The organism is Pseudomonas farris (assembly GCF_019145235.1).
GTDB classification, from domain to species: Bacteria; Pseudomonadota; Gammaproteobacteria; order Pseudomonadales; family Pseudomonadaceae; genus Aquipseudomonas; species Aquipseudomonas farris.
In genome coordinates this window covers 173015-229369 of the sequence record NZ_JAHSTV010000009.1, presented here as the reverse complement: position 1 = coordinate 229369, position 56355 = coordinate 173015, and the positions used below count along the sequence as shown (strand labels likewise).

Below are 56355 nucleotides of genomic sequence, written 5' to 3'. Positions count from 1 at the left end.
ATTTCCTGCATCCGCTGTTGGGCAACGCCCCGGACGGCCTGACCGCTCGCAACATCGCCATTGGCTTGGCGATTGCCGCGCTGGGTACGCTGAACTTCCACGTCCTCGGGCGCTTGAAGTTCAAGGTGCAGACCACCGTGGTCTGGATCGAATTGCTGATCCTGTTCCTGGCATTCTTCGACACCTTCGACCTTTCCTACAGCTTCATTCTCGACAAGATCGGTTTCCTGATCATCCAGGGCGCTGCCACCACGCTGTACATCTCCGCCATCGCGATTGTGATTGCCTTCGTGCTGGCGTTGATCGGTGCCGTGGCCAAGCTGTCGAACAACGGCCTGGCCAATGCCATCGCCTCGTTCTACACCTCGTTCTTCCGCGGTGTTCCGCTGCTGATCCAGATCTACCTGATTTACCTTGGGCTGCCGCAGCTGGGCTATGTGGTCGATGCGGTACCGGCCGGCATCCTGGCGTTGTCGCTGTGCTACGGCGCCTACATGACGGAGATTTTCCGTGCGGGCATCCAGAGTATTCCGGTGGGTCAGTGGGAAGCTTCACGGGCGCTGGGCATCAACCCGTTCAAAACCCTGAGCCGGGTGATCATGCCGCAAGCCTTGCGGGTGATTATCCCGCCCACCGGCAACCAGTTCATCGCCATGCTCAAGGACAGTTCGCTGGTGTCGGTGATCGGCGTCTGGGAACTGATGTACCTGGCCAAGACTCAGGGGCGCGCGGATTTCCGCCACCTGGAAATGCTGATCACCGCCGCGATGATCTACTGGGCCCTGTCGTTCATCCTCGAACGGGTGCAGGCGCGAATCGAAAAACGGGTCAACCGATCCATTGCAAGGGGTTGATGCGTGATGACTCGAACCAATACCGCTGAGCAACTCGACCGGGCACCTGCTGTGAAGACCAGCCCCTCAATGATTTCCATCACCGGCCTGAACAAGTGGTATGGCAATTTTCACGCGTTGCGCGATGTCGACCTGAACGTCGCCACGGGTGAAATTCTGGTGGTATGCGGGCCGTCGGGCTCGGGCAAGTCGACGATGATTCGCTGCATCAACCATCTGGAGAATTTTCAGAAAGGCCACATTCAAGTCAACGGCATCACCCTCACCAGTGAGGCAGACAGTGTCAGCGCCGTACGCCGGGAGATCGGCATGGTGTTCCAGAGCTTCAACCTGTTCCCGCATTTGAGCGTGATGGACAACCTGACCCTGGCCCCGCAACTGGTGCAAGGTGTGTCGTCCGCCGAGGCGAAAAAGCGCGCTCAGGTTTATCTGGAGCGAGTGCGAATTGCCGAGCATGCACACAAGTACCCGTCGCAACTGTCCGGCGGTCAGCAGCAGCGAGTGGCGATTGCACGAGCGCTGTGCATGAACCCCAAAGTCATGCTGTTCGACGAGCCGACCTCGGCCCTGGACCCGGAAATGGTCCACGAAGTGCTGGACGTGATGGGCGAGTTGGCCACCGACGGCATGACCATGATTTGCGTGACCCATGAAATGGGTTTTGCCAGCAAGGTCGCCGATCGCGTGCTGTTCATGGACCAGGGCCAGGTCATCGAACAAGCCACCCCTGCCGAATTTTTCAACAACCCGCAGACCGAACGCGCGCAGCAATTCCTGTCGCAAATCATCGGTCACTGAGAACTGCTTACCCCGCATAACAATAACGAGAAGTGGAGATGAACATGCTCAGTAAAAAACACGTACTAACCCTCGCCGCCACCCTGTCTCTGTTGTTTGTCGGCGCCGCCAACGCCGGAGCCGTACTGGACAAAATCCAAAGCAGCAAAACCATGACCGTCGCCACTTCTGCGACCTGGCCACCCCAGGGTTTTATCAACGACAAGAATGAAATCGACGGGTTCGACATCGACGTTTCCAAGGAGATCGCCAAGCGTCTCGGCGTCGCGGTCAAGTTCATCACCCCCGACTGGGACGTGATCACCGCCGGCAAGTGGAACGGGCGCTGGGACATGTCCGTGGGCTCGATGACCGCCACCAAAAGTCGCGCACGGATCCTCGACTTTCCGGCGACCTATTACTACGTGCCCTACGTGTTTGCGGTTCACAACAAATCCACACTCACCGACCACAAAGCTCTCAATGGCAAGACGATCGGGGTCGAAGGCGGCACCACTTCCGAGGATTACCTGAACCAGGCGCTGGCCATCGAAGCGACGGACATGCCGCCCGTCGCGTACGACGTACAGACCAAGAAAATGAAGACCTATGCCGGTTCCCTCGGACCGCTGGATGACCTGCGCCTGGGCGATGGCGTTCGTCTCGACGGCATCCTCACTCAGCGCAGCACGCTAGAAGCTGCCATCAAGAAAAATTACCCGCTACGGGCCATCGATAACGGCGTGGTGTTCTACGAACCACTGGCCGTCGCCACCGACAAGGGAGACCCGGAGTTGAAAGCCAAACTCAGTGAAATCATCGGTGCGATGCACAAGGACGGCACGCTGACCAAACTGTCGACCAAGTGGTACGGCGTGGACTACTCGACGGTTAAGTAACCACCGCCGTCCTGTGGGAGCGGGCTTGCTCGCGAAAGCGTAGTGACAGTCGACCCTTAATGTTGAATGTTAAGCCGCTTTCGCGAGCAAGCCCGCTCCCACAATGTCCAGGCGTTCGCTTCATTGACCGGTAACTAGTCAAGGATTCAGCATGGCCTTCCCCACCACCTGGTACTCCCAAACCTCGTTGCCCCGCGCGGCCAGGTCCGAACTGAATACCCACGACACCTGCGACGTCTGCATCATCGGCGCCGGGATCGCGGGCCTTACCGCCGCCCTGGAACTGACCCGGCGCGGGAAACACGTGGTCATCCTCGAAGCCCATCAAGTCGCTTGGGGCGCGTCTGGCCGCAATGGCGGCGTGGTCTCGCCAGGTTGGGCTGAAGGGTCGGGAGCGATCCGCAAAAAACTCGGACTGGAACAGGCCAAGGCGCTGTTTCAAATGTCCGTCGAAGGCGTGGAAATAGTGCGCCACAACATCGCCGAACTGGCTCTGACCGGCTGCGATCCGTCCGCCGGCACGATTCGGGTCAAGCGTTACGACGACAGCGCTGGCGTGAAAAACCACATCGACACCATGCGTCGTGACTTCGGCTATGAACTCAACTACCTCGACACCACCCAGGTTCGCGAACGGGCCCACACCCTGCGCTATTTCCAGGGCATCGAGGACCCGAACGCCTTGCACTTTCATCCGCTGAATTATTGCCTGGGCCTGGCCCTCGCCATCGAAGCGGCTGGAGGGCAGATTTTCGAACACTCAAAAATGCTGGCCTGGCATCGCGAGGGCACCGATAAAATTGTCCAGACTGCTCACGGCTCCGTGCGTTGCCAGGACCTGGTGTTCTGCGCCGGCGGTTACGGCGGCCCGGAATTGCAGAAACTCAGCCGCGCCTACCTGCCCATCGCCACCTACGTGGTACTGACCGAACACCTGGGCGACTCGATCAAAAACGTCCTCGACTCCGGCGCCGCCTTCTCCGACGACCGCCGCGCCTCGGACTATTACCGCGTGGTCGAAGGCGACCGCCTGCTCTGGGGCGGACGCATCACCACCCGCAACGAACAGAACGAAAAAGCCTTGGCGGACATGCTCAAGGCGGACATGGTCTCGGTGTATCCACAACTGGCGCCGGTAAAAATCGAATTGGCCTGGTCGGGCCTGATGGGCTATTCCACCAACAAAATGCCTAACCTGGGGCTGTTGGAACCGGGCGTCTGGGCCTGTACCTCGTTTGGCGGCCATGGCCTGAATACCGGCTCGATTGGCGGCAGGGTCATCGCCGAAGCCGTGTGCGGGGAAAGTGCGCGGTATCAGTTGTTCAAGCCGTACCTGCTGGATTGGAATGGTGGACCGTTCGGGCGGGTTGCGGCCAATGCGATTTATCAGTCGTTGAAGGTCATGGACTTTGTTCAGGAACGGTTTCGCAGTTGATCGCAATCGACTTCGGCCAACGCATAACCTGTGGGAGCGAGCCTGCTCGCGATAGCGATTTATTCAACATTGATATCGACTGACCCACTGCTATCGTGAGCAGGCTCGCTCCCACACTGTTGATCGAGCGTTTGCGCCCCCATAAAAAAACCGGCCGAAGCCGGTTTTTTGCTTTCTACAGAATCAGAATCAAGCGTTCTGCAGATCGTCGAGGTAGCGCTCGGCATCCAGTGCCGCCATGCAACCGGCGCCGGCCGAGGTAATGGCCTGACGGTAAACGTGGTCAGCCACGTCACCGGCGGCGAAGATGCCTTCGAGGTTGGTCGCAGTGGCGTTGCCGTCACGGCCGCCCTGCACAACCAGGTAGCCGTCTTTCAACGTCAACTGGCCTTCGAACAACGAAGTATTCGGGGTGTGGCCGATGGCGATGAACACGCCGTCGACTTTCAGCTCGTCGAAGCTGCCGTCGTTGTTCTTCAGGCGAGCACCGGTCACGCCCATGTTGTCGCCCAGGACTTCGTCCAAAGTCGAGTTCAGCTTCAGGACGATCTTGCCTTCGGCAACCCGGGCATTCAGCTTGTCGATCAGGATCTTCTCGGCGCGGAACGTTTCGCGACGGTGGATCAAGGTGACGGTGCTGGCGATGTTGGCCAGGTACAGGGCTTCTTCCACAGCCGTATTACCGCCACCCACCACAGCCACTGGCTTGTTGCGATAGAAGAAACCGTCGCAGGTCGCGCAGGCCGAAACGCCTTTGCCCATGAACGCTTCTTCCGACGGCAGACCCAGGTAGCGGGCGCTGGCGCCGGTGGCGATGATCAGTGCGTCGCAGGTGTAAGTCGCGCTGTCGCCAATCAGGGTGTACGGCTTGGCGGCGAAGTCCACGGCATTGATGTGATCGAACACGATCTCGGTTTCAAAGCGCTCGGCGTGCTCTTTCATCCGTTCCATCAGCGCCGGGCCGGTCAGGCCGTGGACGTCACCCGGCCAGTTGTCGACTTCGGTGGTGGTGGTCAGCTGGCCGCCAGCCTGCATGCCAGTGATCAGCAGTGGCTTGAGGTTGGCACGGGCGGCATAGACCGCGGCGCTGTAACCGGCAGGGCCGGAACCGAGAATAATCACTCGCGAATGACGAACTTCAGACATGACCTGCTCCTGTTGACCGGGCCCGAAACACTGGGCGCGGAACGCCGGATTGCCGGCGGGAATAAAAAAGGACCGTTGAAAACACTTGGGGAAGGCTTGGGCTCGACAGTCCTGTAAAAGAATGGGTGCAGCGTATCGAGGGGGCGAAGATTAAGGAAATACGGTTTAACAATCCAGCTCATAGGCGGTCTCTATCCCATTGCAGTGAATTTATAGACGCCTTTGTTACAGTTAATGTCGATGCCGCTACCGCACTTTCGCCTGTCAGGCAAAGCCGGTAAGGTCGGCGCGTTTACCCTTTGCTCGGAGCACGTTATGCCCGCCCCCGTTCTGTCTGGCCCGCAATACCTGCGCGAGGGCCTCAAGCTGGTCCTGAGCCCAAGCCTGCGCTTGTTCGTGTTGTTGCCGCTGGCGATCAACCTGGTGCTGTTCGTCGGATTGATCTATCTGGCCGGCCATCAGTTCAGTATGTGGGTCGATACGCTGATGCCGTCCCTGCCCGATTGGCTGAGCTTTCTCAGCTATATTCTCTGGCCGATATTCGTCGTGTTGGTGGTGTTGATGGTGTTCTTCACCTTCACCATGCTGGCCAACGTCATCGCTGCGCCATTCAATGGCTTCCTGGCGGAGAAGGTCGAAGTGGTGGTGCGCGGCACCGACGACTTCCCGGCCTTCAGCTGGGGCGAACTGATCGCCATAATCCCGCGCACCCTGTCCCGGGAAATGCGCAAACTCGGCTACTTCCTGCCCAGAGCCATCGGGCTGTTCATCCTGTCGTTCATCCCGGTGGTCAACATCATCGCCGCGCCGCTGTGGCTGCTGTTCGGGGTGTGGATGATGGCGATCCAGTACATCGACTACCCGGCGGATAACCACAAACTCGGCTGGAACGAAATGCTCGCCTGGCTGCGGCAAAAGCGCTGGCAGAGCCTCGGCTTCGGCGGCAGCGTATATCTGGTGTTGCTGATTCCGGTGGTCAACATTCTGATGATGCCGGCGGCAGTGGCCGGGGCGACGCTGTTCTGGGTACGTGAGCGTGGCGCGGAGAATCTGGTGGCAGAACGCCGTTAATCGCGTCACAAATCCATCACCCAACCGTCACAATGACGACATGGCCTCAGCCGACACTGAGGTCATGACGACAACTCTGCATATCACCCTGATCACCGAAACCTTCCCTCCGGAAATCAACGGCGTGGCCAATACCCTTGGTCGCTTGTTCGACGGTTTGCGCGCGCGCGGGCATCAGGTCGAATTGGTGCGGCCACGTCAGGGTGGCGACCCGCTTATGGGCAACAATGATGAGTTGCTGTTGTGTCGAGGCTGGCCGCTGCCGGGTTATCCCGGCCTGCAATGGGGTCAGTCGTCGATGCACAAGCTGCTGCGGCGCTGGAAACGTCATCGTCCGGATGTGTTGTACATCGCCACCGAAGGACCGCTGGGGTTGTCGGCGTTGCGCGCGGCACGGCGCTTGGGGATTTCGGTGGTCAGCGGCTTTCATACCAATTTTCAACAGTACTCAAGCCAGTACGGCCTCGGGCTGCTGACGCGTTTGCTGACTCACTACCTGCGCTGGTTTCACAATCGCTCGACCCTGACCCTGGTGCCCAGCGCCAGCCAGCGACTGGAACTGGAACGCCGCAGTTTCGAGCGCCTGGCGCTGCTCTCTCGAGGCGTCGACAGCCAGTTGTTTCATCCGGCCAAACGACTGAAGCCGCTGCGCGAGCAATGGGGACTGGCCGAGGATGATATTGCCTTCATCCACGTAGGACGCCTGGCCCAGGAGAAGAATCTTGGCTTGCTCAAGCGCAGTTTCGACACGCTGAAAATGACTTATCCACAGCGAAAAATGAAATTGATTGTGGTCGGAGACGGTCCGCAACGATCGATGCTGGAGAAAGAATTGCCCGAGGCGATTTTCTGCGGATCACAACGCGGCGAAGCCTTGGCCAGTCACTATGCGTCGGGGGATGTGTTTCTGTTTCCAAGCCTGACCGAAACCTTCGGCAATGTGGTGCTTGAGGCATTGGCCTCGGGGCTGGGGGTGGTGGCGTATGACCAGGCTGCGGCGGCGCAGCATATTCGCCATGGCTACAACGGCGTACTGGCCATGCCCGGGGATGAAGAGGCGTTCTGCGATGCGGCACGCTGGCTGCTGGAGGAGCGCGAAACCTTGCGCTGCGTGCGTCTTAATGCGCGCCAGCATGCGAGTCGTCAGGGGTGGGCGGCGATTATCGAGCAGTTCGAAGGGCAGTTGCGCGGGGCTTGTCACGATCCTCGTGGCGAGGGGGCTTGCCCCCGTTCGGCTGCGAAGCAGTTGTAAAACCAGCGCACACCGTGTGCCTGATGAAACATATTTTGAGATTTCAGGGCCGCTTCGCGGCCCAACGGGGGCAAGCCCCCTCGCCACATTAAACCAGCGTCATCAAAGCCTCACGGCTAAACGGCAGGATGTCTTCCTCACGACCGTCCCGCACTTTCTGCGCCCAGTCCGGGTCCACCAGCAATGCACGACCCACGGCCACCAGATCGAACTCATCGTTGTTCAAGCGCTCCAGCAGTTTTTCCAGGCTGGCCGGTTGGGCGATCTTGTCGGTGTTGACCATGAATTGCAGGAACTCGCCGTCCAGGCCGACGCTGCCGACGGTGATGGTTGGCTTGCCGGTGAGCTTGCGGGTCCAGCCCGCCAGGTTGAGTTCGGAACCGTCAAACTCCGGCTCCCAGAAACGTCGCGTCGAGCAGTGGAAAATGTCCACGCCAGCGTCGGACAATGGCTTGAGGAATTCACCCAAGGCTTCCGGGGTTTGCACCAACCGCGCGGTGTAGTCCTGCTGCTTCCACTGGGAGAAACGGAAGATGATCGGGAAACCCTCACCGACCGCGGCACGCACCGCCTGAATCAGTTCGATGGCGAAGCGCGAACGATTGGCCAGGCTGCCACCATATTCGTCAGTGCGCTGGTTGCTACCTTCCCAGAAGAACTGGTCCACCAGATAACCGTGGGCACCGTGGATTTCCACGCCGTCCATGCCGATGCTCTGAGCGTCTTTGGCGGCTTGGGCGAATGCGGCAATCACGTCCTGGATATCTTCCTTGGTCATGCCGTGAACCACGACCTGACCGTCCTTCAATTTTTCTGACGGACCGTAACCCGGCACGCTGGCGTCCGGCTCGGTGCCGATGCGGCGCACGCTGCCCACATGCCACAGTTGCGGAACGATCTTGCCGCCCTCGGCATGCACCGCGTCGACGACTTTCTTCCAGCCGGCCAATGCCGCTTCACCATAGAAGTGCGGCACGTTCGGGTAGCCATTGGAGGCCTTGTGACCGACGGTGGTGCCTTCGGTGATGATCAGCCCAACCCCGGCGGCGGCGCGACGACGGTAGTACTCGATCACTTTGGAGTTGGGCACGCCGCCCGGCGAAAACGAGCGGGTCATCGGCGCCATGACGACGCGGGTCGGCAACTCGAGAGCGCCTAGGTGAAAAGGCTTGAACAGGGCTTTGACAGGCATGGGACGCTCCACGGGATATAGACTTTATGACGGCGATAATATGGAGAGTCGCAAGGCTTGAACAGCACTATTGATTGCGGTGATTAAGGTCTAAAAGCTAGGAAATATTGTAGGAGCGAGGCTTGCCCTAATGCCAGTCAGTTAAGGTGCGAAACCTGTGGGAGCGGGCTTGCTCGCGAAAGCGGTGGGTCAGGCAACATCAATGTTTACTGTGCCGCCGTCTTCGCGAGCAAGCCCGCTCCCACATGGATTGCGCTTAACTGACTGGCATTGAGGCTTGCCCGCTCCTACAGGGGGATGTCAGCTCAGCGCTTTTTCGATCGCCTGGATGACAGCATGATCATCCGGCGCCGTTCGAGGCGAGAACCGCGCCAATACGCGACCGTCCTTGCCCAGCAGGAATTTCTCGAAGTTCCAGGTGATGTCGCCCGGAAATTCCGCGCCTTCGCCCGCCAGCAGGCGATACAACTGATGACGCTCATGACCGTTGACTTCCAGCTTGCTGGACAACGGAAAGGTCACGCCATAGTTGAGGCTGCAGAATGCCTGGATCTCCTGCTCGGTGCCCGGTTCCTGCCCTGCAAACTGGTTGCACGGCAAGCCCAGCACACTGAAACCCTTGTCCTTGTATTGCTGGTAGAGGTTTTCCAGCGCCGCGTACTGTGGGGTCAAACCACATTTGGAGGCGACGTTGACCACCAGCACGACACGCCCCTTGAAGGGCGCCAGAGGTAGCTCCTGACCATCCAGGGCTGTCAGTTTAAGGTCGTGAAAAGCACTCATGACGAACTCCAAATTCTCGTGTTCTTCTCGAAACAGCCACTTGGCGGTGCCATCAAGGACAGCCGCGGACTAAAAAGGCGCCCTCAGGCGCCTCTCCAGCTCTCTGAGCTTAGCGCAGAAAATCAGTGGTGATGGCCACCTTCGCCATGGACGTGACCATGAGCGATTTCTTCTTGGCTGGCGTCACGGATGTCGATGATCTTGACCTGGAAATTCAGGCGCTGACCAGCCAACGGGTGGTTGCCGTCGACAGTGACATCGTCGCCGTCCAGATCGCGAATGGTGACGATCTGCATCTGGCCGTCCGGAGCGGAAGCGTGGAACTGCATGCCCACTTCCAGCTCGTCAACGCCTTCGAACATGCTGCGGCTCAAAGTGCTGACCAGTTCGGCAGCGTATTCGCCGTAGGCATCTTCAGGTTCTACGGCGACAGTCAGTTCGTCACCGACTGCTTTGCCTTCCAGTGCCTTTTCCAGGCCCGGGATGATGTTACCTGCGCCTTGCAGGTAGACCAGCGGCGCGCCGCCGGCGGAGCTGTCGATGACCTCACCAGCGTCGTTGGTCAGGGTATAGTCGATGGAGACAGCCTTATTGGCGGCGATCAGCATGGGGCGAGACCTTTTGCATAAGAATATAGAAAGACCAAGTTTAGCGAAGCAATCGCCCGAAAGCGAACACAACCCGGACAGACGGGGCGCGACGCAAGCTTCGACCATCACAGGCTTTCATCAGGATGAGGATGGCCACTGGGTAGCCGAGCTTTCCTGCGGCCATACCCAACACCTGCGGCACCAGCCCCCGTGGCAATCCCGGGCCTGGGTGCTGGACCCTTCGCTGCGTAATGAAAAAATAGGCCAGCCCTTTGATTGCGGATGGTGCGCACAAGGCTCGGTTAGCGATAACCTTGACGACTGAATTTCGGTAGATCGTCAGATATAGATGATCACCTGGCGGCCACGGCTGCCCACATGCACTTCCAGAGAATCCGCATGCAAACTTTTTTTATCGCGCCCACCGATTTTGGTGTGGGTCTGACCTCCATCAGCCTCGGGCTGGTGCGTACACTTGAGCGGGCCGGTCTCAAAGTCGGCTTTTTCAAACCCATTGCCCAGCCGCACCCGGGCGACACAGGCCCTGAACGCTCCACCGAGCTGGTGGCCCGCACCCACGGTTTGAAACCGCCTCAGCCACTGGGCCTGGCCCACGTCGAGCGGATGCTCGGCGACGGTCAGCTGGACGAACTGCTCGAAGAAATCATCACCCTTTATCAGCAAGCCGCTGTCGGCAAGGACGTGCTGATCGTCGAAGGCATGGTCCCGACCCGCAGCGCCAGTTACGCGGCGCGGGTCAACCTGCATTTGGCCAAGAGCCTCGACGCCGACGTGATTCTGGTATCGGCACCGGAACACGAAGTGCTGACCGAACTGTCCGGCCGGGTGGAGTTGCAGGCGCAATTGTTCGGCGGGCCGAAAGACCCGAAAGTCCTGGGCGTGATCCTCAACAAGGTCAAGACCGACGAAAGCATGGAGGCCTTCGCCTCGCGCCTGAAGGAACACTCGCCGTTACTGCGCAGTGGCGATTTTCGCCTGCTCGGCTGCATCCCGTTCCAGCCCGAACTGAATGCGCCGCGCACCCGCGACGTGGCCGATCTGATGGGCGCTCAGGTGCTCAACGCCGGCGATTACGAAACCCGGCGCATGACCAACATCATCATTTGCGCCCGCACCGTGCGCAACACTGTGGAGCTGCTCAAACCCGGTGTGCTGGTGGTAACCCCCGGCGATCGCGACGACATCATCCTCGCCGTCAGCCTCGCGGCGATGAACGGCGTGCCTCTGGCCGGCCTGTTGCTGACCAGCGACACCCTGCCCGACCCGCGCATCATGGATTTGTGCCGTGGCGCCTTGCAGGCCGGCCTGCCGGTGTTGTCGGTCAGCACCGGTTCCTACGACACCGCCAACCAGTTGAACGGCTTGAACAAGGAAATCCCGATCGACGACCGCGAACGTGCGGAGATCATCACCGATTTCGTCGCCAGCCACCTCGACGCCAACTGGCTGCACCAGCGCTGCGGCACGCCACGGGAAATGCGTCTGTCGCCAGCGGTGTTCCGTTATCAACTGATCCAGCGCGCCCAAGCCGCCAACAAGCGCATCGTGTTGCCCGAAGGCAGCGAGCCGTTGACCGTGCAGGCCGCGGCGATCTGTCAGGCGCGCGGCATTGCCCGTTGCGTGTTGCTGGCCAAACCGGCAGACGTCGAAGCCGTCGCCCGCGCCCAAGGCATCGAGTTGCCGCCGGGGCTGGAAATCCTCGACCCGGACCTGATCCGCGAGCGTTACGTCGAGCCGATGGTTGCGCTGCGCAAGACTAAAAGCCTCAACGCGCCGATGGCCGAGCAACAACTGGAAGACACCGTGGTGATCGGCACCATGATGTTGGCGCTGGATGAAGTCGACGGGCTGGTGTCCGGGGTCATTCACTCCACCGCCAACACCATCCGTCCGGCCCTGCAGCTTATTAAAACGGCTCCGGGCTGCACGTTGGTGTCTTCGGTGTTCTTCATGCTGTTTCCGGAAGAAGTGCTGGTTTACGGTGACTGCGTGATGAACCCGCACCCGAGCGCCAGCGAACTGGCCGAGATCGCCTTGCAAAGCGCCGATTCGGCGGCGGCGTTCGGCATCACTCCGCGGGTAGCGATGATCAGCTACTCCAGTGGCGAGTCGGCCAGCGGCGAAGAAGTCGAGAAAGTTCGCGAGGCCACGTTGCTCGCCCACGAACAGCAAAACTCGCTGTTGATCGACGGCCCGTTGCAGTACGACGCCGCCGCCAACGAAACCGTGGCCCGACAACTGGCGCCGAACAGTCAGGTGGCCGGGCGTGCCACGGTGTTCGTGTTCCCCGACTTGAACACCGGCAACACCACCCACAAAGCCGTGCAGCGCAGCGCCGACTGCGTCAGCCTCGGGCCGATGTTGCAAGGCCTGCGCAAGCCGGTGAATGACCTGCCGCGCGGCGCGCAGGTTGACGACATCGTCTACACCATCGCGTTGACCGCGATCCAGGCTGCCAACCGACCTATGGATGTTTAAATGCTGGATTTTCTACCTGCACCCCTGCGCGGCGTGATCGCCTCGCTGTTGTTGGCGCTGAACACGATTGTCTGCTGCACGCCGCTGTTCGTGGTGGCGATCTTCAAACTGCTGCTGCCCTTCCCCGCCGCCCAGCGTTTCACCGACTGGCTGATGGGCCACATCCACGAAACCTGGATCAGCAATAACAAGGCCTGGATGGATCTGCTCGGGCACACGCGTTGGCAGCTCAGCGGGCTGGAAGGCCTGGACTATCAGCACTCGTACCTGATCACCAGCAACCACCAGAGCTGGGTCGACATCATGGTGTTGCAGTACGTGCTCAACCGTCGCATCCGCCCGCTGAAGTTCTTCCTCAAACAGCAACTGATCTGGGTGCCGGTGATTGGTCTGGCGTGGTGGGCGCTCGGTTTTCCGTTCATGAAGCGTTACTCCAAGGCCTATCTGGAGAAGCATCCAGAGAAGAAAGGCAAAGACCTGGAAACCACCCGCAAGACCTGCGACAAGTTCCGCAATAACCCGGTGGGGATTTTCAACTTCGTCGAAGGCACGCGCTTCACCGAGGGCAAGCACGTACAGCAGAGCTCACCGTTTCGCTACCTGCTCAAGCCGAAAGCGGGCGGTATTGCCTTCGTGCTGGATGCCATGGGCGACCAGCTGGAAGCCATCATCAACGTAACTATCCACTACCCGGCCGGTCGTCCGGGCTATTGGGATTTGCTCTGTGGAAACGTGAAGGATGTGGTGGTGCACTTTCAGGAGCTGAAGATTCCACCGCAGTTCGTCGGCAAGAACTACGACCAGGACGGTGCATATCGGCTCGAGTTTCAGGGTTGGATCAATCAGCTGTGGAATGACAAGGATGCGCTGCTGGGGCAGATGCATCGCGAATTTCCAGACAAACACTGATCCAGTGTGGGAGCGGGCTTGCTCGCGAAGGCTGGCTGACATTCAACATTTATATTGACTGACACACCGCTTTCGCGAGCAAGCCCGCTCCCACATTGAATATCGCAGGACACAAAAAACCCGCAGACGATCACTCATCTGCGGGTTTTTTATTTGCAGCTAACGCTTAGATCGCGCCACGCTGACGCAGCAGATCCAGCACTTGCTTGACGCTTTCTTCCAGCGACAGCGACTGGGTGTCGATCACCAGATCGGCATTCAGTGGCACGTCGTACGGGAAGGATTCGCCCGGGATGTTGTCGCCACCTGCCGCGTACAGACCTTGCGGATCACGCTCGGCACAGACCGTCGGAGAGGCCTGGACGTACACCGTCAGCAGACGCTCCTTGCCGATCAGTTCCCTGGCCTGCTCACGACCTTCAGCACTCGGCGCAACGAAGGCTGCCAATGTCAGCAAACCGGCTTCGTTGAACTGACGCGCAACGTGCGCCGCACGACGCCAGTTCTCGGTACGCCCGGCACGATCCTGTGGCAGACCTTTATTCAGGTCGTGACGCAGGTTCTGGCCATCGAGTACAAACACCGCACGACCCAGGTCGAACAGCTTGCGTTCAACGGCGTAAGCCAGGGTGCTTTTGCCAGCGCCCGACAAGCCGCTGAACAACACGGTGGCCGGTTGCTGACCAAAGCGCTGGGCACGTTCTTCGGTAGCCACGTGAGCCAGTTTGCCGTGATGGGTGCTGGTGCCATGGCTCAACGGCTGGGCGATGATCATGCCGGCCGCGACCGTACCGTTGGTCAGTCGATCGATGACGATGAACGAACCGGTGGTGCGGTTGCTGTCGTAACCGTCCAGCGCGATGGCGGCGTCGAGGCTGATCTTGACCCGACCGATCTCGTTCAGTTGCAGCGAGCTCGCCGGCCCTTCGGCCAAGGTGTTCACGTCCACGCGATTGACGATGCTGGTGATCGAACCCGGCACGTAAGTCGTGGCGCGCTTGATGTCGTATTTCTTGCCCGGCAGCATCGGCTCTTCGGCCATCCACACCAGCATGGCGTCGAAGGCGTCAGTCACCTGCGGCTGGTTGTCGGCATGTACCAGCAAGTCACCGCGGGAAATGTCGATTTCGTCTTCCATGGTCAGCGTCACCGCTTGACCAGGACCTGCATGCTCCAGCTCACCTTCGAAGGTGACAATGGATTTCACACGGCTGCTCTTGCCCGACGGCAACACAACGACTTCGTCGCCCTTGTGCACGATGCCGCTGGCCAGGGTGCCGGCAAAACCACGGAAGTTCAGGTTCGGACGGTTGACGTACTGCACCGGGAAACGCAAATCGGTGTAGTTACGGTCATTGGCGATTTCGACGGTTTCGAGGATTTCCATCAGCGACTGGCCGGTGTACCACGGCGAGCGCTCGGACTTGTTCACGACGTTGTCGCCCTTGAGCGCGGACATCGGCACGAACGCCATGGTGGTCGGCTTGAACGCGATGCCTTCGGCGAACTTCAGGTAATCGGCCTTGATCGACTCGAACACGCTTTCGTCGAAGCCGTTGAGGTCCATCTTGTTGATGGCGACAACGATGTGCTTGATGCCCAGCAACGAGGCGATAAAGCTGTGGCGACGGGTCTGGGTCTGCACGCCGTAACGGGCGTCGACCAGAATGATCGCCAGGTCACAGGTGGATGCACCGGTGGCCATGTTGCGTGTGTACTGCTCATGGCCGGGGGTGTCGGCGATGATGAATTTGCGCTTGGCGGTGGAGAAATAGCGGTAGGCGACATCAATGGTGATGCCCTGCTCACGCTCGGCCTGCAAGCCGTCGACCAGCAACGCCAGGTCGATATCTTCACCGGTGGTGCCGACTTTTTTCGAGTCGCGGGTGATGGCTTCCAGATGATCTTCGTAGATCATTTTGGAGTCGTGCAGCAGGCGCCCGATCAGGGTGCTCTTGCCGTCGTCGACGTTGCCACAGGTAAGAAAGCGCAGCATTTCCTTGCGTTCGTGCTGGCCCAGATAGGCGAGGATGTCCTCGCTGATCAAATCAGATGCGTGCGACATGACAACCCCTTAGAAATAACCCTGACGTTTCTTTTCTTCCATCGAACCTGCGCCATCGTGATCGATGACTCGGCCCTGGCGTTCGGAAGTTCGCGTCAGGAGCATTTCCTGAATGATGTCGGTCAGGCTGGTGGCCTCGGACTCGACCGCACCGGTCAACGGGTAGTCGCCCAGCGTACGGAAACGGACCTTTTTCTTGACGATGCGCGCCTTGTCTTCGTCGCTCAAGTGATTGAGCAGGCGTTCGTCGTCGATCATGATCCAAGTGCCATTCATCTCGATAACGTCGCGCTCGGCTGCGAAATACAGCGGCACGATCGGGATACCTTCGAGGTAGATGTACTGCCAGATGTCCAGCTCAGTCCAGTTCGACAACGGGAATACGCGGATCGATTCGCCCTTGTTGACCTTGCCGTTGTAGACATTCCACAACTCGGGACGCTGGTTTTTCGGATCCCAGCGGTGCTTGGTATCACGGAAGGAATACACGCGCTCTTTGGCCCGGGATTTCTCTTCGTCGCGACGGGCACCACCGAATGCCGCATCGAAGCCGTACTTGTCGAGGGCCTGTTTAAGGCCTTCGGTCTTCATGATGTCGGTGTGCTTGGCACTGCCGTGGGTGAGCGGGTTGATACCCTGCGCAACACCCTCGGGATTCACGTGCACCAGCAGGTCCAGGCCGAGCTCTTCGACCATGCGGTCGCGGAACGCGTACATTTCCTTGAACTTCCACTGGGTGTCGACGTGCATCACCGGAAACGGAAGTTTGCCCGGGAAGAATGCCTTGCGCGCGAGGTGCAACATCACGGCGGAGTCTTTACCGACGGAGTACAGCATCACCGGGTTATCGAACTCGGCGGCGACCTCGCGGATGATGTGGATGCTTTCGGCCTCCAGCTGTTTCAGATGCGTCAGTTTGTCGACCATGGCTACTCACGAAAACGATCTTATGGACGGCCTGCGGGCCGTGTTCGAGCGGGGAATCCTAGCACAGCGCCCCCTTCTAATCAGGACGCTGGCTAGATCGAAAGGGTATATGAATATACCTGCCCGTTCGGGTGTTCGAGGATCTGCGTGGGAGCGGGCTTGCTCGCGAATGCGGATTCACATTCAACGCAGATGTTGACTGAGATACTGCTTTCGTGAGCAAGCCCGCTCCCACATTTGATCCGGGGGTGTTCATCAAAAATCCGCCCGTCAGATAGGGTTCGGGCAATCGATGAAGATGTGCTCGAGGGCGAAACGTCGCGCCAGGTAATCGCCCAAAGCCTGCACACCGTAACGCTCGGTGGCGTGGTGACCGGCGGCGATGAAGCTGATGTCGTTTTCCCGGGCGCTGTGGAACGTCTGCTCGGAGGCTTCGCCGCTGAGGTACAGATCGACGCCGGCCAACACCGCCTGATCAATGTAACCCTGGCCGCCACCGGTGCACCAGCCGACCCGACGAATCATCTCGCTGCCTTCGATCAGCAACGGCTCGCGCCCCATGACTTCCTGCACGCGACGGGCGAAATCGCGAGGGGTCATCGGTTCGCTCAACGAGCCGACCAGGCCAACGACTTTCAGATTGTCCGGATCCAGCGGGCCTTCGACGGTGATGTCCAGTTGCCGGGCAAGCTGCACGTTGTTCCCGACTTCCGGGTGCAAATCCAGCGGCAAGTGATAGGACAGCAGGCTGATATCGTGCTTGAGCAAGGTTTTCAACCGGCGCTGCTTCATGCCGGTAATACACGGGTTCTCGCCTTTCCAGAAATAGCCGTGATGCACCAGCACCAGATCGGCCTGGGCCTCTACCGCGGCGTCCAGCAACGCCTGGCTTGCAGTAACCCCGCTGACGATGCGCATCACTTGCGGCCGGCCTTCGACCTGCAAACCGTTGGGGCAGTAATCGGCGATCTTCGCACTTGCCAGGTAGCGGTCGGCTTCTTCGACCAGGGTGCTCAGGGCGACGGCCATAAAAGACTCCTAAATATCCCGTTCAGAGGCGCGCTCGGCCTCGTATAATGCGCGACATTATGGGCGGTCTCACACCGCCTGCAACCTCTGTAGGACGTGCTTAATGCTCAAGGCGCTGCGTTTTTCCGGCTGGCCGCTGTTGGCCGGCGTGCTTATCGCTCTATTGATTATGCAGCGTTACCCGCAATGGGTCGGGCTACCGAGCCTGGACGTGAATCTGCAGCAAGCCCCGCAAACCCTCGGTCTGCAGCAGGGGCCAGTGTCCTATGCCGACGCGGTAACCACGGCCGCGCCGTCGGTGGTCAACCTGTACACCACTAAAGTGGTCAACAAGCCCAGCCATCCGCTGTTCGAAGATCCGCAGTTCCGCCGCTTCTTCGGCGACAACTCGCCCAAGCAGAAGCGTATGGAGTCGAGCCTGGGTTCGGGCGTGATCATGAGCCCGGAAGGTTACCTGCTGACCAACAACCATGTGACCAGCGGTGCCGACCAGATCGTGGTGGCGCTCAAGGATGGTCGTGAAACCCTGGCCCGAGTCATCGGCAGCGACCCGGAAACCGACCTCGCGGTGTTGAAGATCGACCTGAAAAACCTGCCGTCGATCACCGTCGGCCGTTCCGACAATATCCGTATCGGCGACGTGGCCCTGGCCATCGGCAACCCGTTCGGCGTCGGCCAGACAGTGACCATGGGCATCATTAGCGCCACCGGGCGCAACCAGCTCGGGTTGAACAACTACGAAGACTTCATCCAGACCGACGCCGCGATCAACCCCGGCAACTCCGGCGGTGCGCTGGTGGACGCCAACGGCAACCTGACCGGCATCAACACGGCGATCTTCTCCAAGTCCGGCGGTTCTCAGGGCATCGGCTTCGCGATCCCGGTCAAACTGGCGATGGAAGTGATGAAATCGATCATCGAACACGGCCAAGTGATTCGCGGCTGGCTCGGCATCGAAGTGCAACCGTTGAGTCAGGAACTGGCGGAATCGTTTGGTCTGTCGGGACGTCCAGGGATTGTGGTCGCGGGGATTTTCCGTGACGGCCCGGCACAGAAGGCCGGCCTGCAACTGGGCGACGTGATCCTCAGCATCGACGGTGAACCGGCCGGCGACGGTCGCCGCTCGATGAACCAGGTGGCGCGAATCAAGCCGACCGACAAGGTCACCATTCAGGTGATGCGCAACGGTAAAGAGCTCAAGCTCACGGCAGAAATCGGTCTGCGTCCACCGCCCGCGCCGATCAAGGAAAAAGAAGGAGAGTAAGCCGGTAGGAGCTGCGCCCTCAGCAGCTACATAACTCCGAAGCCGTAACAGCAGACATTCTCATTAGGCATGTTATATTGTTTCAATATCACTATTAGAACAACATAACATGTCGTCTCGAACAATGGCTTCCCTCGCAGGCCTGGCCCTCGGTTTGCTGGGGGATCCGGTCTTCGCCGAAGAATCGCAAACCGTTGAACTGGACGCCATCAGCGTCACCTCCGACTACGAATCCCCCACCGGCCCGGTCAAGGGTTACCGCGCCACGCGCTCTGCCAGCGCAACCAAGACCGACACGGCCATTCGCGATATCCCGCAATCGATCAGTGTGATTCCCGTCAGTGTGCTCAAGGATCTGGGCAGCACCAGCGTCGAGCGCGCGCTGGATTTTGCCGGTGGCGTATCGAAACAGAACAACTTCGGCGGCCTGACGCTCTACGAATACAGCGTGCGCGGCTTCACCACGTCGGAGTTCTACAAGGACGGTTTCAGCGCCAACCGCGGTTATCCAAGCACGCCGGACGTGGCCAACATCGAGCGCATCGAAGTGCTCAAAGGCCCGGCTGCCAGCCTCTATGGTCGTGGCGATCCGGGCGGTACGGTGAACATCGTCACCAAAAAACCCCAGCCCGAAGCCTTCACCACACTGCAAACCAGCGCCGGCAGCTGGGATCGCTATCGCACCGCCGTGGACGTCAACACACCGCTGGATGATGACGGCAATGTGCTGTCCCGGGTGAACCTGGCGGTCGAGGACAACCACAGCTTCCGCGATCACGTCGACAGTCAGCGTGTGTTCGTTGCGCCTTCCTTCAGCTGGCAACTGAACCCGGACACCAGCCTGCTGGTGGAGAGCGAGTTCGTTCGTCACAGCTCGACATTTGATCGCGGTATCGTCGCGCCGAACAATAAATGGAGCGGTGTCTCCCGTTCGACCTTCCTTGGCGAACCCAACGACGGCAACATCGACAACCACAACAATCTGCTGCAAGCCGCCCTCGAACATCAGCTCAACGATAGCTGGAAACTGCGCCTGGCCAGTCATTACAAGGAAGGCAAACTCTGGGGCTTCGCCTCCGAAAATCGTCCCCTGAACGCCGACGGCCACACCGTCAACCGTCGCTACCGCGAGCGCGATACCAACTGGCACGACAGCATCACCCAACTCGAACTGCGCGGTTTGTTCGACATCGGCAGTTGGCAACACGAACTGCTGATCGGCAGCGAATACGAGAATTTCCGCAAGAACGAACGGATTACGACCATTGCCGGCGGCTCGTACGCCATCGATATCTATCGACCGATCTACGGCCAGCCGAAACCCGATGGCGCACGCTCCGGGACCGACTTCTTCGAGCATGTCGAAAGCCAGGCGCTGAACCTTCAGGACCAGATCATTTTCACCGACAAACTGCGCGGCATGCTCGGTGCGCGCTTTGAGCATTTCGAACAAAGCATCGACGATCACAGCCGCAACGCGACCAGCCGTCAGCGCCACGACGCACTGACCCAGCGAGCCGGCCTGCTTTACCAACTGACGCCCGAAGTGGGGTTATTCGCCAACGCTTCCACCTCGTTCAAACCGAACAACGGGCTGGACGCCGCCGGCAAATCCTTCGACCCGGAAGAAGGCGTCGGCTATGAAGTCGGGATCAAGAGCGAGCTGTTCGACGACCGCTTGAGCACCACCCTCGCCGCCTTCCATATCGAAAAGGAAAACGTCCTGGCGCTCGACCCGAGCACCGATTCCAGCCGCGCCATGGGCAAGGCCCGCAGCCAGGGTGTCGACCTGCAAGTCACCGGGCAAGTGACCGACGCCGTGCGAGTGATCGGTGCTTTCGCTTACATCGACGCCGAAGTCACCCAAGGCGACAAGGTCATTCCCACCGGCAGCCGAATTCTCGGCGTAGCCAAACGCAGCGGAAGTCTGTTGGGTGTTTATGAATTTCAGGACAGCCATTTGCGCGGTTCGGACCTTGGTGCAGCGTTCACCTATGTCGGTGATCGCTCGGGTGAAGCCGGCAGCGATTTCGAACTGCCGGCCTACCACACCGTCGACCTGCTGGCCCATTACAAGGCCAGCGAAAACGTCACTGTGGGCCTGAACCTGAACAACCTTTTCGACGAGAAATACTTCGAGCGCTCCTACAGCAACTACTGGGTCAACCCCGGCGAGCCGCGCAATTTCACCGTCAGCCTGACACTCAACCTATAAAAGGACGTCCACCATGCAACACGGCAAAACCCTTCTGCTCATCGCGGCCCTCTTCGCCACTCAAGCTTCGGCCCATGGCCTCTGGACCGAACAACGTCGCGGCAACATCGAAGTCATCTACGGCCATGGCGCCGAAGACAACGCTTTCAAGGCGCAGAAAATCAGCGGCGCGTGGGCCTATGACGTAGCCGGAAAAATGATCCCGGTTAATGTGCAACGCCTGGCCGACCACGCCCGCCTGCAGCCGTTGAAACCACCGGCAGTGATGGCCGTGGCGCTGAACAATGGCATGTGGTCGCAAACGGCGGATAAAAAATGGATCAACGAAGGACGCAGCAAAGTACCGGGGGCCATTGAGTCGACTCAGACCTTCAAGTACAGCCTGGCGATATACCAGCCGGGGGCGAAGTTGCCGAAGCTCGATCAGATGAAATTGCTGATTCTGCCGGAGGTTGATCCGCTCACCGTGGGACCGGGCAAATCGTTGCCGGTTCGAGTGCTATTGGACGGTAAGCCGGCGGCGGGTGTGAAGCTGGTGGGCGACTATCGCAGCGCGCCGAATACGTTAAGCACCGAGACCGACGCAGAGGGTCGGGCGCAAGTATTGGTGCGTAATGAAGGGTTGAATGTGATTGCGGCGCAGATGGAGATTCCGCTGAAGGACAACCCGGATGTGGCGACGCGCGGGCTGTTCACGTCGCTGACCTTCCTGGGCGAACTGCATCACGAGTAACCCACAAAACCTTGTGGGAGCGAGCCTGCTCGCGATAGCGGTTTTGCATTCAACATCAATGCTGAATGTTATGGCCTCATCGCGAGCAGGCTCGCTCCCACAGGATCGGGGAAGCCTTACAGGTCGCCGAGGCCGTCGATCAGTGCCTGATTCTGCTCCGGCGCGCCGATGGAAATACGCAGGAACTGGGCAATCCGCTCTTGCTTGAAGTGCCGAACGATCACGCCCTGTTCGCGCAACTTCGCCGCCAGCCCTGCCGCATCGTGCTTCGGGTGACGGGCGAAAATGAAGTTTGCTGCCGACGGCAACACCTCAAACCCCTTCGCTTCCAGCTGCGCGACTACCTTCTCGCGACTCTCGATGACCAACCGGCAGGTCTTGTCGAAATATTCGCGATCCTCGAACGCCGCCGCAGCCCCCACAATCGCCAGACGATCCAGCGGGTAGGAGTTGAAGCTGTTCTTGATCCTCTCCAGCGCCTCGATCAGGTCCGGATGCCCCACCGCCAGACCCACCCGCAGGCCCGCCAGCGAACGGGACTTGGACAGGGTCTGGGTCACCAACAGGTTCGGATAACGATCCACCAGCGTGATCGCCGTTTCACCGCCGAAATCAATGTAAGCCTCATCCACCACGACCACCGAGTCCGGGCTGGCCTTGAGGATTTGCTCAACCGCGTCCAGCGCCAACAGGCAACCGGTCGGCGCGTTCGGGTTGGGGAAAATGATCCCGCCGTTCGGCTTGGCGTAGTCCGCCGGGTTGATCTGGAACTGTTCATCCAGCGGCACCGCGTCGAATGCAATGCCGTACAACCCGCAGTAAACCGGGTAGAAGCTGTAGCTGATGTCCGGGAACAACACCGGCTGATCGTGTTGCAGCAAACCGTGGAAAATGTGCGCCAGCACTTCATCGGAACCGTTGCCGAGGAACACCTGATTGCCCTGCACGCCGTAGTACTTGGCAACCGCCTGCTTGAGCAGGTCGCTGTTCGGGTCCGGGTACAGACGCAGGTTGTCGTTCAGTTCGGTCTGCATCGCGGCCAACGCTTTGGGCGATGGACCGTACGGGTTTTCGTTGGTGTTGAGTTTCACCAATTTAGCCAGCTTCGGCTGTTCGCCCGGCACGTAAGGCACCAGGCTCTTGACGAAGGGACTCCAGAATTTACTCATGCTCAGTTGCCCTTCTTATCGTCAACGATGCGGTATTCAGCGCTACGGGCGTGAGCGGTCAGCGACTCGCCACGGGCCAGCACGGAAGCGGTTTTGCCCAGTTCGGAGGCTCCCTGCTCGGAGCAGAAGATGATCGACGAACGTTTCTGGAAGTCGTAAACCCCCAGCGGCGAAGAGAAGCGCGCGGTACCGGACGTCGGCAACACGTGGTTTGGACCTGCGCAATAGTCGCCCAGGGCTTCGGACGTGTGGCGGCCCATAAAAATCGCGCCGGCGTGGCGGATCTGCGGCAACCAGGCCTGGGGATCGGCGACCGACAACTCCAGGTGTTCCGGCGCAATGCGGTTGGCCACTTCAATGGCTTGTTCCATGTCGCGAACCTTGATCAGCGCACCGCGACCATTGATCGAAGTTTCGATGATTTCGGCGCGCTCCATCGTCGGCAGCAGTTTGGCGATGCTCGCAGCAACCTTGTCGAGGAACTCGGCGTCCGGGCTGACCAGAATCGCTTGGGCGTCTTCATCGTGCTCGGCCTGGGAGAACAGGTCCATGGCAATCCAGTCCGGATCGGTCTGACCGTCACACACCACGAGGATCTCCGACGGCCCGGCGATCATGTCGATGCCGACCTGACCGAACACGTGGCGCTTGGCGGTGGCGACATAGATATTGCCCGGGCCAACAACCTTATCGACCTTCGGCACGCTTTCGGTGCCGTAGGCCAACGCGGCAACTGCCTGAGCGCCGCCGATGGTGAACACCCGGTCAACGCCGGCAATGCAGGCCGCCGCTAGCACCAGTTCGTTGATTTCGCCGCGAGGGGTTGGCACGACCATGACCACTTCGGTCACGCCGGCAACCTTGGCTGGAATTGCGTTCATCAGCACCGAGGACGGGTACGACGCCTTGCCACCCGGCACATACAGACCGGCGCGATCCAGCGGCGTGACCTTCTGGCCCAGCACGGTGCCGTCGGCTTCGGTGTAGCTCCAGGAATCCTGTTTCTGTTTTTCGTGATAGCTGCGCACGCGGGCCGCGGCTTTTTCCAGCGCTTCGCGCTGAGGCACGGTGATGCGGGTCAATGCCAGTTCCAGGCGTTCGCGCGGCAGGATCAGGTCTGCCATCGAGGCGACTTGCAGGCCGTCGAATTTCTGGGTGAATTCCACCAGCGCCGCGTCGCCACGCTCGCGCACAGCCTTGATGATGTCCAGCACCCGCTGATTGACCGAGTCGTCAGACACACTTTCCCAGCTCAGCAGATGATCCAGATGATGTGCGAAATCCGGGTCAGCAGCGTTGAGTCGGCGAATTGCAGTCGGTGCGGTCATAGCGAGAGCCTCATAGGATTGGCAAAAACTCAGGCGCCCGAAGCTAACATTCGATCCGCTTGGGCACCTGAGAATTCTGGCTATGAGGCGGATAGACGGCGCGACTCAAGGTCGCGCAGGTAAATCAGCCGCGGTGTCGAGACTCCACTGCCTTGCGCAGGGTGTCGATCAACGCCTGGATACGGGCGTGTTGCATTTTCATCGAAGCTTTGTTGACGATCAGCCGCGAGCTGATGTCGGCAATGAAATCCTGGGGTTCCAGGCCATTGGCACGCAGGGTGTTACCGGTGTCGACCACGTCGATGATCTTGTCCGCCAGACCAATCAGCGGCGCCAGCTCCATCGAGCCGTAGAGCTTGATGATGTCGACCTGACGGCCCTGCTCGGCGTAGTAACGCTTGGCGACGTTGACGAATTTGGTCGCCACCCGCAGACGGCCCTTGGGCTCGACATCGCCGACACGGCCGGCGGTCATCAGCTTGCAGAGGGCAATTCGCAGATCCAGAGGCTCGTACAGACCCTGGCCGCCATATTCCATCAGCACATCTTTACCGGCGACGCCGAGGTCCGCAGCACCATGCTCGACGTAAGTCGGCACATCGGTGGCGCGCACGATCAGCAGGCGCACATCGGCCTGGGTCGTGGGGATGATCAGCTTGCGGCTCTTGTCCGGATTCTCGGTCGGCACGATGCCCGCTTCAGCCAGAAGCGGCAGGGTGTCGTCAAGGATGCGGCCCTTGGACAGTGCGATGGTCAACATGGGAAACGTCAGTCCTTATCAAGGTACTCATGCCCGGTCGCAAACGGCGCCGGACATACATCGAGGCCATTACAGCCCCGACTTGAACGAAATCAACAGGCGCGTCCCTGCGCCCATGCAGCAGAAACTAGCCCGGTACGCGGCGGATTTTCGCGCCGAGCATCTGCAGTTTCTCTTCGATGCACTCGTAACCACGGTCGATGTGGTAGATGCGGTCGATCAGGGTATCGCCTTCGGCGATCAGCGCCGAGATCACCAGGCTGGCCGAAGCACGCAGGTCGGTGGCCATTACTGGCGCGCCCTTGAGCTTTTCGATGCCGGTGACGATGGCGGTGTTGCCTTCGACCTGGATATGAGCGCCCATGCGGTGCAGTTCGTATACGTGCATGAAGCGGTTTTCGAAGATCGTCTCGATCACCGCACCAGTGCCTTCGGCAATGGCGTTGAGGGAGATGAACTGCGCCTGCATGTCGGTCGGGAACGCCGGGTATGGAGCGGTCCGCACGTTAACGGCTTTTGGCCGCTTGCCGTGCATGTTCAGCTCGATCCAGTCTTCGCCGCAGGTGATTTCAGCACCCGATTCGCGGAGCTTTTCCAGAACGGCTTCGAGGATGGTCGGATCAGTGTCCTTGACCTTCACACGCCCGCCAGTTACCGCTGCCGCCACCAGGTAGGTGCCGGTCTCGATACGGTCAGGCATCACCTTGTAAGTGGTCGGGTGCAGACGCTCGACGCCATCGATGGTGATGGTGTCGGTGCCGGCGCCAGTGATCTTGGCGCCCATGGCGTTCAGGAAGTTCGCCAGGTCGATGACCTCAGGCTCGCGAGCGGCGTTTGCCAGCACGCTGCGGCCCTTGGCCAGAGCGGCCGCCATCATGATGTTCTCGGTACCGGTCACGCTGACGGTGTCGAAGAAGAAGTGTGCACCGCGCAGGCCACCCTCAGGGGCCTTGGCCTTGATGTAGCCGCCTTCGACGTCGATAACCGCGCCCATGGCTTCGAGGCCACGGATGTGCAGGTCGACCGGCCGCGAACCGATGGCGCAACCGCCAGGCAGTGCAACTTCGGCTTCGCCGAAACGGGCAACCATCGGGCCCAGCACCAGGATCGAGGCACGCATGGTTTTCACCAGTTCGTACGGCGCGATCAGGGTCTTGATGGTGCGCGGGTCGATTTCGACACTGAGCTTCTCGTCGATCACCGGCTCAATGCCCATGCGACCGAACAGCTCGATCATGGTGGTGATGTCGTGCAGGTGCGGCAGGTTGGCAACGGTAACCGGGCCATCGCACAGCAGGGTTGCAGCCAGGATCGGCAGGGCAGAGTTCTTTGCCCCGGAGATGCGGATTTCGCCATCAAGACGAACGCCACCGGTAATAATCAATTTATCCATAAGAATCTCGACGCCCTTGGGCTCAGGTGCGCTCGGCCCAGGCCGCGCTGCTGAAAAATTTCATAGTGACCGCATGGATGCTGCCATCGGTGATCCATGGGTTCAAATGGGCATAGATCTGCTGCTGACGCTTCACCGGGCTCAACGCCGCCAGTTCATCGCTAATCACGTTCAGCTGAAAGTTGCAGCCTTCGCCCTCAACTTCTACCAGCGTTCCGGGCAACTTTCCTTCAAGGAAGCTCTTCACTTCTACGGCCTGCATGCTCAACCTCAATCGGCGCCCTGTGCGCGCGGGTCGGACATCATACAAAAAAGCCCCGCGCCTGCGAACCCCGCGAAGCAGGACTCTGACGGGGGGCTTCTTTATAGATGCGGTTCAGGGTTGCGCCAACAGCTCGGTCAGTTCACTGACCTGAGCGATTTCGCGCATGTCTTCGGGCATCGCACGAACGCTCAAGGCCTTACCGGCCGCCTGAGCATCGCGCATGAAGCACAGCAGCAGCGACAAGCCGACGCTGCTGGACTTCTCCACTGCGGAGCAATCGACCACCAGCGCAGCCGCGTTACTGGACTTGATCAGTGCCTGCCCCTGCTTGCGCAGGTTCGGGCCTGTGCGGTAATCCAGCACGCCACTGAGCAGCAGCTCGCCGGATTCGCTCATGCGAATGGCCGACTCACTCATTGGGTTTGGGTCTCGGTAGATTTTTCCGTGGCTTCCTTGGCTTTGGCGACTTCCCCGGCCCAACCGTTGATGGTTTTGTCCAGATCGTTGCCATTGCGCTGCATCGCATCAGCGAACTGATCGCGGAACAGCTTGCCGATATTGATGCCATTGATGATCACGTTGCGCAGCTTCCACTCGCCATTGATCTTTTCGAGTGTGTAAGACACAGGATAGATTGCGCCGCTGCTGCCTTTGACCGTCATGCCAACGCTGGTACGGTCTCCCGACTCATCCTTGGCAGGATCGACGACAATGCCCTGGTTGTCGTACTCAAGCAAAGCATTGCCATAGAACTGGAACAGGCCTTTTTTGAAGTTCTCGACAAACTTCTGCATCTGCTCGGGGGTGGCCTTGCGTGAATACTTGACCGTCATGATGCTCTTGGAAATACCTTCGGCATCCACCACAGGACCGACGATGGTATTCAGCGCCGTATAAAAGTCCTGCGGGTCCTGCTTGTACTTTTCTTTGTTGGCGGCAAGATCCGCCAACAACCGGGTGGTGGTGTCCTGTACCAGATCGTGCGCGGAAGGCCCCGCCACGGCGTTAGCCATCAACGGCAAGGCCGCGAGAATCACCAACAGGCCACGTCGCAAGATAGAGATCATTCAAAAGCTCCTCATTTGGCGTCTTTGCTAACGGTATTGAGCAGAAATTTACCGATCAGGTCCTCGAGCACCAGTGACGACTGCGTGTCGTGGATGGTTCCACCCTCCTTGAGCAGGGTTTCCTCCCCGCCCACACTGATACCGATGTATTTCTCACCCAACAGGCCAGCGGTCAGGATAGATGCAGTGGAGTCAGTCGGTAGATTATCTACGCGCTTTTCCAGTTGCATGGTCACCCGACCGGTGAAGCTGTCGCGGTCCAGATCGATCGCCGTGACCTTGCCGATGGTCACACCGGCCATGGTCACTTTAGCTCTGACCGTCAAACCGGCGATATTGTCGAAATACGCATAAAGTTTATAAGTATCGGTGCTCGCCGTCGGAGCCAGGCCACTGACCCGCAGGGCCAACAGCAGCAAAGCCAGGATGCCAGCCAGCAAGAAAAGGCCGACACCGATTTCCAGGGTGCGGTTTTGCATCAGAAATCTCCAAACATCAAGGCGGTCAAAATAAAGTCCAGGCCGAGTACAGCCAAAGAGGCATACACCACGGTCTTGGTAGTGGCACGACTGATCCCCTCGGAAGTGGGCTCACAGTCATAGCCTTGGAATACGGCGATCCAGGTCACGACGAAGGCAAAAACGATGCTTTTGATAATGCCGTTGAGCACATCGTCGACAAACGTCACGCTGTTTTGCATGTTCGACCAGTAGGAGCCTTCATAGACACCCAGCCAGTCGACGGCCACCCACGAACCGCCCCAGATACCCACCACGCTGAAAATCATCGTCAGCACCGGCAGGGAAATGAAGCCGGCCCACAGGCGCGGGGCAATGATGTACTTGAGCGGGTCGACCCCGATCATTTCCAGGCTGGACAATTGCTCGGTGGATTTCATGTTGCCGATTTCGGCGGTCAGCGCCGAACCTGCGCGCCCGGCGAACAACAAGGCCGTGACCACCGGGCCCAGTTCACGCAACAGCGTCAGCGCAACCATCTGCCCGACTGCCTGCTCCGAACCGTAACTGGACAGAATGTTAAAGCCCTGCAGCGCCAGCACCATGCCGATGAATACCCCGGAGACCACGATGATCACCAGGGACATCACGCCCACCGAATGCAGTTGCTTGACCAGCAGGCCAAAACCGCCGCCGATGCCGCCACGACCGAGCAAGGCATGAAACAGGAACAGCGCCGAACGCCCGAATACCGCCAGCACATCGATGCCGGCGAAGCCGAAGCGGCGTACTCTTTCTATTAATGAAATCTTGCGCATTAGCGCTTCCCCAGAAGATCTGCGCGGTAATCCGGCGCTGGAAAGTGGTATGCGACCGGGCCGTCGGGTTCGCCAGTCAAGAATTGACGAATACGTGGCTCATCCGATTTCATCAAATCCTTGGGTGTGCCCTGGCCCAACACTTGCCCGTCGCCCACCACAATGAGGTGGTCAGCGATGCTCGCGGTCTCGGCCAGATCGTGGGAGACCACGATGCTGGTGATGCCCAGCGCATCGTTGAGCAGGCGGATCAGGCGCACCAGCACGCCCATGGCGATCGGGTCCTGGCCGACGAAAGGCTCGTCGTACATAAGGATTCGCGGATCGAGCGCAATTGCCCGGGCCAGCGCGACGCGACGCTTCATGCCGCCGGACAATTCGTCAGGCATCAGGTCGATGGCGCCACGCAAGCCCACGGCCTGCAATTTGAGCAAGACAATGTCGCGGATCATTTCTTCCGGCAGTTCGGTATGAACACGCAGCGGAAAGGCAACGTTCTCGAACACATCAAGATCGGTAAACAACGCGCCGCTCTGAAACAACACACCCATGTGCTTGCGCGCATCGAACAGATCGCTGCGCGACAACGTTGGCAGGTTCTGGCCGTTGACCCAGACTTCGCCGCTGGTAGGACGCAATTGTGCGCCTATCAGCCGCAGCAGCGTGGTCTTGCCACACCCGGAAGGCCCCATGATGCCGGTGACCTTGCCGCGCGGTATGCGGATATCGACGTTATTGAAAATGCTGCGCGTACCGCGCTTGAAGGTCAGTCCCTTCAGCTCGACCGCGTAGGCGTTATCGGCACTCATCTAAACTCCTTGCGATGCAGCCTCTCACTCGGACGCCTGGCTTTCTGGCGAAAGCACATACCTCCCCGGGCAGGCCGAACTGGCGGCGAACTATATCACTGCAAAGCTCAAGCGCCCAAGGCCCAAGCCGGGCATGTTCAGCAACATGACCTCCTGAAATCATCTATTTAGAGAGGATTGGGTAACAAGGAATGACAAACCACGACGAACTAGCGTGAGGGTTTTGTTCATTACCGTTATAATCGCCGCCTTTTCATCAGGCTATTCGATTTCCGACATGAACCAATCCAGCGACCTGATTCAATCCGCACAACGCACCATCCGCCTCGAACTGGAAGCCGTACAAGGCTTGCTACCCCATATCGATGCGGATTTCGTACGTGCTTGCGAGATGATTCTGGCCAGCAAAGGCCGTGTGGTCGTGGTCGGCATGGGCAAATCGGGGCACATCGGCAACAAGATTGCCGCCACCCTCGCCAGCACCGGCACCACGGCTTTCTTCGTGCACCCGGCCGAGGCCAGCCATGGCGATATGGGCATGATCACCCGTGACGACATTATTCTGGCGCTGTCGAACTCCGGGTCCACCAATGAAATCGTCACCTTGCTGCCGCTGATCAAGCGCCAGGGCATTCAGATGATCAGCCTGACCGGCAACCCCGAGTCGCCGCTGGCCAAGGCTGCGGAAGTCAACCTCAATGTAAGCGTCGAACACGAAGCCTGTCCGCTGAATCTGGCGCCCACCTCGTCGACCACCGCGGCACTGGTCATGGGCGACGCTCTCGCCGTTGCCTTGCTTGAAGCTCGCGGTTTTACCGCTGAAGATTTCGCTTTTTCCCACCCGGGTGGCGCCCTTGGTCGGCGCTTGTTGCTGAAAGTGGAAAATGTCATGCATGCCGGCACCGAATTACCGCAAGTCATGTGCGGCACGCTGCTCAAGGATGCCTTGATGGAAATGACCCGCAAGGGGTTGGGCATGACCGTTGTACTGAGCACAGATGGAAAGCTCGCCGGGATCTTCACCGACGGCGATCTGCGCCGCACTCTGGACCGCACCATTGATATCCACAGCACGACCATTGATGAAGTGATGACCGCCCACGGCAAGACCGCCCGCGCCGAGATGCTCGCCGCCGAGGCGCTGAAAATCATGGAAGACCACAAGATCAGCGCACTGGTAGTGGTCGACAGCGAAGACCGCCCGGTCGGTGCCTTGAACATGCACGATTTGCTGCGTGCGGGAGTAATGTAATGAGCACGGACCTGCTGCAACGCGGCAAACAGATCAAACTGGCGGTATTCGACGTCGACGGCGTACTGACCGATGGGCGCCTGTACTTCCTCGAAGACGGCAGCGAATTCAAGACTTTCAACACCCTCGACGGCCAGGGCATCAAGATGTTGATGGCAGCCGGCGTGCAGACCGCTATCATCAGCGGCCGCAAGACCCCTGTGGTTGAACGGCGTGCAAAGAACCTCGGTATTCCACACCTTTATCAAGGTCGCGAAGACAAACTGGTGGTGCTCGACGAACTTCTTGCCCAGCTCAACCTGAGCTATGAACAAGTGGCCTACCTTGGCGACGACCTGCCAGACCTGCCGGTGATTCGCCGTGTCGGCCTGGGCATGGCGGTGGCCAGCGCTGCCAGTTTCGTGCGCGAACACGCCCACGGCATCACCCAGGCCCGTGGTGGCGAAGGTGCTGCTCGCGAATTCTGCGAATTGATCCTGCGCGCCCAGGGCCGCCTCGATGCGGCCAACGCCGCGTACCTGTGAGCCCATCATGCTGAGCAAAAAGATTCGTAACATCCTGATGTTCGGTTGCATCGCAGCGATTTTTGCAGCGGTCGGCTACTGGAACATCAGCCCGGAACGCTTCCTCGACAAACCGGTGGTGAAGGTCGATGAAAGCGCGATCGACTATTACGCCATCAACGCCCATAGCGTGCAGTACCTGCCCGACGGCAAACTGCAATACGAAATGACGTCGGACAAGGTCGAGCACCTGAAAGCGACCGAAGTGACGTTGCTGACCAATCCTGACCTGAACATGTTCCGTGGCACCGAATTCCCCTGGCACGTCCAGAGCGAACGCGGCGAAGTCAACCCGGACGGCACTCAGGTCGAGCTGATTGACTCGGTACGTATCACGCGTTTCGATGAAAAAAACCGCAAAACCCTGATTACCACCACCCGTATGACAGTGTTCCCGCAGCAGCAATATGCGCAGACCGATCAACCCGTTAGAATCGACGGCGCTGGCGGTGTATCGACAGGCAACGGAATGAAAGCGTACTTGAAAGAAAGCAGGATACACCTGCTATCGAACGTAAGAGGACAGTATGAGGCTCGTTAAAACTCTCCCTATTTTGCTCAGTCTGGGCGCAGCACTGGGAAGCGTGAGCGCCTGGGCTCTGCCGAACGATCAAGAGCAGCCTATCCGCATTCAGGCCGACGATGCCCAACTGGACGACAAGAATGGCGTTGCCACTTATAAAGGCGATGTAATCATTACGCAGGGCTCGATGAAGGTCACCGGTAACACCGTGACCATCACCCGCACCCCGGCCGGCGACATCGACGTGGTGACTTCGGTGGGCAACCTCGCCTACTTCGAGCAACTGCAAACGGCGGGCGACACCAAGCCTGTTCAGGGTTACGGAGTGACAATTCAGTACCACGCCTCGCAAAACCGCGTCGTGCTGATCGATCGCGCCAAAGTCATCGACAAAGACAACAACGTCACCCAAGGCGAGAAAATCGTCTACGACACAGTCAAAAAGCTTGCGAGTGCCGGTCGTGCCACGGGTAACAAGGTTACCGAGGAGCGTCCTCGCATCGACATGGTGATCCAGCCGAAGAAGAAAACCGACGAGCAAAAGGCCCAGTAATGGCAACTCTGAAAGCTCAGCATCTGGCCAAGAGCTACAAGAGCCGTCAGGTCGTGCGCGACGTCAGCCTGTCCATTGACAGCGGTCAGATCGTCGGCCTGCTTGGCCCTAACGGCGCCGGTAAAACCACCTGCTTCTACATGATTGTCGGCTTGGTACAGGCCGATCAGGGCCGTGTACTGATCGATGACCTGGACGTCAGCCACCAGCCGATGCACGGTCGTGCGAAGGCGGGTATCGGCTATCTTCCGCAAGAAGCGTCGATCTTCCGCAAACTGTCGGTGGCCGATAACATCATGGCCATCCTCGAGACTCGCAAGGAACTCGACAAGGCCGGTCGTCGCCAAGAGCTGGAAAGCCTGCTGCAGGAATTTCACATCCACCACATCCGCGACAACCTCGGCATGAGCCTGTCCGGTGGTGAACGTCGCCGCGTGGAAATCGCCCGGGCACTGGCCACCAATCCGAAATTCATCCTCCTAGACGAACCCTTCGCCGGTGTGGACCCGATTTCGGTGGGCGACATCAAGCAGATCATTCATCATCTCAAGTCCAAAGGCATTGGTGTGCTGATCACGGACCACAACGTCCGTGAAACCCTGGATATCTGCGAAACCGCCTACATCGTCAACGATGGTCAACTGATCGCTGAAGGTGACTCCGCCACCATCCTGGCCAATGAACTGGTCAAGGAAGTGTATCTGGGTCATGAGTTCCGCCTGTAAGCACTCAGGTGCCCGGGTCGCCGAGAGAGCGCTCACTTCAATAAAAAATCAATAACTTTTTATTGTTACAGCGCTCTAGGCAAACACTTCAGTTTCGGGCATATAATTTGCTTATGTTTGGCGCTTCGGCGCCCTGTAGTGGATGGCGCATGTGCGCCGGCGAATAAGGTGTTAAGCCCCTGCCATGAAACCATCGCTAGTCTTGAGAATGGGCCAGCAGCTGACGATGACACCGCAGCTGCAACAGGCCATCCGCCTGCTCCAATTGTCGACCCTGGACCTGCAACAGGAAATCCAGGAGGCCCTGGAGTCCAATCCGATGCTCGAACGCCAGGAAGAAGGCGACGACTTCGATAACGCAGACCCCTTGGCCGATAGCGCCGAACAGAAACCCAACGCCGACATTCAGGAACCCTCCTACCAGGAAACCGCCCCGACGGTGGATAACCTCGAGGAAGGCGACTGGAACGAACGAATTCCCAACGAGTTGCCCGTCGACACGGCCTGGGAGGACGTCTACCAGACCAGCGCCAGCAGCCTGCCGAGCAATGATGACGACGAGTGGGATTTCACCACCCGCACATCAGTCGGTGAAAGCCTGCAAAGCCATTTGCTCTGGCAACTGAACCTGGCACCGATGTCCGACACCGATCGTCTGATCGCCGTAACCCTGATCGACTGCATCAACAATCAGGGCTACCTGGACGAAACCCTCGAGGAAATCCTCGAAGCGTTCGACCCGGAACTGGACATCGAACTGGACGAAATCGAAGCCGTCCTGCACCGCATTCAACAATTCGAACCCGCTGGCATCGGCGCCCGCAACCTCGGTGAATGCCTGCTGCTGCAACTGCGCCAGCTGTCCGCCAAGACCCCTTGGCTGGCCGAGGCCAAGCGTTTGGTCACCGATTACATCGACCTGCTCGGCAGCCGCGACTACAGCCAGCTGATGCGCCGCATGAAGCTCAAGGAAGATGAGCTGCGCCAGGTCATCGAATTGGTCCAGAGCCTCAACCCACGCCCGGGCTCACAGATCGAGTCCACTGAAGCCGAATACGTCGTTCCCGACGTGATTGTGCGCAAGGACAACGAGCGCTGGCTGGTGGAGCTGAATCAGGAATCTGTGCCACGCCTGCGGGTCAATGCCCAATACGCCGGCTTCGTGCGCCGCGCTGATACCAGCGCTGACAACACCTTCATGCGTAACCAGCTGCAGGAAGCTCGCTGGTTCATCAAGAGCCTGCAAAGCCGCAATGAAACCCTGATGAAAGTCGCCACCCAGATCGTCGAGCATCAGCGCGGCTTTCTTGAATACGGTGACGAAGCCATGAAGCCGTTGGTACTGCATGACATCGCCGAAGCGGTGGGTATGCATGAATCGACGATTTCACGGGTGACCACGCAAAAATTCATGCATACCCCACGGGGCATCTATGAACTGAAATACTTTTTTTCCAGCCACGTCAGTACCTCCGAAGGCGGTGAATGCTCGTCCACAGCGATCCGCGCGATCATCAAAAAACTGGTTGCTGCGGAAAATCAGAAAAAGCCGTTGAGTGACAGCAAGATCGCTGGTTTACTGGAGGCACAAGGCATTCAGGTAGCCCGTCGCACCGTCGCCAAGTACCGCGAATCCCTGGGGATCGCGCCTTCCAGCGAACGGAAGCGGTTGATGTAGCCGCCGGGCTCGCCACAGCGTTCCAGTGGCAGGCATTTCTGCCTGCCGCTTTATGCACTGGCAACGAAGGAGAAGCTGTATGCAAGTCAACATCAGTGGACACCAACTGGAAGTGACCGAACCCCTGCGCACCTACATCGGCGAAAAACTCGACCGATTGGAGAGGCATTTCGACAAGATCACCAATGTGCAAGTCACGATGAACGTCGAAAAACTGCTGCAGAAGATCGAAGCCACGCTGCATATTCCCGGCGGAGAAGTGGTCGCCAATGCCGAGCATACGGACATGTATGCCGCCATCGACCTGCTGACCGACAAGCTGGATCGCCAACTCAAAAAGCATAAGGAAAAGACCCAGAGCCTCCTCCAGGGCGCGACCGGTCGTTAACACCCCCAATCCATGATCCGACTAGAAACCATCCTGACCCCCGGCCGTTCCCAAGTGAACGCGCCGGGTGGCAGTAAAAAGAAAGCCCTCGAGCAAATTGCCAACCTTATCCACCGCGAAGTACCGGATCTGGAAATGCAGGACGTCTTCGAGGCCCTGATTGCCCGTGAGAAACTCGGTTCTACCGGTTTCGGCAACGGCATCGCCATCCCCCATTGCCGGCTCAAAGGCTGCACCTCGCCAATCAGTGCGCTGCTGCACCTGGAAGCCCCTATCGATTTCGACGCCATCGACGGTGCCCCGGTTGACCTGCTGTTTGTGCTGCTGGTCCCGGAAGCTGCCACCGATGCACACCTGGAATTGCTCCGCCAGATCGCCAGCATGCTGGATCGCAAGGAAGTGCGTGAAAAACTGCGCAGCGCCCCGAGCAATGAAGCCTTGTATCAGGTTGTCCTGGACGAGCAGAACGGTCACTAATCATGCGCCTGATCATCGTCAGCGGCCGCTCCGGCTCAGGTAAAAGTACCGCCCTCGATGTGCTCGAGGACAACGGCTATTACTGCATCGACAACCTGCCTGCCGGCTTGCTGCCGGAGCTGGCCGAACGCGCGCTGATTCATACTGAACTGGCACAACCGCTGGTGGCCGTGTCTATCGATGCGCGTAACTTGCCGAGCCACCTGTCACGGTTTCCCGAATTGCTGGAAGAGGTCCGCGGCCGGCATATCCAGTGCGATGTGCTGTACCTGGACGCCGACGAAGAAACCTTGCTCAAACGCTTTTCGGAAACTCGCCGTCGTCACCCGCTGAGCAGCGCCAATCGCTCATTGGCGGAGGCGATTCAGGACGAGACCAATCTGCTGGGGCCTATCGCCGATCTGGCCGACCTCAAGGTCAACACCACCAATCTGAACCTGTATCAGCTACGCGATACCATCAAGCTGCGCCTGCTGAATCAGCCGGAGCCTGGTACTGCGTTCCTGGTGGAATCTTTCGGGTTCAAGCGTGGCATGCCGGTGGACGCCGATCTGGTGTTCGACGTGCGCTGCCTGCCCAACCCTTACTGGAAGCCGGAGCTACGGGCACAGTCCGGGCTCGATCAACCGGTGGCCGAGTACCTGGCGGCACAGCCTGACGTCGAAGAGATGTTCCAGGACATTTCCTCGTACCTGCTCAAGTGGCTGCCCCGCTTTGCCGCCAGCAACCGCGCCTATGTCACCATTGCCATTGGCTGCACTGGCGGGCATCACCGCTCTGTCTACCTGACCGAACGTCTGGGTCAGGTCCTGCAAAAAACCCTGAAGAACGTCCAGGTCCGCCACCGCGACCTCAGCTAAAGGATTCACATCGCGATGCCTGCTCTGGAAATCGAAATCATCAACAAGCTGGGCCTGCATGCCCGCGCGTCTGCAAAATTCGTTGGGGTCGCCGGTGAGTTCAAGGATTGCACGATCAGGGTAGGACGCACTCCGGAATCCACGGTCGATGGCAAAAGCATCATGGCAATGATGATGCTCGCTGCGGGCAAGGGCACCAAAATCCACCTGATCACCGAAGGCGAACAAGCTCAGGAAGCGCTGAATGCGCTAACAGACTTGATCAACCGTTACTTCGACGAAGGCGAATGAACATCAAAAGATCGCAGCCTTCGGCAGCTCCTACATGGGATTGCGGACATCTGTAGGAGCTGCCGAAGGCTGCGATCTTTTTTCTCAAGCCAACGCGGTATCCATCACCATCATCAGACAAAACCCGATCAGCAGCCCAAGGCTTGCCAGTTTGTCGTGACCATGGCGGCGCGATTCGGGAATGACTTCGTGAGTCACCACCAGCAACATCGCACCGGCCGCCAGTGCCAGCCCCAAAGGCAACAGCAGTTCGGCCAGGCTCACCAGCCAGGCGCACAACAATGCGAAGACCGGCTCGACCAACCCTGACGCAGCACCGATCAGGAACGCCTTGACCCGCGACATCCCTGCTCCGGCCAACACCAACGCAATCACCAGCCCTTCCGGCACATCCTGCAAAGCTATGCCCATGGCCAGGCTGTCGGCGTCAGGCATGCCACCGCCGGCCGAGACGCCGACCGCCATGCCTTCGGGGATGTTGTGGGCGATGATGGCAAACACAAACAACCAGATCCGCGGTGGAATCACCGATCGCTCCAGTGTCCCCACGAGCATTTCAGGCGTAGCGCCGGACACCTTGCGATCCACCAGAAACAATCCGAATGCACCCAGCATGATGCCGAAGCTGATCAGGCCGCTGGCCGCCCAAGGGGTCAGGCCGAGGTTTCCGGCCGCGGCAATGCCCGGCACGATCAGCGAAAACGCCGTCGCCGCGAGCATTACCCCGGCCCCGAAACCGAGCAATATGTCGCTGACTACCTGAGGCATCTGCCGAATCACCAGCACCGGCACCGCGCCCAAAGCGGTGCCCAAGGCGCAAATCGCCCCACCTTGCAGGGCGCGCTGCAGTTTCGGTTCGAGGTCCAGCCAGCTCAGCCCTTGAGCAGCCAATAACGTCATGCCCGCCAGCAGTAACAGCGATCCCAGTGCGTAACGAAACATTCGTCCACTTCCGACCGCCAGTGTTTCAGTACCCATAGTCAGCCCTGGATTGTTTTATAGAGACTTAGCGCAGCCTGATAACGCGCGGCGACTTCGGGCCAATTGATCACGTTGTAGAACGCATTGATGTATTCCGGACGGCGATTCTGATAGTGCAGGTAATAAGCATGTTCCCAGACGTCCAGGCCGAGAATCGGCGTATTGCCGTTCATCAATGGGCTGTCCTGGTTGCCGCTGCTTTCAACGATCAAGGTCTTTTGCGGCGTCACGCTCAACCAGGCCCAACCGCTGCCGAAACGGGTCAGCGCAGCTTTGGTGAAGGCCTCCTTGAAGTTGTCGAGACCACCCAGCTGCTCATCGATAGCCTTGGCCAGTGCACCTTCAGGCTGGCCACCGCCGTTGGGCGCCATGACTTCCCAGAACAACGAATGGTTGGCATGCCCACCGCCCTGATTGATCACCGCCGCACGAAGTTTTTCCGGCAATTGCTGGACAGCCGCCACCAGTTTTTCCACCGGCCATTCAGCAAATTCAGTGCCTTCGACTGCAGCATTGAGGTTGTTGATGTAGGTCTGGTGGTGTTTGGTGTAGTGGATTTCCATGGTCTGCGCATCGATGTGCGGTTCCAGGGCGTCGTAGGCGTACGGCAAGGCAGGCAGGGTAAAAGCCATTTCAATGAACTCCATGTTGTAGGGGCGCAGGCTGATGCGAGGACGAAGCGGTGCCGGTGCGCAGCAAACGGTGGGTGCGTGGATACTCGCCGTGATCGCTGATGAAATTCAGCAGCTCGACATAGGTTTTGCTGCTCTGGCGCAGCGCAGCTTCACGCAAGGCCGGCGCCAGTCGCGGGTCCTGCATGGTCTGCAACAGTCGTTGATGGATCGCGCACAAGTATTCGGCGCTCTCCTCCGGCTGGTTCAGACGCAAGTGCAGGTCCGCCAGGTTGTGGTGGGAAATCACGCAAGCCGCCACCGCTTCGTCGGCATCCGCCCAGCGCTCGAATAACACCAGGGCCAGGGCCAATGCCTGCAAATAAGCCTCGCGGGCATCGACCAGTTCGCCCAGCATGAAACAGCGATTTGCTCTTTCGATCGTGCGTTTCCAGTGCTCCATGGTGAGCCTCCAAAGCGGTAGCAGTGATTACACGCCGCCTGCGGTGAGCTTCTCTGGGTTGAGCAATGCTTCCAGTTGGCTGCGCGTCAGTTCGGTGTGTTCCAGGGCGACATCGATTACCGGCCGGCCCTGCTGATAAGCCTTCTTGGCAATTTCAGCGGCTTTTTGGTAACCAATGATCGGGTTGAGCGCGGTGACCAGAATCGGATTGCGCGACAGTGCTTCCTTGAGCCGGGCCTCGTTGACCTTGAAGCTGGCGATAGCCTTGTCGCCCAGCAGGCGGCTGACGTTGGCCAGCAACTCGATACTGCTCAGCAGGTTCTGGGCGATGATCGGCAACATGACGTTCAACTCGAAATTGCCCGACTGGCCGGCGACGGTGATCACCGTGTCGTTGCCGATCACTTGAGCGGCGACCATCGCGGTTGCTTCCGGGATCACCGGATTGACCTTGCCGGGCATGATCGACGAGCCGGGCTGCAAGGCTTCGAGTTCGATTTCACCGAGCCCGGCCAACGGGCCGGAATTCATCCAGCGCAGGTCATTGGCGATTTTCATCAAGGAAACCGCTGTGGCTTTGAGCTGCCCTGAAACGCTGACCGCCGTGTCCTGCGAGCCGATTAGCGCAAACAGGTCCTTGCCCGGGGTGAACTGCACCTGAGTCAGTTGGCTCAGTTGCTGGCTGAACCGCGCCGCAAACTCCGGATGGGCATTGATTCCGGTGCCCACCGCCGTGCCGCCCTGGGCCAGGGATTGCAGGCTTGGCAGCAGATCCTGCAAATGACCGATGTTGGCCTTGAGCTGCTGCGCCCAACCATTGAGCACCTGACTCATGCGCACGGGCATGGCGTCCATCAAATGGGTACGCCCGGTTTTGACGAACGGATGAACCTGCTCGGCCTTGTGTTCGATCACCTGCACCAGATGCACCAGCGCCGGCAGCAACTGCTCATGCAAGCTCAATGCGGCACTGACATGGATGGTGGTCGGGATGATGTCGTTGCTGCTTTGGCCACAATTGACGTGATCGTTGGGATTCACCGGCTCGCCCAACAAGCGGCTGGCCAGAGTGGCGATCACTTCGTTGGCGTTCATGTTGGAGCTGGTGCCAGAACCGGTCTGGAAGATATCCACCGGAAAGTGCTGCATGAAGTCGCCCTCAAGCAGACCTTGAGCCGCGTCAACGATGGCCTTGCTCTGAGACTCGCTGATCTGTTTGAGCTCGACGTTGGCTCGGGCGGCCGCAGCCTTGGCCAGAATCAGAGCCCGAATGAACTGCACGGGCATCGGTTTGCCGCTGATCGGGAAGTTATCCACCGCGCGCTGGGTTTGCGCGCCATAAAGGGCGTCTATCGGGACTTGCAGCTCGCCCATGCTGTCGCGTTCGATACGTGAGTTACTCATCAGGAGATCCTTGCACGAGTTCTATGAGAGAAATTGAAGGTTGCAACTCGCAGGTCGCCAGTTGCCACGCGTAGCTTTGCCAGCGCTTGAGGCGGCAGCCGCAGAGTGATTGACGTTCGAGATCGCGCAACGGCCGCCAAGCCTGGTCAAGACACAGGCTGCGCCAGTGCCAGGGCAGCGCGACATCGGCGGCGGTGTCGAGCAGCAAGCGGAAAGAGGTTTCGGCGATGGTCCAGGGAGAGGTGGCCGTGCAACACGCCAGATACCGGCCTTCGGCCAGGTAATGTTCAATCAGGCGCGGCTCGTCAGGGTCCATGGCGCAACGGATCTGGCGACTCATCCAGCGCCAGCTTTCGAGGTAAGGCTGCTCGTGCAAGGCAGAACTCATGATCCGGGCTCATTCGGTAATGAGATTTATTATTAGATGATAATGAGAACCAAAACAAGACATCCAACACAAACCGATCATTGTGGGAGCGAGCCTGCTCGCGATGGCGGCCTGATATTCAACATTGATGTCGACTGATGCACCGCCTTCGCGAGCAGGCTCGCTTCCACAAGGGACGGTGCACGGCCCAATAAAAAAGCGCGCCACCCAATTGGGAGGCGCGCCTTTTTTGTGCGGTCGGAGGTTAGCTACCCGCCACTGTCATACGCTCGATCAACACCGAACCGGTGCGAATGTTGCTGCGCAATTCCAGGTCATTACCGACTGCAATGATCTGCTTGAACATGTCGCGCATGTTGCCGGCGATGGTCACTTCCTGGACCGCGAACTGGATTTCGCCGTTCTCGACCCAGAAACCCGCCGCGCCACGGGAGTAATCGCCCGTGACCATGTTCAGGCCCTGCCCCATCAGTTCCGTGACCAACAGGCCGCGGCCCATGCGGCGCAGCAAGGCGGCCTGATCTTCATCGCCATGGGTGACGAACAGGTTGTGCACGCCGCCGGCGTTGGCGGTGCTCGGCATGCCCAGCTTGCGGCCGGAGTAGGTGCCGAGTATGTAGGACACCAACTCGCCCTTCTCCACGAACGGTTTGGCGTAGGTCGCCAGGCCATCGCCATCGAAGGCCGAACTGCCCAGGGCGCGCATCAGGTGCGGACGTTCATCGATGGTCAACCATTCCGGGAACAGCTTCTGCCCCAGCGTGCCTTCGAGGAACGAGGACTTGCGATACAGACTGCCACCGGAAATCGCCGAGAGGAAACTGCCGAACAAGCCACCGGCCAATTCCGCGGAAAACAGCACCGGCACTTCGCAGGTCGGCACCGGACGCGCGCCCAGGCGGCTCGCCGCCCTTTGCGCGGCACGTTGGCCGATGCTCTGCGCAGAGGCCAGCAAATTGCCCTGACGGTTCACGTCATACCAGTAATCGCGCTGCATCTGGCCATCGGCTTCGGCGATCATCACGCAACTGAGGCTGTGACGAGTCGACGCGTATCCGCCGATAAAACCATGGCTGTTGCCGTAAACCCGGCAGCCCTGGTGAGTGTTGAGGGTGGTGCCGTCGGCATTCTTGATCCGGCTGTCGGTGGCAAACGCCGCCGCTTCACAGGCCAAGGCCTGCTCGATGGCTTGCTCCGGGGTAATATCCCATTGATGGAACAGGTCGAAATCCTGCAGATCCTTGGCCATCAACGCGGCATCCGCCAAGCCCGAGGCTTCGTCTTCGGAGGTGTGCTTGGCAATGGCCAGCGCGGCGGCGACGGTTTCGCGAATCGCGTCCGAACCACTGGCCGAGGTACTGGCCGAGCCTTTGCGCTGCCCCACATACAAGGTGATGCCAAAGCCCTGATCGCGATTGAACTCAACGGTTTCGACTTCCCGCTGACGCACCGTGGTCGACAAGCCCTGCTCCAGCGACACGGCCACTTCACAGGCACTGGCGCCCTGGCGCTTGGCTTCAGCGATGATCTGCTCGACTTGTTCTTGCAGTGCCGGCAACGCTTGTGGGCCGACGCTTTCAACTGCACTCATGCTGTTCTCCACTCAAATTCTGCTTTCGGCTAGGGCCTTCGAGCGACCGGGCCGGACAAGCGGCCCCCGACTGGTTATCATGGCGGCGTTTCTTTGCGGACGGCCACCATGGTTGATTCTTACGACGACTCCCTCGATACGGGAGAAAAAAGCAAATCCCAGGTTAAACGCGAGCTTCATGCTCTGGTTGACCTTGGCGAGCGCCTTACAACACTCAAGCCTGACTTGCTGGCAAAACTGCCGTTGACCGACGCTATGCGCCGGGCCCTGGCTGATGCGCCCAAGCACACCGCGAATATCGCGCGTAAACGGCACCTTATGTTCATCGGCAAACTGATGCGCGATCAGGACACTGACGCCATTCTGACTCTGCTCGATCAACTGGATGCCTCCACTCGGCAGTACAACGAACGTTTCCATGGCCTGGAACGCTGGCGCGATCGCTTGATCGCGGGCGACGATGCAGTCCTGGAGAAGTTCGTGCTCGACTACCCGGAAGCTGATCGTCAGCAATTGCGCTCCCTGATCCGTCAGGCCCAGCACGAACTGGCGACCAACAAGCCACCGGCCTCGAGCCGTAAAATCTTCAAGTACATCCGTGAGCTGGACGAGACTCAACGCGGTCTGCGTTAAGTCCCGAATCGGGTGAGTTGCCTCGCAACTCACCCGAAGCTTCACTTTTTCAAGCGTCCCTTACGATCCTGTGCCACCCACAGTGATCGCATCAATTTTCAGCGTTGGCTGGCCGACACCCACCGGCACCGATTGCCCATCCTTGCCACACGTTCCCACACCGCTGTCCAGCGCCAGATCGTTACCGACCATCGACACCTTGCTCATGGCTTCCGGCCCGTTGCCGATCAACGTCGCGCCTTTGACCGGGGCAGTAATCTTGCCGTCTTCGATCAGGTAGGCCTCGCTGGTGGAGAAAACGAACTTGCCGCTGGTGATGTCCACCTGACCGCCGCCGAGGTTGGCGCAGTAGATGCCTTTTTTCACCGAGGCGATGATTTCCGCCGGGTCGCTTTCGCCAGCGAGCATGTAAGTGTTGGTCATGCGCGGCATCGGCAGGTGCGCGTAGGATTCGCGACGACCGTTGCCGGTGCGGGCTACGCCCATCAGGCGCGCGTTGAGCTTGTCCTGCATATAACCTTTGAGTACGCCGTTTTCGATCAGCGTGGTGCACTCGGTCGGCGTGCCTTCGTCATCGACGCTCAACGACCCACGGCGCCCGGCAAGGGTGCCGTCATCGACGATGGTGCAGAGCTTCGAGGCAACCATCTCGCCCATGCGCCCGCTGTAGGCCGAACTGCCCTTGCGGTTGAAATCGCCTTCCAGACCATGGCCGACGGCTTCGTGCAGCAACACGCCGGACCAACCGGAACCCAATACCACCGGCAATGTACCGGCCGGGGCCGGGATCGCTTCCAGATTCACCAGTGCCTGACGTAACGCTTCGCGGGCATAACCCATGGCGCGGTCATCGCTGAGGAAATAGCGGTAATCGGTACGACCGCCACCGCCATGACCGCCGCGCTCACGACGGCCATTCTGCTCGACGATCACGCTAACGTTGAAACGCACCAGCGGCCGCACATCCGCCGCCAGCCCGCCGTCAGTGGAAGCAATCAAAATCCGTTCCCAGACCCCGGCCATGCTCACGGTGACTTGCTGGATACGCGGATCGAGCGCACGAGTCGCCACATCGATGCGCTTGAGCAGCTCGACTTTCTCGGCACGGGTCATCACTTCAAGCGGGTTGTCCGGCCCGTACAATTGGGCGACATCCTGGGTGGTGAATGCCTGCACAGTGCCGTTCTGCCCGGCCCGGGAGATCGAACGGGCTGCACGGGCTGCCGCGCCCAGCGCTTCGAGGGTGATTGCATTGCTGTAGGCGAAACCGGTTTTTTCGCCCGATTGCGCACGCACGCCGACACCCTGGTCGAGGTTGAAGCTGCCTTCCTTGACGATCCCGTCTTCCAGCGCCCAGGATTCGGAAATCTGCCCCTGGAAATACAGGTCGGCGGCATCGATGCCCGGGCCGGCCAGATCGCCGAGCACACCTTGCAGGCTCTCGATCGTTACGCCGCCGGGCGCCAGGAGGTGTTCACTGACGGAGGACAACAACTCGCTCATATGCTTTACGCCTTAAATTCGTCGTTCTGATGCAGGTCGCTGGGCGCCCTGCGAGAAAAAGCGCCGGTGAGTGGACACCGGCATCCGCGCCCTGATGGACGCCTGTTCGCTGCTGTCGCGTTGGGCCAGCAGCACGGCCTCGCCCTGATCTTGTTGTGCCAGCACACGCCCCCATGGGTCGACGATGGCGGCGTGACCAAAGGTTTCTCGTGGCCCCGGATGCGTCCCACCCTGGGCGGCCGCGAGCATGTAACACTGAGTCTCGATGGCCCGCGCACGAATCAGCACGTCCCAATGGGCCGCGCCGGTCACCGCGGTAAAGGCCGATGGCGCGGTAATCAACTCCGCGCCGGCCGCACGCAATTCACTGTAAAGCTCCGGAAATCTTAAGTCGTAACAGACGGTCAGACCGACTCGACCGACGGGCGTGTCGGCAACCACCACGCCACTGCCATAAGCATAGTCATCGGATTCGCGATAACGCCCGCGATTGTCCGCCACGTCTACGTCGAACAGGTGCAGCTTGTCATACCGTGCAACGGTTTCGCCCTGGTCATCGACCAGCAACGAGCACGCATGCACTTTGGCCGTCGGTTGATCCACCGGCGGCAACGGCAATGTGCCGGCCACTATCCATAACTTGAGGTCGCGGGCGGTCTGTTTCAACCATGGCAGGATCGGGCCTTCGCCCAAGGCTTCGGCGCGGCCGATGTCGGCAATGTCACGACGGCCCATGGCAGCGAAGTTTTCCGGCAGCACGGCAAGCCGCGCGCCACCGGTCGCCGCCTGCTCAAGCAGACGACGGGCCTGGGCCAGATTGGCCAGCACGTCGCTCTGGCTGACCATTTGAATCACCGCTACAGACATGGCCTATTCCCTATGTGAAATCTACGCATACCTGTAGGAACTGCGGAGTGAAACGAGGCTGCGATCTCTTGACCTTGATTTTTAAAGTCAAAAGATCGCAGCCTGCGGCAGCTCCTACAGGGGTAAGCGGCGTCGCATGAAAACATGCTACTCCATAGGCCCAAAGAGTGCTTTTTCAAAAGAATTCAAAAAGGCTTGTCGAAGGTGATTTTCGGTTCTTTCCATGGGCCTTTGACGGTGTATTTGACGCTGGCAAAACGCGCCACGCGGTCACCGATCAGCTTATCGATCAGGAACAGCGCCCCGCCGACGGCCGGTGCACCGACGATCAGCGCGGCAATCGGCAGGTTGTTGGTCACCGGTAAAGTCACCAACAACTTGGCATCGACCTGATCACCCACCAGGTCCAGTGTGCCGTTGAGCTCCACATTGCTCGACGGACCGGTCAGCAGAATCGGTTCACGGGTCACGTAGACCCCGTTACTGGCGACCAGCAGGCCTTTGACCCGGTCATAGCTCAAGCCTTTGCCGAACAGGTCGGAAAAGTCCAGGCGCAAGCGTCGGCCGATGGAATTGAAGTTGAGCAGGCCAAATACCCGCAGCGCCTGAGCGCTGCCCTCGACTTCAACAAACTGACCTTTATTCAGGGACGCATCAAGGCTGCCGGAGAAGCGTTTGGTGGCCAGCCACGCGGGTGACCCAGGCCAACGACCATCGACATCCATATGAAATTCTTCACTGGTGACGCTCGGCGCAAAACCCCAGCCCTTGAGCACGTCGGCAAGGTTCCTGCCACTGACTCGGCCTTTGTACCAACTGCTGGAATTACCCGGCACGCCTTCCCAGCCACCGCTACCCCGCAAGAGGATGCCCTTGAGGCCCAGATCAAGAGCATTGAAGGCGACGCCCTTGGCGGTCGGCCGAACTTTCAGGTGCCATGCGCCCACCAGATCCGGCCCCTGGAACAGCTGATTGATGGTGACATCCAGCGCCGGGATCTTCGTCGGGTCCACCGTGGCCAGCGGATCCGGCGAATTCTCGTCAGCCAGCGCCGTAGGGTCTCGTGCCGGCAAACGTACGTATTGCAGATTGACCGCAATCGGTGCGGCTTTCGCATCGGGAATTCCCACGCTGCCCTTGGCCTGCTCGCTGTCTAGCTGCAAGGCCCACGCGGTCGGTTTACGCGTCAACTGCACCGACGCCTGATCGAGGGTGGTGCCGAAACCAGTGAGTTTTCCAACCTTCAAATCCGCGCCACTGAGCAACTGTTTGGCACTGCCACCTGGATCCTGACCGGCATACTTGTTCACCAAATCCTGCCAAGGAGCAACATCCAGCTCGGACAGTACACCACGCACGCGCAAGCCTTTGGCGCCAGGCAACACAGCACTGCCGCCACCGAGAAACAACTCGCCGCGACCGTCGGCGAAATTGCCGGTCGGTGCCGCAAACGTGAAGCTCGCCAGTTCACCATAGGTGGCCCAGTAACGCCGCTCCGGTCCCTGCAGGGTCATGCGGAACACGGTATCGCGCCCGACATCGGCCGCCATGCCGAACGGTGCCGGCAAATCCACCGCCACGCCTTTGAGGTTGGAGCTGACCATCAATTGGCTGTCGGCGCCATCAAGGTTCAGCTGCAACTGATAAGGAATCATCCCCGTCACTGGCAATGGCTGAGTGACATTCAGCCAATCGGTGAGTTTCTTGACCTCGACCTCACCCGTCGCCGCGACCCGAGTGTTGAGCTTGCCCGGGCTGCCTTCAGCGAAGATCTGTGCGGTCACCGGCTTGTCGAACGCTCGCGCCGTGATCTTTTGCCCGCTCAGCCCCTTGGTGCTGTCGAAACGGAAATCGCCCTTGAGTTGTGTCAGTTCCAGAGTGGGCTCACTGAGCTTCAAACGGGCCTTGGCGGTCTTGAAGTCGACGAGGATTTTCGGCTGCTCGCCTTTGACCAGCGGGATATCGAGTTTGAGCTTGCCTTGCAGATCGCCCTCACCTTCCCAACCGGCGAAGGTGTCGGCGGTGCCGATCGGCGCTTCCTGCAGAATCTTCAGGCCATCGCCCAACCCGCCAGCGAACGCGCCGTCGAGGAACAGATGAGTGCTCTGCCCGGCAGGTACACGGGGAATATTGACGTAGACGTCGCTGACCTGGGTGTCGAGCAATTGGCCCTTGCTGGCGAGGATCCGCACACCGCTGTCTTCGATGAACACATCGCCGCTGACCTTGCTGACATGCGGCCAGCCTGGCTGAAACGCCAGCTCGGCATCGTGGACCTTGAAGAACAGGCTGATGCTGCGAGCCGTTTCGGCGGCGCCGTGGTTCAGCGAACCCTGGTACTGGAAGAAGCCTTCATCCACCGCGCCTTTGAGAATCGCGGTGCGCAGCCATTCGTCCAGCCCCGGACTGAGAACTGTGGGCAGGTACTTGGCGGTGTAGCGACCGTCGCCGTCGACCAGGCCGACCCGCAGGTCCATGTAGTCTTCCTGGGTGTGATCGAAATGCAGGCGGATCAGGAAGTCGCCGGCAATCTTGCCCTCCTCGCCCAGTACCTTCAGGTACGGTGCGATCAGGGTGAAACCCTCTTTGTCGAGTTTCCAGGTCAACCGGGCGTTGGCTTGAATGTACTGCCATGGCTTGGCGAAAATCGGGTCCAGGTGCAGGGAGAAATCCTTGCTGTCCATGCGCAGCTCGCCCTGCCCGAGGTCGCCGCTGATGTTGCCGCTGACATTTCGCACCGCCGGTGCACCGCGATAAGCATCGAAGCCGACATTATCCAGGTTGGCGGCAAAGTTGAATTTGCTGTCATCGGTAGCGGCTGGGCGAAAATCGATCAGCACATTGCGCAAAACCCCGGTGACCTTGAGCCGCTCGACCGCCGTGGCGATCCCTTCGGGCAGTGGGCCCAAGGCGTTTAGCAACGGAGTGAGCGGTGTGAGATCGAGACGGTCGGCTTGCAGGTGCAAGAGCTCTGGCACCTTGTCTGTCGCGGCAGTTTGTTGAAATTGCAGTTTCGATTCCCAGCGGGTGTCGCCCAGGCTCATCGCCAGAGAATCCAGGGTCACCAGAACGCCTGTGGAACTGCGCTGGAAATACCCGTTCAGCGCCAGATTATTGATCTGGATCGGCTTGCGCTCGGCATAGGCGCCCTTGAGTTGCGGCGCGTTCAAACGAATCGCAGCGCGTTGCACGGCGCCCTTGCTCCAGTTAATCCAGAACTCGCCACCGGCCTTTATCTCGGAAAAATTCCATTGCTGGGTCAGGCGCTCGGGCAACCATTTTGACCAATCACTCTGCGGCAGGCTCAGGTAAGCGTCCGCTTCGCCGTCCTTCCATTGGGCAGCGCGCAAACGGGTGCGCAGGCTCATCGCCACCGGCTGGCCGTCGGGCAGGGTCAAACGGGCATCGAGCCGCTGGCGGGATGGACCGGTTTTCAGATTCAGGCCGACGTACGTCAGGGTCAGCGGCGACTCTCCCAATGGCTGCAAGGTGATCTGGCTGTCGAGTACCGACAGCTGCTGGACCATCTGCATGCGATTGAGCAGTTGCTCCGGGTTCAGCGGCTGGTCCTGCTGCACCGGCAAACCTTCCAGCGCCCAATGACCGTCTTCACCTTCCTTGAGGCTGATCTTCAGGCCGTTGAGTTCCAGGTGTGCGATGCGCACTTCGCGCGCCAGCAGGCTGGCCCAGAGGTCCGGCACCGCGCGCACCTGATCCAGGCGCAGGGCATTGGAACCCACCCCGACCATCACGTCATGAGCCAGCAGAACCGGGGCGAGGCCGCTCCAGTTGCCTTCCAGCTTTCCGATCTGCAGGGGCATGCCCAAGGCATCGCTGGCTTTGTCTTCGACGTCGGCACGGTACTCGGCCACCAGCGGCGTCAGCTCTCGGCCGAGGCTGACGAACAGCGCCATCAGCACTAAACCCAACGCACACAGGCCCAGACCCCAGCGGGTCAGTGCGGCCAAAATGCGGGTCAGACGCTCCATGTCAGTTGGCTCCCATGGCAAAAATACCGCAAAAAGCTGAGGCCAGCCGTTCTAGTGGAGGTGAAACACAACGATTCAGAGCAACACCACGTCGTATTGTTCCTGGGAGTACATGGTTTCCACCTGAAACCGAATGGTGCGCCCGATAAAGCCTTCGAGCTCGGCGACGTTGCCCGACTCTTCGTCGAGTAAACGGTCGACCACTTTCTGATTCGCCAGCACCCGATAGCCTTCGGCCTGATAGGCCCGGGCCTCACGCAGGATTTCGCGGAAGATCTCGTAGCACACGGTTTCCGGGGTTTTGAGTTTGCCGCGCCCCTGGCAGCTGCTGCACGGTTCGCACAGCACTTGCTCAAGACTTTCGCGGGTGCGCTTGCGGGTCATCTGCACCAGGCCCAACTCGGTGATGCCGATGATGTTGGTCTTGGCGTGATCGCGTTCCAGTTGCTTCTCGAGGGTGCGCAACACCTGACGCTGATGCTCTTCATCTTCCATGTCGATGAAGTCGATGATGATGATCCCGCCCAGGTTACGCAGGCGCAACTGACGGGCAATGGCGGTGGCGGCTTCGAGGTTGGTCTTGAAGATGGTTTCTTCGAGGTTGCGATGACCGACAAAAGCGCCGGTATTGACGTCGATGGTGCTCATGGCTTCCGCCGGATCGACCACCAGATAGCCGCCGGACTTGAGCGGCACCTTGCGTTCCAGGGCTTTCTGGATTTCGTCTTCGACGCCGTACAGGTCAAAGATCGGCCGTTCGCCAGGGTAATGCTCCAGACGGTCAGCGATTTCCGGCATCAGTTCGGCGACGAACTGCGTGGTTTTCTGGAAGGTCTCCCGGGAGTCGATGCGAATCTTCTCGATCTTCGGGCTCACCAGGTCACGCAAGGTGCGCAGCGCGAGGCCGAGGTCTTCGTAGATCACGCTCGGCGCGCTGATGGTCTTGATCTGTTCGTTGATCTGGTCCCAGAGCCTGCGCAGGTAGCGGATGTCCATGAGGATTTCATCGGCCCCGGCGCCTTCGGCAGCGGTACGCAGAATAAAACCGCCGGCTTCCTTGATACCTTCTTTGGCCACGCAGTCAGTGACCACTTGCTTGAGGCGTTCGCGCTCGGCTTCGTCCTCGATCTTCAAGGAAATGCCGACGTGGGCGGTACGCGGCATGTACACCAGATAGCGCGACGGAATCGACAGTTGCGTCGTCAGGCGTGCGCCTTTGGAGCCGATCGGGTCCTTGGTGACTTGTACCACCAGGCTCTGACCTTCATGAACCAGCGCGCTGATGCTCTCCACCGCAGGGCCTTCGCGCAGGGAAATCTCCGAGGCGTGAATGAATGCTGCGCGGTCCAGCCCGATATCGACGAAGGCGGCCTGCATGCCCGGCAATACCCGCACGACCTTGCCTTTATAGATGTTGCCGACGATCCCGCGCTTTTGCGTGCGCTCGACGTGGACCTCTTGCAGGACACCGTTTTCGACCACCGCCACGCGTGATTCCATCGGCGTGATGTTGATCAGGATCTCTTCACTCATGGCAGGGTCTCGTTCAGGCATGTTCACGATAATGGCCGCATCTTGTCAGTACGACGCTCAACGCGCGTTAAAGGTTTGCCAACAGGGTATGCCGAAATGGCCGAGTAGCTCGCAGGTTTCGCACAGCGGCAATCCGACCACCGCCGAATAACTGCCGTTGAGCCCGGCGACGAACACCGCGCCCAGTCCTTGAATCCCATAACCGCCAGCCTTGTCCCGAGGTTCGCCGCTGGCCCAGTAGGCCGCGGCTTCGTCACGGTCGATGGTGCGAAAACGCACCAGGCTGCGCACCACCAAAGACTCGCAGCGCGAGCCATCGCGCACAGCAATCGCCGTCAGCACTTCATGTTCGCGCCCGGACAACAGCATAAGCATGGCGCATGCGTCGGCTTCGTCCACCGGCTTGCCGAGAATTTTCCCGTCCAGCACCACGGCGGTGTCGGCACCCAGCACGCAGAAATCCGCGTCGGACACGATCGTCCCGTGCCCGGCTTCAGCCTTGCCGCGCGCCAGACGCTCGACATAGGCCGATGGGGATTCTTCAGGTAAGGGGGTTTCATCGATGTCCGCGCTGATGACGGAGAACGACACGCCGATCTGCGTGAGCAGTTCACGCCGACGCGGCGAGCCTGAGGCGAGGTACAGCTGCTTCATCAAGACATCTCCCTGCTTGGCGCCCTGTCTCACAAATACTGTTCCTTTTTGGCGAGACAGGGCACCGGTGCGGGCACATGCCTGACCGAATTAATTGATTTTGTAGCGTCGACGCAACCCGCGCAAACCGTAGCTGATCCATGGCCAGAGCAACGCGCTGACCAGTGCCGGCAACACCAGCGCCAAGGTCGGCTGACGATTGCCGGTCAGGGCGCTCAGCCACAACTGAACCAGTTGGGCGAGGCCGAAGATCACCAGGATCACCAGGCTTTGTTGCCACATCGGGAACATGCGCAGGCGCTGTTGCAGCGATAGCACCAGGAAGGTAATGAGCGTGAGGATCAACGCGTTCTGGCCCAACAACGTGCCATACAGTACGTCTTCGGCCAGCCCCAGGCACCAGGCGGTCACCATGCCGACTTTCTGCGGCAGGGCCAACGCCCAGAAGGCCAACAGCAAGGCCAGCCACAGAGGACGCAGGATTTCCATGAATTGCGGCAACGGCGAAACGCTGAGCAGCATGCCAATGGCAAAGGTCAGCCAGACCATCCAGCCGTTCCGGGAGGAAGTTGCACCGCCCATTATTCTCTTCCCCCAGTGGTAGCCGGCGCGGAGACAGGCGGTTTGGCAGCAGGCTTCACGGCAGCGGGCTGGGCCGTCGGTGGTTTGGCGGCGGCCGGTGCCGTCGCGGGTGGCTTGCTGGCAGCATGGGCAGCGGCAGGTTTTGCCGGGGTCGCGACAGCAGGCGCGACAGCAGGTGCCGCCGCCGGAACAGCCGGAGCAGCGACAGTAGCCGGTATCACCGACACGGCCGGTTTAGGCACGGTCGCTGGAATGATCGGCCCACCGCCGTGCTGGTCCAGCGCTTCCTGAGCCTGGGCGGCTTCGTTGGCGCGCTCCTCGGCTGTGCGACCGTCACTGAACACCAACAGCAGATAACGGCTGCGATTCAACGCGGCGGTCGGCACCGCACGGACGATGGCGAACGGCTGACCGGAATCGTGAATTACTTCCTTGACCGTCGCCACCGGGTAACCCGCCGGGAAACGCTGGCCGAGGCCGGAGCTGACCAGCAGATCGCCTTCTTTAATGTCGGCGGTATCGGCCACATGACGCAGCTCAAGGCGTTCCGGGTTCCCGGTGCCGCTGGCAATCGCCCGCAGACCGTTACGGTTCACCTGCACCGGAATGCTGTGGGTGGTGTCAGTCAGCAACAGTACGCGGGAGGTGTACGGCATCAACTCCACCACCTGACCCATCAGACCGCGGGCATCGAGCACTGGCTGACCGAGGACCACACCGTCGCGCTCACCTTTATTGATGATGATGCGATGGGTAAAGGGGTTGGGGTCCATGCCGATCAACTCGGCCACTTCGACCTTTTCGTTGACCAGCGCGGAAGAGTTGAGCAACTCGCGCAGCCGAACGTTCTGCTCGGTGAGGGCGGCCAGCTTTTGCATGCGCCCCTGCAACAGCAGGTTTTCGGTTTTGAGTTTTTCGTTTTCGGCGACCAGTTCGGTCCGGCTGCCGAATTGGCTGGCCACACCTTGCCATAGCCGCTGCGGCAGGTCGGTGATCCAGTAAGACTGCATCAGCACCAGCGACATTTGGCTACGCACTGGCTTGAGCAGTGTGAAGCGGGCATCGACCACCATCAGCGCGACCGATAGCACGGCCAGCACCAACAAGCGCACGCCCAGTGAGGGGCCTTTGGTGAAAAGCGGTTTAATAAGCCGCTCCTCCCAGGCAAATGTTCTCTTTATTCATACGGCATCAAACCGGCCTGGATGCAGACTGACAGAAGATAAACGCCAACAGGCAGCACTGCAAAGTGCTGCCTGCGCGCTCAACAGCATAGAGGCGATCCGGCGACTTATTCGCTGGAAAGCAGATCCATGGTGTGTTTATCCATCATTTCCAATGCACGGCCACCGCCACGAGCAACGCAGGTCAACGGGTCTTCGGCGACGATCACCGGCAGACCGGTTTCCTGGGCCAGCAACTTGTCGAGGTCGCGCAGCAAGGCGCCACCACCGGTCAGTACCAGACCACGTTCGGCGATATCCGACGCCAGCTCCGGAGGCGATTGCTCCAGAGCACTTTTCACGGCCTGAACGATGGTGGCCAGGGACTCTTGCAGAGCTTCCAGCACTTCATTGGAGTTCAGGGTGAATGCGCGTGGAACGCCTTCGGCCAGGTTACGGCCACGAACGTCGACTTCACGAACTTCGCCGCCCGGGTAGGCCGTACCGATTTCCTGCTTGATGCGCTCGGCGGTGGATTCGCCGATCAGGCTGCCGTAGTTGCGACGCACGTAGGTGATGATCGCTTCGTCGAAGCGGTCGCCGCCAACCCGTACGGATTCGGCATAGACCACACCGTTGAGGGAGATCAGCGCGATTTCAGTGGTACCGCCACCGATATCGACAACCATCGAACCGCGAGCTTCTTCTACCGGCAGGCCAGCACCGATCGCAGCAGCCATCGGCTCTTCGATCAGGAATACTTCACGGGCACCGGCACCAAGGGCCGATTCACGGATGGCACGACGCTCAACCTGGGTCGATTTGCATGGAACGCAGATCAGCACACGAGGGCTAGGCTGCAGAAAGCTGTTTTCGTGAACCTTGTTGATAAAGTACTGCAGCATTTTTTCGCAGACGCTGAAGTCGGCGATCACACCGTCCTTCATCGGACGAATGGCAGCTATGTTGCCCGGCGTACGGCCGAGCATGCGCTTGGCCTCGGTGCCGACAGCAACGACACTTTTCTGGTTACCGTGTGTCCGAATAGCCACAACGGAGGGCTCATTCAGGACGATACCGCGCTCGCGCACGTAAATAAGGGTGTTGGCAGTGCCCAGGTCAATGGAAAGATCGCTGGAAAACATGCCACGCAGTTTCTTGAACATGGGAAAGGGACCCTAGGCAACGCGTGGGTAAAAAAGTGCGGCAAACTCTAACAACGACAGGGATTTTGGGCAAGGCGCCAATATGTTAAATTGGCCGCTTTTCTATGCACCAAGCCCCACAATCGCGGCCTTGAGACCGTAGAAATGCGGTAGTGTTCCGACAATCTAACACACGGACGCCGTCCGTTCTGTTTTCCACTGGAGAATCCCATGGCGCTTGAACGCTCCGACGTGGAAAAAATCGCTCATTTGGCCTGCCTTGGCCTCAATGATGCCGATCTTCCACACATCACTTCGGCCCTGAACAGCATTCTCGGGCTGGTCGACGAAATGCAAGCGGTCAATACCGACGGTATCGAGCCGCTGGCCCACCCATTGGAAGCGAGCCAGCGTCTGCGTGCAGACGTCGTGACCGAAACCAATCATCGCGAGGCCTATCAGTCCATCGCACCAGCGGTCGAAAACGGCCTGTATCTGGTTCCGAAAGTCATCGACTAAAGGGAAAGAGCCTGCAATGCATCAATTGACTCTGGCCGAGATCGCCCGCGGACTCGCCGATAAAAAGTTTTCTTCCGAAGAGCTGACCAAAGTCCTGCTGGCGCGTATCGCCCAGCTCGACCCGCAGCTCAACAGTTTCATCAGCCTCACCGAAGACCTGGCGCTCCAGCAGGCGAAAGCCGCTGACGCTCGTCGGGCCAACGGTGAGAGCGGCGCCCTGCTCGGCGCGCCGATCGCGCACAAAGACTTGTTCTGCACCCAAGGCATCCGCACCAGCTGCGGCTCGAAGATGCTCGACAACTTCAAAGCACCGTACGACGCCACCGTGGTCGCCAAACTGGCTGCTGCCGGGGCCGTGACCTTGGGCAAGACCAACATGGACGAATTCGCCATGGGGTCGGCCAACGAGTCGAGCTACTACGGCGCGGTGAAAAACCCGTGGAACCTGGAACACGTTCCGGGCGGCTCGTCTGGCGGTTCGGCTGCTGCGGTTGCCGCTCGTCTGTTGCCAGCGGCGACGGGCACCGACACTGGAGGTTCGATTCGTCAACCCGCCGCGCTGACTAACCTCACCGGCCTGAAACCGACATACGGTCGCGTTTCGCGCTGGGGCATGATCGCTTACGCGTCCAGCCTCGATCAGGGCGGCCCATTGGCCCGCACCGCCGAAGACTGCGCGATCCTGCTGCAAGGCATGGCCGGTTTCGACCCGCAGGACTCCACCAGCATCGACGAACCCGTGCCTGATTACAGCGCCGGCCTCAACGGTTCGCTGCAAGGCCTGCGCATCGGCGTGCCGAAGGAGTACTTCAGCGCAGGTCTCGACCCGCGCATCGCCGACCTGGTCATGGCAAGCGTAGAAGAGCTGAAAAAGCTCGGCGCCGTGGTCAAGGAAATCAGCCTGCCGAACATGCAGCACGCAATCCCTGCGTATTACGTGATCGCCCCGGCGGAAGCGTCTTCCAACCTGTCGCGTTTCGACGGCGTGCGTTTCGGCTATCGCTGCGAAGACCCGAAAAATCTGGAAGACCTGTACAAGCGTTCCCGTGGCGAAGGTTTCGGCCCGGAAGTGCAGCGCCGGATCATGGTCGGCGCCTACGCGTTGTCGGCCGGTTACTACGACGCCTACTATTTGAAGGCGCAGAAGATTCGTCGTCTGATCAAGAACGACTTCATGGCTGCCTTTAATGAGGTCGACATCATCCTCGGCCCAACCACGCCGAACCCGGCCTGGAAGCTCGGCGCCAAGAACAGCGACCCGGTCGCTGCGTACCTGGAAGACGTCTACACCATCACCGCCAACCTCGCCGGT

Annotated in this window: 56 protein-coding genes (2 of these 56 only partly in view); 25 read left to right on the top strand and 31 right to left on the bottom strand. The window is 59.6% G+C overall.

Features of this window, described 5'->3' with window-relative positions; translation table 11 throughout:
• From KVG95_RS20160 to KVG95_RS20145, 4 genes are all read left to right on the top strand, one after another.
• Window positions 1–854, top strand: partial view of an amino acid ABC transporter permease gene (locus tag KVG95_RS20160; RefSeq protein ID WP_038978993.1) — the 3' portion only. 121 nt of this gene lie to the left of the window's left edge; only the last 854 of its 975 coding nucleotides appear in the window; its start codon lies off the left edge, out of view; the stop codon is at window positions 852–854.
• Between the two features lie 69 nt (window positions 855–923).
• Entirely contained in the window at window positions 924–1652 is a 729-nt protein-coding gene (locus tag KVG95_RS20155; RefSeq protein WP_123356100.1) for an amino acid ABC transporter ATP-binding protein, read from the top strand.
• A gap of 44 nt (window positions 1653–1696) precedes the next feature.
• Entirely contained in the window at window positions 1697–2530 is an 834-nt protein-coding gene (locus KVG95_RS20150; RefSeq protein ID WP_217857660.1) for a transporter substrate-binding domain-containing protein, read from the top strand.
• Between the two features lie 151 nt (window positions 2531–2681).
• Window positions 2682–3965 (top strand): NAD(P)/FAD-dependent oxidoreductase, encoded by a 1284-nt coding sequence (locus KVG95_RS20145; RefSeq protein WP_217857659.1) that lies wholly within the window; start codon window positions 2682–2684, stop codon window positions 3963–3965.
• Window positions 3966–4154: 189 nt separating this feature from the next.
• Here the strand turns inward: KVG95_RS20145 and trxB are convergent, their stop codons facing one another.
• Window positions 4155–5111 carry a thioredoxin-disulfide reductase gene (trxB, locus tag KVG95_RS20140; RefSeq protein WP_217857658.1) on the bottom strand — a complete coding sequence of 319 codons (957 nt, stop codon included), beginning with the start codon at window positions 5109–5111 and terminating at the stop codon, window positions 4155–4157.
• 315 nt (window positions 5112–5426) lie between these two features.
• Here trxB and cysZ point away from each other — a divergent pair, with 315 nt between their 5' ends.
• Together cysZ and KVG95_RS20130 are read left to right on the top strand one after the other, a co-directional pair.
• Complete coding sequence (gene cysZ, locus KVG95_RS20135) at window positions 5427–6182, top strand: sulfate transporter CysZ (RefSeq protein WP_217857657.1); 756 nt, start codon at window positions 5427–5429, stop codon at window positions 6180–6182.
• 40 nt (window positions 6183–6222) lie between these two features.
• The gene (locus KVG95_RS20130; RefSeq protein ID WP_217857656.1) at window positions 6223–7434 is read left to right on the top strand and encodes a glycosyltransferase family 4 protein; all 1212 of its coding nucleotides are present in this window, start codon (window positions 6223–6225) and stop codon (window positions 7432–7434) included.
• A gap of 88 nt (window positions 7435–7522) precedes the next feature.
• On the opposite strand, the gene KVG95_RS20125 is transcribed toward KVG95_RS20130, so the two are convergent.
• From KVG95_RS20125 to KVG95_RS20115, 3 genes are all read right to left on the bottom strand, one after another.
• Window positions 7523–8626, bottom strand: a complete 1104-nt coding sequence (locus KVG95_RS20125; RefSeq protein WP_063341534.1) for an NADH:flavin oxidoreductase — start codon at window positions 8624–8626, stop codon at window positions 7523–7525.
• A gap of 300 nt (window positions 8627–8926) precedes the next feature.
• On the bottom strand, window positions 8927–9409 hold the full coding sequence (locus KVG95_RS20120; protein ID WP_052965554.1) for a glutathione peroxidase: 483 nt from the start codon (window positions 9407–9409) through the stop codon (window positions 8927–8929).
• A gap of 122 nt (window positions 9410–9531) precedes the next feature.
• On the bottom strand, window positions 9532–10017 hold the full coding sequence (locus KVG95_RS20115; protein ID WP_007901600.1) for an FKBP-type peptidyl-prolyl cis-trans isomerase: 486 nt from the start codon (window positions 10015–10017) through the stop codon (window positions 9532–9534).
• On the opposite strand from KVG95_RS20115, the gene KVG95_RS20110 reads away from it, so the two are divergent.
• The 3 genes from KVG95_RS20110 (at window position 9986) to yihG (ending at window position 13407) form a co-directional block, all read left to right on the top strand.
• The gene (locus tag KVG95_RS20110) at window positions 9986–10324 is read left to right on the top strand and encodes a DUF3565 domain-containing protein (RefSeq protein ID WP_217857655.1); all 339 of its coding nucleotides are present in this window, start codon (window positions 9986–9988) and stop codon (window positions 10322–10324) included. The two genes, KVG95_RS20115 and KVG95_RS20110, sit on opposite strands and share 32 nt — an antisense overlap.
• Window positions 10325–10398: 74 nt before the next feature.
• Window positions 10399–12498 (top strand): phosphate acetyltransferase, encoded by a 2100-nt coding sequence (gene pta, locus KVG95_RS20105; protein WP_217857654.1) that lies wholly within the window; start codon window positions 10399–10401, stop codon window positions 12496–12498.
• A complete protein-coding gene (yihG, locus tag KVG95_RS20100; RefSeq protein WP_217857653.1) occupies window positions 12499–13407 on the top strand; it encodes a 1-acylglycerol-3-phosphate O-acyltransferase, YihG family in 909 nt (302 codons plus the stop codon).
• Window positions 13408–13573: 166 nt separating this feature from the next.
• Here yihG and cysN read toward each other — a convergent pair whose 3' ends face one another.
• From cysN to KVG95_RS20085, 3 genes are all read right to left on the bottom strand, one after another.
• Window positions 13574–15472, bottom strand: a complete 1899-nt coding sequence (gene cysN, locus KVG95_RS20095) for a sulfate adenylyltransferase subunit CysN (RefSeq protein ID WP_217857652.1) — start codon at window positions 15470–15472, stop codon at window positions 13574–13576.
• A gap of 9 nt (window positions 15473–15481) precedes the next feature.
• On the bottom strand, window positions 15482–16399 hold the full coding sequence (gene cysD / locus KVG95_RS20090) for a sulfate adenylyltransferase subunit CysD (RefSeq protein ID WP_008008639.1): 918 nt from the start codon (window positions 16397–16399) through the stop codon (window positions 15482–15484).
• 270 nt (window positions 16400–16669) lie between these two features.
• Window positions 16670–17428 carry a Nif3-like dinuclear metal center hexameric protein gene (locus KVG95_RS20085; RefSeq protein ID WP_007901591.1) on the bottom strand — a complete coding sequence of 253 codons (759 nt, stop codon included), beginning with the start codon at window positions 17426–17428 and terminating at the stop codon, window positions 16670–16672.
• A gap of 103 nt (window positions 17429–17531) precedes the next feature.
• On the opposite strand from KVG95_RS20085, the gene algW reads away from it, so the two are divergent.
• From algW to KVG95_RS20070, 3 genes are all read left to right on the top strand, one after another.
• Window positions 17532–18692: a Do family serine endopeptidase AlgW gene (algW, locus tag KVG95_RS20080; protein WP_123719998.1), complete on the top strand. Its 1161-nt coding sequence runs from the start codon at window positions 17532–17534 to the stop codon at window positions 18690–18692.
• A gap of 109 nt (window positions 18693–18801) precedes the next feature.
• Window positions 18802–20907: a TonB-dependent siderophore receptor gene (locus tag KVG95_RS20075; protein ID WP_217857651.1), complete on the top strand. Its 2106-nt coding sequence runs from the start codon at window positions 18802–18804 to the stop codon at window positions 20905–20907.
• A gap of 13 nt (window positions 20908–20920) precedes the next feature.
• Window positions 20921–21640: a DUF4198 domain-containing protein gene (locus KVG95_RS20070; RefSeq protein ID WP_217857650.1), complete on the top strand. Its 720-nt coding sequence runs from the start codon at window positions 20921–20923 to the stop codon at window positions 21638–21640.
• Between the two features lie 116 nt (window positions 21641–21756).
• On the opposite strand, the gene hisC is transcribed toward KVG95_RS20070, so the two are convergent.
• The 10 genes from hisC to KVG95_RS20020 form a co-directional block, all read right to left on the bottom strand.
• Window positions 21757–22809, bottom strand: coding sequence for a histidinol-phosphate transaminase (hisC, locus tag KVG95_RS20065; RefSeq protein ID WP_217857649.1), 1053 nt, complete (start codon window positions 22807–22809; stop codon window positions 21757–21759).
• A 2-nt stretch (window positions 22810–22811) separates the two neighbouring features.
• Window positions 22812–24137, bottom strand: coding sequence for a histidinol dehydrogenase (gene hisD / locus KVG95_RS20060; RefSeq protein WP_007901571.1), 1326 nt, complete (start codon window positions 24135–24137; stop codon window positions 22812–22814).
• 124 nt (window positions 24138–24261) lie between these two features.
• Complete coding sequence (gene hisG, locus KVG95_RS20055; RefSeq protein WP_007901570.1) at window positions 24262–24897, bottom strand: ATP phosphoribosyltransferase; 636 nt, start codon at window positions 24895–24897, stop codon at window positions 24262–24264.
• A 127-nt stretch (window positions 24898–25024) separates the two neighbouring features.
• A complete protein-coding gene (gene murA, locus KVG95_RS20050; RefSeq protein ID WP_007901567.1) occupies window positions 25025–26290 on the bottom strand; it encodes a UDP-N-acetylglucosamine 1-carboxyvinyltransferase in 1266 nt (421 codons plus the stop codon).
• Window positions 26291–26312: 22 nt separating this feature from the next.
• Entirely contained in the window at window positions 26313–26552 is a 240-nt protein-coding gene (locus tag KVG95_RS20045; RefSeq protein ID WP_007912386.1) for a BolA family protein, read from the bottom strand.
• A 114-nt stretch (window positions 26553–26666) separates the two neighbouring features.
• Window positions 26667–26972 carry an STAS domain-containing protein gene (locus tag KVG95_RS20040; RefSeq protein WP_052965564.1) on the bottom strand — a complete coding sequence of 102 codons (306 nt, stop codon included), beginning with the start codon at window positions 26970–26972 and terminating at the stop codon, window positions 26667–26669.
• Window positions 26969–27622, bottom strand: coding sequence for an MlaC/ttg2D family ABC transporter substrate-binding protein (locus KVG95_RS20035; protein WP_052965565.1), 654 nt, complete (start codon window positions 27620–27622; stop codon window positions 26969–26971). The genes KVG95_RS20040 and KVG95_RS20035 overlap by 4 nt, the downstream gene beginning before the upstream one ends.
• Before the next feature lie 11 nt (window positions 27623–27633).
• Entirely contained in the window at window positions 27634–28101 is a 468-nt protein-coding gene (mlaD, locus tag KVG95_RS20030; protein WP_008070583.1) for an outer membrane lipid asymmetry maintenance protein MlaD, read from the bottom strand.
• A complete protein-coding gene (gene mlaE, locus KVG95_RS20025) occupies window positions 28101–28898 on the bottom strand; it encodes a lipid asymmetry maintenance ABC transporter permease subunit MlaE (protein WP_052965566.1) in 798 nt (265 codons plus the stop codon). The genes mlaD and mlaE overlap by 1 nt, the downstream gene beginning before the upstream one ends.
• Window positions 28898–29707, bottom strand: coding sequence for an ATP-binding cassette domain-containing protein (locus tag KVG95_RS20020; RefSeq protein WP_038978972.1), 810 nt, complete (start codon window positions 29705–29707; stop codon window positions 28898–28900). Before KVG95_RS20020 ends, mlaE begins: the two co-directional genes overlap by 1 nt.
• A 277-nt stretch (window positions 29708–29984) precedes the next feature.
• On the opposite strand from KVG95_RS20020, the gene KVG95_RS20015 reads away from it, so the two are divergent.
• The 10 genes from KVG95_RS20015 to KVG95_RS19970 all read left to right on the top strand — a co-directional run bounded on the left by KVG95_RS20015 (window position 29985) and on the right by KVG95_RS19970 (window position 37017).
• A complete protein-coding gene (locus KVG95_RS20015; RefSeq protein WP_217857648.1) occupies window positions 29985–30959 on the top strand; it encodes a KpsF/GutQ family sugar-phosphate isomerase in 975 nt (324 codons plus the stop codon).
• Window positions 30959–31483 carry a KdsC family phosphatase gene (locus tag KVG95_RS20010; RefSeq protein ID WP_008008625.1) on the top strand — a complete coding sequence of 175 codons (525 nt, stop codon included), beginning with the start codon at window positions 30959–30961 and terminating at the stop codon, window positions 31481–31483. Before KVG95_RS20015 ends, KVG95_RS20010 begins: the two co-directional genes overlap by 1 nt.
• A gap of 7 nt (window positions 31484–31490) precedes the next feature.
• The gene (gene lptC / locus KVG95_RS20005; protein WP_052965568.1) at window positions 31491–32063 is read left to right on the top strand and encodes an LPS export ABC transporter periplasmic protein LptC; all 573 of its coding nucleotides are present in this window, start codon (window positions 31491–31493) and stop codon (window positions 32061–32063) included.
• Window positions 32050–32598 (top strand): lipopolysaccharide transport periplasmic protein LptA, encoded by a 549-nt coding sequence (gene lptA / locus KVG95_RS20000; protein WP_052965569.1) that lies wholly within the window; start codon window positions 32050–32052, stop codon window positions 32596–32598. Before lptC ends, lptA begins: the two co-directional genes overlap by 14 nt.
• Entirely contained in the window at window positions 32598–33323 is a 726-nt protein-coding gene (lptB, locus tag KVG95_RS19995) for an LPS export ABC transporter ATP-binding protein (RefSeq protein ID WP_217857647.1), read from the top strand. The genes lptA and lptB overlap by 1 nt, the downstream gene beginning before the upstream one ends.
• A gap of 184 nt (window positions 33324–33507) precedes the next feature.
• Window positions 33508–35001, top strand: a complete 1494-nt coding sequence (locus KVG95_RS19990; RefSeq protein ID WP_032830276.1) for an RNA polymerase factor sigma-54 — start codon at window positions 33508–33510, stop codon at window positions 34999–35001.
• 79 nt (window positions 35002–35080) lie between these two features.
• The gene (gene hpf, locus KVG95_RS19985; protein WP_003178005.1) at window positions 35081–35389 is read left to right on the top strand and encodes a ribosome hibernation-promoting factor, HPF/YfiA family; all 309 of its coding nucleotides are present in this window, start codon (window positions 35081–35083) and stop codon (window positions 35387–35389) included.
• Window positions 35390–35401: 12 nt separating this feature from the next.
• Window positions 35402–35866: a PTS IIA-like nitrogen regulatory protein PtsN gene (gene ptsN, locus KVG95_RS19980; RefSeq protein WP_007901530.1), complete on the top strand. Its 465-nt coding sequence runs from the start codon at window positions 35402–35404 to the stop codon at window positions 35864–35866.
• A gap of 2 nt (window positions 35867–35868) precedes the next feature.
• Complete coding sequence (rapZ, locus tag KVG95_RS19975) at window positions 35869–36726, top strand: RNase adapter RapZ (protein WP_007901528.1); 858 nt, start codon at window positions 35869–35871, stop codon at window positions 36724–36726.
• A 15-nt stretch (window positions 36727–36741) separates the two neighbouring features.
• Window positions 36742–37017, top strand: coding sequence for an HPr family phosphocarrier protein (locus tag KVG95_RS19970; protein ID WP_217857646.1), 276 nt, complete (start codon window positions 36742–36744; stop codon window positions 37015–37017).
• An 84-nt stretch (window positions 37018–37101) separates the two neighbouring features.
• On the opposite strand, the gene KVG95_RS19965 is transcribed toward KVG95_RS19970, so the two are convergent.
• From KVG95_RS19965 to pmbA, 6 genes are all read right to left on the bottom strand, one after another.
• Entirely contained in the window at window positions 37102–37995 is an 894-nt protein-coding gene (locus KVG95_RS19965; protein WP_217857645.1) for a ZIP family metal transporter, read from the bottom strand.
• A 2-nt stretch (window positions 37996–37997) separates the two neighbouring features.
• Entirely contained in the window at window positions 37998–38630 is a 633-nt protein-coding gene (locus KVG95_RS19960; protein ID WP_217857644.1) for a superoxide dismutase, read from the bottom strand.
• Window position 38631: 1 nt separating this feature from the next.
• Complete coding sequence (locus KVG95_RS19955; protein ID WP_217857643.1) at window positions 38632–39072, bottom strand: DUF2753 family protein; 441 nt, start codon at window positions 39070–39072, stop codon at window positions 38632–38634.
• Window positions 39073–39099: 27 nt separating this feature from the next.
• Window positions 39100–40476 (bottom strand): class II fumarate hydratase, encoded by a 1377-nt coding sequence (locus KVG95_RS19950; RefSeq protein ID WP_217857642.1) that lies wholly within the window; start codon window positions 40474–40476, stop codon window positions 39100–39102.
• The gene (locus KVG95_RS19945; RefSeq protein ID WP_217857641.1) at window positions 40469–40864 is read right to left on the bottom strand and encodes a FagA protein; all 396 of its coding nucleotides are present in this window, start codon (window positions 40862–40864) and stop codon (window positions 40469–40471) included. Before KVG95_RS19945 ends, KVG95_RS19950 begins: the two co-directional genes overlap by 8 nt.
• A 244-nt stretch (window positions 40865–41108) precedes the next feature.
• A complete protein-coding gene (pmbA, locus tag KVG95_RS19940; protein ID WP_217857640.1) occupies window positions 41109–42455 on the bottom strand; it encodes a metalloprotease PmbA in 1347 nt (448 codons plus the stop codon).
• Window positions 42456–42563: 108 nt separating this feature from the next.
• On the opposite strand from pmbA, the gene yjgA reads away from it, so the two are divergent.
• On the top strand, window positions 42564–43088 hold the full coding sequence (gene yjgA, locus KVG95_RS19935) for a ribosome biogenesis factor YjgA (RefSeq protein ID WP_007901505.1): 525 nt from the start codon (window positions 42564–42566) through the stop codon (window positions 43086–43088).
• A 60-nt stretch (window positions 43089–43148) separates the two neighbouring features.
• Here the strand turns inward: yjgA and tldD are convergent, their stop codons facing one another.
• From tldD to mreB, 8 genes are all read right to left on the bottom strand, one after another.
• Entirely contained in the window at window positions 43149–44591 is a 1443-nt protein-coding gene (gene tldD, locus KVG95_RS19930) for a metalloprotease TldD (RefSeq protein ID WP_123498976.1), read from the bottom strand.
• A 12-nt stretch (window positions 44592–44603) separates the two neighbouring features.
• On the bottom strand, window positions 44604–45458 hold the full coding sequence (locus tag KVG95_RS19925; protein WP_123721266.1) for a carbon-nitrogen hydrolase family protein: 855 nt from the start codon (window positions 45456–45458) through the stop codon (window positions 44604–44606).
• A 185-nt stretch (window positions 45459–45643) separates the two neighbouring features.
• Window positions 45644–49447 (bottom strand): YhdP family protein, encoded by a 3804-nt coding sequence (locus KVG95_RS19920; protein ID WP_217857639.1) that lies wholly within the window; start codon window positions 49445–49447, stop codon window positions 45644–45646.
• A gap of 75 nt (window positions 49448–49522) precedes the next feature.
• Complete coding sequence (gene rng / locus KVG95_RS19915) at window positions 49523–50980, bottom strand: ribonuclease G (RefSeq protein ID WP_008008603.1); 1458 nt, start codon at window positions 50978–50980, stop codon at window positions 49523–49525.
• Between the two features lie 57 nt (window positions 50981–51037).
• A complete protein-coding gene (locus KVG95_RS19910) occupies window positions 51038–51634 on the bottom strand; it encodes a Maf family protein (protein ID WP_217857638.1) in 597 nt (198 codons plus the stop codon).
• Between the two features lie 90 nt (window positions 51635–51724).
• On the bottom strand, window positions 51725–52216 hold the full coding sequence (gene mreD, locus KVG95_RS19905) for a rod shape-determining protein MreD (RefSeq protein WP_038978956.1): 492 nt from the start codon (window positions 52214–52216) through the stop codon (window positions 51725–51727).
• Window positions 52216–53364 carry a rod shape-determining protein MreC gene (mreC, locus tag KVG95_RS19900; protein ID WP_217857719.1) on the bottom strand — a complete coding sequence of 383 codons (1149 nt, stop codon included), beginning with the start codon at window positions 53362–53364 and terminating at the stop codon, window positions 52216–52218. The genes mreD and mreC overlap by 1 nt, the downstream gene beginning before the upstream one ends.
• Before the next feature lie 143 nt (window positions 53365–53507).
• Window positions 53508–54545, bottom strand: a complete 1038-nt coding sequence (gene mreB / locus KVG95_RS19895; RefSeq protein WP_002555108.1) for a rod shape-determining protein MreB — start codon at window positions 54543–54545, stop codon at window positions 53508–53510.
• A gap of 210 nt (window positions 54546–54755) precedes the next feature.
• Here mreB and gatC point away from each other — a divergent pair, with 210 nt between their 5' ends.
• Both gatC and gatA read left to right on the top strand, forming a co-directional pair.
• A complete protein-coding gene (gatC, locus tag KVG95_RS19890) occupies window positions 54756–55043 on the top strand; it encodes an Asp-tRNA(Asn)/Glu-tRNA(Gln) amidotransferase subunit GatC (protein WP_007901429.1) in 288 nt (95 codons plus the stop codon).
• A 16-nt stretch (window positions 55044–55059) separates the two neighbouring features.
• Window positions 55060–56355: the 5' portion of an Asp-tRNA(Asn)/Glu-tRNA(Gln) amidotransferase subunit GatA gene (gatA, locus tag KVG95_RS19885; RefSeq protein ID WP_007901427.1), read on the top strand. It continues 156 nt past the right edge of the window; 1296 of the gene's 1452 nt are visible here — the first part of the coding sequence; it begins with the start codon at window positions 55060–55062; the stop codon falls past the right edge of the window.

What these genes read in the sequence shown, in the direction of transcription:
- KVG95_RS20155 (WP_123356100.1), top strand. Translation starts at nt 924, where the DNA reads ATGATTTCCATCACCGGCCTGAACAAGTGGTATGGCAATTTTCACGCG.
- KVG95_RS20150 (WP_217857660.1), top strand. Translation starts at nt 1,697, where the DNA reads ATGCTCAGTAAAAAACACGTACTAACCCTCGCCGCCACCCTGTCTCTG.
- KVG95_RS20145 (WP_217857659.1), top strand. Translation starts at nt 2,682, where the DNA reads ATGGCCTTCCCCACCACCTGGTACTCCCAAACCTCGTTGCCCCGCGCG.
- trxB (WP_217857658.1), bottom strand. Translation starts at nt 5,111, where the DNA reads ATGTCTGAAGTTCGTCATTCGCGAGTGATTATTCTCGGTTCCGGCCCT.
- cysZ (WP_217857657.1), top strand. Translation starts at nt 5,427, where the DNA reads ATGCCCGCCCCCGTTCTGTCTGGCCCGCAATACCTGCGCGAGGGCCTC.
- KVG95_RS20130 (WP_217857656.1), top strand. Translation starts at nt 6,223, where the DNA reads ATGGCCTCAGCCGACACTGAGGTCATGACGACAACTCTGCATATCACC.
- KVG95_RS20125 (WP_063341534.1), bottom strand. Translation starts at nt 8,626, where the DNA reads ATGCCTGTCAAAGCCCTGTTCAAGCCTTTTCACCTAGGCGCTCTCGAG.
- KVG95_RS20120 (WP_052965554.1), bottom strand. Translation starts at nt 9,409, where the DNA reads ATGAGTGCTTTTCACGACCTTAAACTGACAGCCCTGGATGGTCAGGAG.
- KVG95_RS20110 (WP_217857655.1), top strand. Translation starts at nt 9,986, where the DNA reads ATGGAGACAGCCTTATTGGCGGCGATCAGCATGGGGCGAGACCTTTTG.
- KVG95_RS20115 (WP_007901600.1), bottom strand. Translation starts at nt 10,017, where the DNA reads ATGCTGATCGCCGCCAATAAGGCTGTCTCCATCGACTATACCCTGACC.
- pta (WP_217857654.1), top strand. Translation starts at nt 10,399, where the DNA reads ATGCAAACTTTTTTTATCGCGCCCACCGATTTTGGTGTGGGTCTGACC.
- yihG (WP_217857653.1), top strand. Translation starts at nt 12,499, where the DNA reads ATGCTGGATTTTCTACCTGCACCCCTGCGCGGCGTGATCGCCTCGCTG.
- cysN (WP_217857652.1), bottom strand. Translation starts at nt 15,472, where the DNA reads ATGTCGCACGCATCTGATTTGATCAGCGAGGACATCCTCGCCTATCTG.
- cysD (WP_008008639.1), bottom strand. Translation starts at nt 16,399, where the DNA reads ATGGTCGACAAACTGACGCATCTGAAACAGCTGGAGGCCGAAAGCATC.
- KVG95_RS20085 (WP_007901591.1), bottom strand. Translation starts at nt 17,428, where the DNA reads ATGGCCGTCGCCCTGAGCACCCTGGTCGAAGAAGCCGACCGCTACCTG.
- algW (WP_123719998.1), top strand. Translation starts at nt 17,532, where the DNA reads ATGCTCAAGGCGCTGCGTTTTTCCGGCTGGCCGCTGTTGGCCGGCGTG.
- KVG95_RS20075 (WP_217857651.1), top strand. Translation starts at nt 18,802, where the DNA reads ATGTCGTCTCGAACAATGGCTTCCCTCGCAGGCCTGGCCCTCGGTTTG.
- KVG95_RS20070 (WP_217857650.1), top strand. Translation starts at nt 20,921, where the DNA reads ATGCAACACGGCAAAACCCTTCTGCTCATCGCGGCCCTCTTCGCCACT.
- hisC (WP_217857649.1), bottom strand. Translation starts at nt 22,809, where the DNA reads ATGAGTAAATTCTGGAGTCCCTTCGTCAAGAGCCTGGTGCCTTACGTG.
- hisD (WP_007901571.1), bottom strand. Translation starts at nt 24,137, where the DNA reads ATGACCGCACCGACTGCAATTCGCCGACTCAACGCTGCTGACCCGGAT.
- hisG (WP_007901570.1), bottom strand. Translation starts at nt 24,897, where the DNA reads ATGTTGACCATCGCACTGTCCAAGGGCCGCATCCTTGACGACACCCTG.
- murA (WP_007901567.1), bottom strand. Translation starts at nt 26,290, where the DNA reads ATGGATAAATTGATTATTACCGGTGGCGTTCGTCTTGATGGCGAAATC.
- KVG95_RS20045 (WP_007912386.1), bottom strand. Translation starts at nt 26,552, where the DNA reads ATGCAGGCCGTAGAAGTGAAGAGCTTCCTTGAAGGAAAGTTGCCCGGA.
- KVG95_RS20040 (WP_052965564.1), bottom strand. Translation starts at nt 26,972, where the DNA reads ATGAGTGAGTCGGCCATTCGCATGAGCGAATCCGGCGAGCTGCTGCTC.
- KVG95_RS20035 (WP_052965565.1), bottom strand. Translation starts at nt 27,622, where the DNA reads ATGATCTCTATCTTGCGACGTGGCCTGTTGGTGATTCTCGCGGCCTTG.
- mlaD (WP_008070583.1), bottom strand. Translation starts at nt 28,101, where the DNA reads ATGCAAAACCGCACCCTGGAAATCGGTGTCGGCCTTTTCTTGCTGGCT.
- mlaE (WP_052965566.1), bottom strand. Translation starts at nt 28,898, where the DNA reads ATGCGCAAGATTTCATTAATAGAAAGAGTACGCCGCTTCGGCTTCGCC.
- KVG95_RS20020 (WP_038978972.1), bottom strand. Translation starts at nt 29,707, where the DNA reads ATGAGTGCCGATAACGCCTACGCGGTCGAGCTGAAGGGACTGACCTTC.
- KVG95_RS20015 (WP_217857648.1), top strand. Translation starts at nt 29,985, where the DNA reads ATGAACCAATCCAGCGACCTGATTCAATCCGCACAACGCACCATCCGC.
- KVG95_RS20010 (WP_008008625.1), top strand. Translation starts at nt 30,959, where the DNA reads ATGAGCACGGACCTGCTGCAACGCGGCAAACAGATCAAACTGGCGGTA.
- lptC (WP_052965568.1), top strand. Translation starts at nt 31,491, where the DNA reads ATGCTGAGCAAAAAGATTCGTAACATCCTGATGTTCGGTTGCATCGCA.
- lptA (WP_052965569.1), top strand. Translation starts at nt 32,050, where the DNA reads ATGAGGCTCGTTAAAACTCTCCCTATTTTGCTCAGTCTGGGCGCAGCA.
- lptB (WP_217857647.1), top strand. Translation starts at nt 32,598, where the DNA reads ATGGCAACTCTGAAAGCTCAGCATCTGGCCAAGAGCTACAAGAGCCGT.
- KVG95_RS19990 (WP_032830276.1), top strand. Translation starts at nt 33,508, where the DNA reads ATGAAACCATCGCTAGTCTTGAGAATGGGCCAGCAGCTGACGATGACA.
- hpf (WP_003178005.1), top strand. Translation starts at nt 35,081, where the DNA reads ATGCAAGTCAACATCAGTGGACACCAACTGGAAGTGACCGAACCCCTG.
- ptsN (WP_007901530.1), top strand. Translation starts at nt 35,402, where the DNA reads ATGATCCGACTAGAAACCATCCTGACCCCCGGCCGTTCCCAAGTGAAC.
- rapZ (WP_007901528.1), top strand. Translation starts at nt 35,869, where the DNA reads ATGCGCCTGATCATCGTCAGCGGCCGCTCCGGCTCAGGTAAAAGTACC.
- KVG95_RS19970 (WP_217857646.1), top strand. Translation starts at nt 36,742, where the DNA reads ATGCCTGCTCTGGAAATCGAAATCATCAACAAGCTGGGCCTGCATGCC.
- KVG95_RS19965 (WP_217857645.1), bottom strand. Translation starts at nt 37,995, where the DNA reads ATGGGTACTGAAACACTGGCGGTCGGAAGTGGACGAATGTTTCGTTAC.
- KVG95_RS19960 (WP_217857644.1), bottom strand. Translation starts at nt 38,630, where the DNA reads ATGGCTTTTACCCTGCCTGCCTTGCCGTACGCCTACGACGCCCTGGAA.
- KVG95_RS19955 (WP_217857643.1), bottom strand. Translation starts at nt 39,072, where the DNA reads ATGGAGCACTGGAAACGCACGATCGAAAGAGCAAATCGCTGTTTCATG.
- KVG95_RS19950 (WP_217857642.1), bottom strand. Translation starts at nt 40,476, where the DNA reads ATGAGTAACTCACGTATCGAACGCGACAGCATGGGCGAGCTGCAAGTC.
- KVG95_RS19945 (WP_217857641.1), bottom strand. Translation starts at nt 40,864, where the DNA reads ATGAGTTCTGCCTTGCACGAGCAGCCTTACCTCGAAAGCTGGCGCTGG.
- pmbA (WP_217857640.1), bottom strand. Translation starts at nt 42,455, where the DNA reads ATGAGTGCAGTTGAAAGCGTCGGCCCACAAGCGTTGCCGGCACTGCAA.
- yjgA (WP_007901505.1), top strand. Translation starts at nt 42,564, where the DNA reads ATGGTTGATTCTTACGACGACTCCCTCGATACGGGAGAAAAAAGCAAA.
- tldD (WP_123498976.1), bottom strand. Translation starts at nt 44,591, where the DNA reads ATGAGCGAGTTGTTGTCCTCCGTCAGTGAACACCTCCTGGCGCCCGGC.
- KVG95_RS19925 (WP_123721266.1), bottom strand. Translation starts at nt 45,458, where the DNA reads ATGTCTGTAGCGGTGATTCAAATGGTCAGCCAGAGCGACGTGCTGGCC.
- KVG95_RS19920 (WP_217857639.1), bottom strand. Translation starts at nt 49,447, where the DNA reads ATGGAGCGTCTGACCCGCATTTTGGCCGCACTGACCCGCTGGGGTCTG.
- rng (WP_008008603.1), bottom strand. Translation starts at nt 50,980, where the DNA reads ATGAGTGAAGAGATCCTGATCAACATCACGCCGATGGAATCACGCGTG.
- KVG95_RS19910 (WP_217857638.1), bottom strand. Translation starts at nt 51,634, where the DNA reads ATGAAGCAGCTGTACCTCGCCTCAGGCTCGCCGCGTCGGCGTGAACTG.
- mreD (WP_038978956.1), bottom strand. Translation starts at nt 52,216, where the DNA reads ATGGGCGGTGCAACTTCCTCCCGGAACGGCTGGATGGTCTGGCTGACC.
- mreB (WP_002555108.1), bottom strand. Translation starts at nt 54,545, where the DNA reads ATGTTCAAGAAACTGCGTGGCATGTTTTCCAGCGATCTTTCCATTGAC.
- gatC (WP_007901429.1), top strand. Translation starts at nt 54,756, where the DNA reads ATGGCGCTTGAACGCTCCGACGTGGAAAAAATCGCTCATTTGGCCTGC.